Genomic DNA, 57671 nt, shown 5'->3' on the forward strand with positions numbered 1-57671 from the left:
TGGCGATGTCTTTCGGCGCGTCGAGCAGCCGCGCCAGCCGCAGCACTGCGTCGAGCATGGCGCTGTCGATTTTTTCCACGTACAGACCGCGTCCGGTCGGCCGCGTCGGTACGCCCATCGGGCCGGCGTCGGCGATCAGCGCGGTGATTTCGGTCGGATCAATGTCGAGGCGCACGGCGAGGATCGGTTCTTCCGGCGAGACATTGACCACGCGCCCGCTGAGCGGCATCGAGACCGACACCACCAGATAATTCAGCGGGTCGTAGTTGAAGAACTCGTCGGCCAGGCGCACCTCTTTGCGCCCCTGCGCCATGATGCACAGCGCCGGCTGCGCGAGCACCGGGGCAAAGTCATGGGACTGGGTGTGGCGCGACATCACCAGCGAACCGATCGCGGTCTGGTAGCTGCCATCGTCGCTGGTGTTGCGGCGGATGATCGCCGCCAGCTCCGCGCGCTGCTTTTCCATGTCGGCGCTGGGTTCGGCTTGAAAACGATCGAATGACGTCATGCACGGCATCCTCGGCAAGTGAGGGGGGAATGCAGCAGAGCATATGTTTGTGCAAGCGGCGGCGGTAGACACATTCTGCCAAATGCTTGCCTGATTCTGCCCGCAGGTGCGCACAGGTCTCCCGCCATACGATTCTGTAGGAGCTGCCGAAGGCTGCGATCCGTTGATCTTCGAAGCAAAAGCACAAGATCGCAGCCTTCGGCAGCTCCTACACAAAACGCGTATGACAGACGTGTTGCGCGGGTTTACAGGTTGTTACAGGTCGTCTGCGCAGTCTCGCAGGATTGTGCAACGCGAAGGCAGGAATCGACTAACGGCGCAGCCGGCCCGGCCCTTAATCTTTGCTTCAGTCGCAGCCCGTCCCCCGGCTGCCACGCGATTTCATGGAGGGTTGATCATGTCCAAGCAAATGCCTGTCAGTCATATGGCCTTCGTTCGTGCCCAGCCCGGGCGTTCGGCGGAACTCGGTGTGCGCCTGAGCGCATTGATCGAAGTGTCGCGCGCGGCGCCCGGTTGCCTGAGTTTTTCCCTGCAACAATCGCAGTGCGACGCCGACCTGTGGCTGGTCAGCGGCTACTGGAGCAGTCAGCAAATGATGACGGCGTATTTCAACAGTCCGTCGATGGAAGTCTTCGCCGAGCTGGTCCAGGACCTGGTGGTCAACAGCCTCGACTTCCACACCTTCAGGGACGTTTCCGCCGCGCAGGCCCTCGGTCAATGCGCGGCGCCGATACACAAACTCGCCGGTTGAGGGTTTAATGTCCGGCTTATTTGATTGAGCCAGGATCCGCGACATGGCACGTAAAGAGTTTGAACGCTTCGAAGCAGTCTCCGCAGTCGTCCCCGTCGAGCTGGGCGGCAACAAGGGTTATTACGCGGCGATCGCGGTCAAAGCCCTGGTCGATGGCGGCGCCCCACGCTTTCACAAATTGCTCAATGAGCAGGTGTTTCCTGGCGCCATTGCTGCCGATGATGCGGCCATCAACGAACTGGACAAACTCAAGGGCGTCACTGACGACGCCGAGCTGATCTGGTAATTACTTCTGCGCCCCCGGGCGCCACATCTTGAACAGAGCCTCAGGCCCCAGCTGGAAATAATCCGCCGGCCCGCCGCCGCGCAGAATCGGTTGTGCGGCGGCGGTGTCATAGATGCCGTCCTTCAGCAGCCATTTGGCGATGTGCACCGCGACTACTTCACCGAGGATCAGCCAGCTCGGCACGGTTTCGCCATCGGCGCGTTGCAGCTGGATGATCTGCGTGACCTTGCACTCGAAGGACACTGGACTCTCGGCGACCCGGGGGACCGAAATCACCTTTGACGCCACGGTCGTCAGCCCCGCCAGTTCAAACTCGTTGACCTCAGGCGCGACCATCGCGCAGCTCTGGTTCATCTGCTCGGCCAACGGGCGGGTGGCGAGGTTCCAGACGAACTCACCGGTCTGCTCGATGTTGTTCAGACTGTCTTTGCGCCCGACACTGGAAAAACCAATGATCGGCGGCACGTAGTTGAAGGCGTTGAAGAAACTGTACGGCGCGAGATTGAGTCGGCCTTCGGCATCCTGCGAGGAAATCCAGCCGATGGGGCGCGGGCCGACGATGGCGTTGAACGGATCGTGAGACAGGCCGTGGCCGTTGGCGGGTTCGTAGAAGTGGATGTCATCGGGCATGGGGAGCGGATTCCTGAGCTGCATTCGGATGCAGCCATAGTGCAAGGACCCAGCGCATATTTCCAGCCAGACGCGAGACCCAGTAGGGTTCGTGGCAGGACACAGATTTTGTGGCCTGCCAGCGATGCGGTGCGATCAGTCAGTGACGATCCGCGAGTGCTTCTGGGTATCTTTCATGGTGATGTACACCAGCAGCGACACGGCAATGCACGCGGTGACGTACCAGTAGTAACCGGTTTCCATGCCGATGCTCTTGAACCACAGCGCGATGTATTCGGCAGTGCCGCCGAAGATCGACACGGTCAGTGCGTACGGCAGGCCGACGCCCAGGGCGCGGATTTCGGTCGGGAACAATTCGGCTTTGACCACCGCGTTGATCGAGGTGTAGCCGCTGACGATGATCAACGCCGCCATGATCAGGAAGAACGCGCCCCACCAGGTCTGGATGGTGTGCAGGGTCATCAGGATCGGCACGGTGAAGATCGTACCGAGCACGCCGAAGGCGATCAGGATCGGGCGACGACCGATCTTGTCCGACAGGCCACCGATGATCGGTTGCAGGCACATGAACAGGAACAGCGTGGCGGCGGAAATGGTGGTCGAGTCGGAGATGCTCATGCCGACCGTGTTCACCAGGTATTTCTGCATGTAGGTGGTGTAGGTGTAGAACGCCAGGGTGCCGCCCATGGTCAGGCCGACCACGGTCAACAGCTCTTTCGGGTGGCGCATCAAGGTGCGCATTGCGCTTTCCTTGGATTTCTCTTTTTTGGTGAACGACTCGGTTTCTTCCATGCCGCGACGCAGGTACAGCGCCACGACCGCACACAGCGCACCGATGGCGAACGGGATACGCCAGCCCCACGCGTAGAGCTGTTCAGTGGTCAGCATGTTTTGCAGCACGATCAAGACGCCGAGGGCGATGAGCTGCCCGGAGATCAGGGTCACGTACTGGAAGCTGGAGAAGAAGCCGCGACGTTCCTTGGTCGCCATCTCGGACAGATAAGTCGCCGAGGTGCCGTACTCGCCGCCGACCGACAGGCCTTGCAGCAGGCGGGCGAACACCAGCAGGATCGGCGCGCCGATGCCGATGGTTTCATAATTCGGGCTCAGGGCGATCAGCAGCGAGCCGAAGCACATCAGGTACACCGAGGCCATCAGCGCTTTCTTGCGCCCGACCTTGTCGGCGTACATGCCCATCAGCCAGCCACCGATCGGACGCATCAAGAAGCCCACGGCGAAGATCGCAGCGGTGTTCATCAGTTGCGCGGTGGTGGAACCGGCGGGGAAAAAGGTTTTCGCGAAGTACAGGGAGAAAGCGGCATACACATACCAGTCGTACCACTCGACCATGTTGCCGACAGAGCCGCTGAAGATCGATTTGATCCGGCTGGCGGTGGTTCTCGGTTTGGCCGGCACGGCAGCCGACCCAAGGGGCAGGGCGTTGGAGTTATCCATTGAAGGATCCTTCGTTTAATTGTTTTTGTGGAGCGCGTCGGAACGCAGCCTGCCAGGGCTATAGCAGGAGGTGTGCCAAGGGAAGGAGGGCCGGTTTAGAGGGGGTGGCGGGGAGGAGTGAGCGGATTTGTGCCGACTGATTGTGCTGAGTGAGCGGATTTCCGCTTACCGCGTGAAGATCAAAAGCCCCTCACCCTAGCCCTCTCCCAGAGGGAGAGGGGACTGACCGAGGTGTTCTGGTGGGTTACATCGACCTGCAACATCGAGTCGAATACAGATTCGGGAAAGCATGGAGATCGGCTCCCTCCCCCCTCGCCCCCCTGGGGGAGAGGGCTGGGGTGAGGGGGATGGATTTCAGCTACACCACAAATCTCTGCCTCACTCCGCCAGAAACATCTCCCGACTCAACCCATGTCGCTGCATCTTTTCATTGAACGTGCGGCGCGGCAGTTGCAGTTCTTCGAGCACGGCTTTCACATCACCCTTGTGCCGGGTCAACGCCGCGCGCAGACATTGCGCTTCGAAGGCTTCCTGCTGCGCCGCCAGTGATTGTCCCGGATCGATTCCGGCGACCGGTTCATCCAGCCCCAATACCTGACGTTCGGCGACGTTGGCCAGTTCGCGCACATTGCCTGGCCAGTCATGGCTGAGCAGATGGCTCAACTGCGCGCCCGTCAGCGGCGGAAATGTTCTGCCCAGCCGTTGGGCCGCATTGTGGGCGAAGGTTTCAAACAGCAACGGAATGTCTTCGCGGCGATCGCGCAGCGGCGGCAGGCGCAGTTCGGCGACGTTGAGGCGATAAGCCAGGTCCTCACGAAAACGCCCGGCGCGAGCTTCGTCGAGCAGGTCCGGTTTGGTCGCCGCGACAATCCGCAAATCAACGCGAATGCTCTGGTTCGACCCCAGCCGCTCAAGCTTTTGCTCCTGCAAGACCCGCAACAATTTCACCTGCTGGGCCAGCGGCATGCTTTCGATCTCATCGAGAAACAGCGTGCCGCCATCGGCGTATTCCAGCTTGCCGATGCGCTTGCCCGAGGCGCCGGTAAACGCGCCGCTCTCATGGCCGAACAGCTCGGCCTCGAACAGTTGCTCCGGGATCGCCGCGCAGTTCAGCGCCACGAAAGGTTTGCCGGCGCGCGGGCCGAAATCATGCAGGCAACGCGCGACCAGTTCCTTGCCGCTGCCGGTTTCGCCACGAATCAGCACGTTGACCGGCAACGTCGCCAGATCCAGCACTTGCCGACGCAATGTCTGCAAGCCACGGGACACGCCGAGCAATGTTGCATCGAGCTTCGCGCGATTGTCGGCCAGTTCGTGCAGGGCGCGGTTTTCCAGGACCAGGCGGCGTTTGTCCAGCGCCCGGCGCAGACTGCCGAGCAGGGTCTCCGGGCTGAACGGTTTTTCCAGAAAGTCGTAGGCGCCGTCGCGCATGGCTTCGACCGCCATCGGCACGTCGCCATGGCCGGTGAGCAGAATCACCGGCAGATCGGCGTCGCGCTTTTGCACTTCGGCGAGCAATTGCAAACCGTCCATGCCGGGCATGCGCACGTCGCTGAGGATCACCCCGGGAAAATGTTCCGGGAGCGCGGCGAGGCATTCTTCGGCGCGGCTGAACAATTGCACCTGAAACCCCGACAGGCTCAGCCACTGTTCAACGGCGTTGCGAATGCTGCTTTCATCGTCGACCACCATCACCGAGTCGAGCATCAGATGTGTGCCTCCAGATCGATTGGCAGGGTCAGGCTGAACACCGCGCCAGTGTCGCCGTTCTCGGCGCTCAGGCGCCCGCCGGATTCATGCACGATGGCGAAGGATACTGCCAGCCCCAGGCCCAGACCGTCACCCACCGGTTTGGTGGTAAAGAACGGATCGAACACCTGGCCGAGATGTTCCTCGGCAATGCCGCCGCCGTTGTCGCTGACGCTCAGCCGCCACAATTGTTCATCGGCTTCCAGGCGGATTTCCAGACGCTTGCAGGCTTTACCCTGCATCGCATCCAGCGCGTTGCGCAGCAAATTGATCAACACCTGTTCCAGACGAATCGCATCACCGCGTACCCACGCCGGGCGGGTCAGATGCAGGACCAGACTGACCTGTTCGTCACGCAGTCGCGCATCGAGCAGTTGCAGCGATTGATCGACCACCGTCGCCAGATCCAGACGTTCGCGCAAGCCGCTCGGGCTTTTGCGGGCGAAGGTCTTGAGGTGGCCGGTGAGGGCGGCCATGCGCGTGAGCATGTCGTCCACCGGTTTCAGCGCCTTGTAGGCGTCATCGACGCGGCCATGTTCGAGCAGCAGGCGCAGGGTTGCCAGTTGCATGCGCTGGGCGGTCAGCGGTTGATTGATTTCGTGAGCCAGCGCCGCAGACATCTGCCCCAGCGCGGCGAGTTTGGCCGACTGCACCAGACCTTCCTGCGCGGTACGCAAGTCGCGGGTGCGCTCCTCGACCAAGCGCTCGAGTTCTTCACGATTGCGCTGACGGACCTTGGCCAGCCGCCAGCGCTGATTGAGGAACAACAATAGGAACACCAGCGCCAGCCACACGCCAGCGGCGGCCAGCGCGGCGTTGCGCAAATCCTCGAAGGCCACTTGCGGACGACGCAGCAGATGCAGGGTCCAGCCCTCGGTCGTCAGCGGCAGCGATTCCCACAGATAATCCGCCGTGCCCTGCGGACCTTCGACCCGGCGCAGATCGCTGTTGTCATCGAAGCGCCGTAGCGGCAAATGGGTCAGCGGAATCAGCGATTGCTTGTCGTACTGGCGGGTGGTTTTGATCTCGGCCAGATCATCAGCGCTCAACGGCCGCAAGGCGCGATAACGCCAGCCCGGCTGATTGGCGATAAAGATGATCCCGCGTGCATCGCTGACCAGCAGCGTGTCGCTGCCCTGGCTCCATTCGCGCTCCAGTTCGGGAAACTCCAGCTTGACCACCATCGCGCCGAGAAACTCGTCGTTGTCGCCAAGTACGGCGCTGGAAAGGAAATACCCGGGAATGCCGCTGGTCACGCCTACCGCGTAAAAACGCCCGGTGCCTTGGGTGCGGGTCTGGCTGAAATAGGGGCGGAAGCCGTAATTGTGGCCAACGTAACTGCTGGGCAAGCGCCAGTTGCTGGCGGCCACGGCCAGGCCGGTGCGATCGAGCAGTTCAAGGGTCGAGGATTGCGCGGCGCCGTTGATCTTTTCCAGCTTCACATTCAATGCCGCTTGCTGCGCTGCATCGACCGGGCCGGCGAGGGCCGAACGCAATTGCGGATCCAGCGCCAGTACGGCGGGCAGGGCGCGATAGCGGTCGATCAGGGTGTGCAAGGAGTTGGCGTACAACCCCAGTTGCTGATTGGCGCGGGCGGCGTCTTCTTCCAGCGCCTGACGTTCCGCGTGGCGCATCGCGAGCGTCGCGGCAATGACCGTGCCGGCGATGATCAGCAGGGAATACAACGACAGACGCAGGGTACGGGAAGTCGGCAGCATGCTGGATGAAAGGTCGGCAGGACGGGCGGGCACGATAGCATGGGCCGAGGTGGCCGGGCGCGCTGTTCGCGCCGGCCGTGTCTGCTAGACAGCTGTCTCCTGTACCTGACGTCGATGCACAAGATTCAACCTCGGCTTCGGCACCGGTCTTGCCTTAGGTTCGGCAGCGAGCGAGCGCTCCAGTTGCTGCAGTCGTTCAGTCACGCCTTGCGCCTCGCTTGGCGCTTCGATAGTCGCCTGGGCGGTTTGCATGACCTTGTCGATGGCTTCGAACGGGTCTACACCATTCCTGGACAGCTTCATGACCTGACGCTGTTTTTCTGCATCCAGTGCGTCCAGTTGGGCGTAGAACATCTTCTGGATGTGCTCGGAGTAGCTGTTGAGGTTATCCGTGAAAGTCTTGATGCTGTCGATAAGCGCAGCACCTCCATCGAGAAGAGCCCTCGCGCCGTCTACGGCTTTTGCAGCGCCGTCGCCCAGCGTTTTCAGCCCGTCCTTGAGCTCTTGGGTGTGCAGTGTCTGCGCTGCTTTCAAACCCTTCTTGAAAAAGTGGTAACGCAATACCGGGAACACAATCGCCCCCGCGATTGCCCCTGCGCCGGAACCGATGGCGTTGCCGATTCCGGGTACCACGGTGCCGATGACACTGCCGATGGCGATGCCTTTGCCGATACCGTAAAAGACCGATTTGATGCCGGCCCGGGAGGTGATGAATTTGCCGAACGTCATGCTTTTGCGCACCTCCTCGATGTTCTGACCTTCAGGAATCAGGCCATCGAACTCGGTAGTCAGGTTGTGCAATTGCTCCGCCGCAGTTTGCGCTTGATCAAAGATACCCACCGCTTTTCTGATCAGGTCAAACACCACTTTGAAGGCACCGGTCTGGTCGACATGGACGATCGGGTTGTTACCGACAAAACCATACAGATTCAAACCGTCCACATCCCCCGCCGGATCCGCACTGACCCAGCGCTGCAACCACGGCGCGTAATAACGGGCGCCGTAGTAGTACAAACCGCTGACATCCATTTCCTTGCCGGAATAACGGATAAAGCGGTATTCGATTTCCGAATCCGGCGCCATCCACGCGGTTTCGCCGAACGGGTAATAGCCTTCTGCGCTGGTGACCACAGCGTCTTCATTGAGCTCCATCACGCAAGAGCCTAGGTGGTCTTCGAGGGTGTAGCGCATCTGGTCGTCTATCGGCGCTGAACGTTGCGCCCAATGCAGACAGCGCGCGTTACCGAGGCTGATGATGTGCAGCACTTCGCCGTTGTCCTTGCTGCGAATTTCCAGCCCTGGCAGGTAACGCACCTGGTGGAAGTGGCGGACCTTGTCGGTAAACCATTCATGACATTTGAGGACCCGCTGGCCCGCGCTGTACTGGTAATACTCGGCATCGTTATCGCTGTCCTGACGGATAACCAGATCCACGCGCTCCAGCTCGTCACGGCTGTTCCAGTGCAATGACGGACCGTGGTGCAGCTTGCGTTGATTGCCGTGCGGGTCGAACCAGATGTCGAAGTCCGGCGGCTCGTCACCTGTTTGCCAACGCACCCCGCGATTGCTTTTGTCGTCGATGCGCATCGTGCGGGTGCAACTGTTGCCGTCGCGCTGATGACGCAACTCGGTCAGATTGCCGCCATCGTCGTAGCTATACGTCTGGGTGTAGTTGAGGCGGTTTCGCTCGTCGGGCGGTCGCGGCAGACCGGGAATGTCCGGGGGCAGGGCGTCGTCATGACCGGTCGCGCGGATCAGGCGATACAGGGAGTCGTAGCTGAATTCACGGTGGCCGTCGACCCGTTGATTGGCGAACCAGGTTGGCTCGAAGGCGTGGTCTTCGATGCGGATGATATTGCCGACGCGATCGTAGAAATATTGCAGATCCTGCAATCTGGGGTGAGCGGTTTTCTGACTGGTGCGCGTATGCAGGCGTCCATCGGCCGGGTCATACGTCCACTGACTCAGGACACCGTTACCGGCCAGTTGCGAGATGATCTGATTGTTGGCGTTGTACTGCGCATCCAGCAAGACCTGCGTGACTTTCGTCTCGACTTGCAGCTCCATTTGCCTGAGTTGCCCGGCAAGACCATAGCGCGATGCTCTGCGATGGCCGCCGGCATCGGTTTGCTCCAGCACCGTGCCCAGCGGGCTGAACACCTGATGGCTGGTGAAAGCCTGTGTGTCCTGGAAAGTTCGGGTTTCCTGCATCGGCTGGCCGGCGAGGGAATAGCTGGATATCGCCAGAACACCAGACGCATCGGTTTGCTTGATCAACCGTCCGCGCAGGTTGTGGTTGGTGGTGTCGGCGCCACCGGCGTAGAGGAAAGTTTCGACCTCTTCCTCTTCCTCCTCATCCTTTCTGGTGACCTGGAGTCTGACGACACGCAGCTGGTCGTCAAAGGTCGATCGCCAGACATGGCCGCGCTCGTCCCAACGTTGCCGAGGCTCACCGGCCAGTCCCGGCAGTACCAAACGCCAGCCGGCATCGACGCTGTCGATTTTCAACACGGTGCCGTTGAGCGAGTAGTGAGTAGTGAGGTTGGGTGCAGATAAGCGCGGATCCCGTTTTTCTAGCAGGCGCCCGGCAGGGTTGTGAGTCTGGCAGGTGATCAGGGGCTTGATTTCTCCATGCGTCGTTGCACACAGATAGGCAATATGCCTGACAACCAAAGCCCGAGGATCCTTGACCTGCACGCTTGGCGTATGGATATGCGTTGATCTATTCAAGGGCCAGGTGCTCATGATTTATCCAGGCGCAGAACCACGGCAAAACTGCCTGAAGGTAGGCGAACTTGTTTACGCCGTCTTTTGACCGCTGTATTGGCGATACCTGCCAATCAACTCAATACCGCGCCTTGCTTCAGCCATTCGCACGGAAATTTCTTTCTTGATCCGATCCCGGCTGATTGAGCTGGAGTTCTGGGTTCCGACGCTACCTTTTGCAAGATCCAGCGCAAAACCGAATGAGCCCACCAGGCCTTGGTCATAAAACTCGTTGACTCCGATTTCACTGAAAGCCGCATTGATGTCGCTTTGGTCCTGTTCAAGCATGTCGATAATCAAACCCAACGCTGTCTCGAGGTCATCAATTTCGATATCCCTTAAACCGGCCAGCGCTGTGGCTGTGTCCTTCCCCGCGTAAGCAATGGCCATCATGTCACTCGCAGCGGGTACCTGCGCAAACTTGCTGAGCGTTTTCTCGGCTACTGTTCCGATCAGCTTATTTGCTCCCTCGGAAGTCCGAGGATCATAAGATCTGGCTATTTTTTTTGCGTATCTCAGAGGGGTTAAAATGCTTGTTGTGGCGTTGCTGTGAATGCTCTCGGGGTTCAGTTTTTTGGCATCGGGCAGGACGGGAGTGGAAACAGTTGTAATTTCGCCGAGTTTGTCGATTGCCGCGCCGGAGATTTTTGAGGCGACAATCCCTCCGATAAATGTCCCGACTCCGGGCAATATCAGCGTCCCAAGTGCTTCGCCGCCTTTCCCTGCTGTCGTGGTGGCAACTCCCTTGCCAATGTTGAAGCCGGTGTTTATGGCCATGCGTTTGGAAATGTCCGTAGCGCTGAACAGTCCGTTCAATTGCCGATTGTACGTTTGCAGCTCATTGCCCAGGTTATCCAGGACTTTTGCGTAGGTCGCGATGTCCTGCCTGACGTCAGACGGCAAGTCTTTTTTGTTACCGTCGTTATCGATGAACAGAATCGGGTTGTTACCGACAAAACCATACAGGTTCAACCCATCCACATCCCCCGCCGGATCAGCACTGACCCAGCGCTGCAACCACGGCGCGTAATAACGGGTGCCGTAGTAGTACAAACCGCTGACATCCATTTCCTTGCCGGAATAACGGATAAAGCGGTATTCGATTTCCGATTCCGGCGCCATCCATGCGGTTTCGCCGAACGGGTAATAGCCTTCTGCGCTGGTGACTACGGCGTCTTCATTGAGCTCCATCACGCAAGAGCCGAGGTGGTCTTCGAGGGTGTAACGCATCTGGTCGTCCATCGGTGCTGAACGTTGCGCCCAATGCAGGCAGCGCGCGTTACCGAGGCTGATGATGTGCAGCTCTTCGCCGTTGTCTTTGCTGCGGATTTCCAGCCCTGGCAGGTAACGCACCTGGTGGAAGTGGCGGACCTTGTCGGTGAACCATTCATGACATTTGAGGACCCGCTGGCCCGCGCTGTACTGGTAATACTCGGCATCGTTATCGCTGTCCTGACGGATAACCAGATCCACGCGCTCCAGTTCATCACGGCTGTTCCAGTGCATTAATGGACCGTGGTGCAGTTTGCGTTGATTGCCGTGCGGGTCGAACCAGATGCCGAAGTCTGGTGGCTCGTCGCCTGTTTGCCAGCGCACCCCGCGATTGCTTTTGTCGTCGATGCGCATCGTGCGGGTGCGACTGTTGCCGTCGCGCTGATGACGCAACTCGGTCAGATTGCCGCCATCGTCGTAGCTATACGTCTGGGTGTAATTGAGGCGGTTTCGCTCGTCGGGCGGTCGCGGCAGGCCGGGAATGTCCGGGGGCAGGGCGTCGTCATGACCGGTCGCGCGGATCAGGCGATACAGGGAGTCGTAGCTGAACTCACGGTGGCCGTCGACCCGTTGATTGGCGAACCAGACGGGCTCGAAGGCGTGGTCTTCGATGCGGATGATATTGCCGACGCGATCGTAGAAATATTGCAGATCCTGCAATGCGGGTTGACCGGGCTTATGACTGATCCGCGTGCGCAAGCGTCCGTCGGCTGGATCGTAGGTCCATTCGCTGAGCACACCGTTGCCGTCCTGTTGCTCGATGAGCTGGCCATTGGCGTTGTACTGCGCATCCTCCAGGACTTGCGTGATGTTTGCCTTCACTTGCAAGTGCATTTGCCTGAGCTGCCCGGCAAGACCATAGCGCGAGGTTCTGCGATGGCCGCCGGCGTCGGTCTGTTCAAGCACGGCGCCAAGCGGACTGAACACCTGATGGCTGGTGAACGCTTGGTGATCATCAAATGTGCGCTTTTCCACCAGTGTCTGTCCGGTGAGGGCATAGCTGGTGATATCCAGCGAACCTGACGGATCTGTCTGCTGGATCAACCGGCCGCGCAGGTTGGATTCTGCTCCGGCGGAGCCGGAGGCGTAAGTGAAGGTATCGAGCTGATTTTCGCCGTTTCCCGACACTTCGAGCTGCACCACGCGCAATTGCTCGTCAAAGGTCGATTGCCAGACATGACCGCGCGCGTCCCATTGCTGCCGAGGCTCCCCGGCCGGCCCCGGCAGCAGCAAACGCCAGCCGCTATCGACACTGTCGGTGAACACCGCATCGCCATTGATGGAATAAACAGTGGTGGTGTTTGCAATGGGCAGGCGCGGATCCTGTTGCGCGACCGGACGTCCGGCCACATCGTGTTCCTGAAACGTCACAACAGCGCTGACCGCGTCCTCTGCCACGGTACGCAAATAAGCGACCTGACGGACTGGCAGGCCACGTCCGTCGCTGGCTGTCAGCGAAGGCGTGCGCCAATGTGTGGAGGCGCTCATGCGCCTGACCCTCGCGTAGACACCACCTCTTCAGCGGTGTCGTTGAAGTCTTCGCTGGTGTGATACCAGGGATGATACGTCTCGCGGGAAAAGTCGCCCTTGGCGTTGATCAGCTTGATCGGACGTCCCGTTGCGTCATAGAACAGCTGATCGAAGAGCCCGAGTTGGCGCAGCGATTGATCATTGACGTAGCGGTGCGTGTTAGCGAAAAACGGCCGGTATTGGCGCTGTGCGAGACCTTTGTTGTTGTATTCGACGCGTTCGCTGATACGCCAGCGTGTCTGCGTCGGTTGCTCACCTTCTTCGATCAGCAATTCACCATCCTCACCCACCACATAAGCCAGCCCGGGGTCGACCTTCTGCTGGGTTTGCAGTACCCGACCAAAGCCATCGACGCAGGTTTTGACAATCTGGATCTGTGCCTTGACGGTGTCATAGGGATAGCGGTCGGCACTGAGCACCACGGTGTGTACCGGCTCTCGGTACGCCAGTTCAATGGCCTCGAGCAATTGCTGGTCTTCAGGCGTCAGGACGTGATTTTGCGCAAGCCGGCGTCTTGCGCTGGCGCGGATCTGCCCGCCGGGCAACAGATCGCCCTGCTTGATTGACAGGGTTTGAAGCGTGGAGGCGGGTATCAGGCCCATCCAGCTGAACAGGTTTTTGTGCAGGGTGCTGGCTGCGTTTTTTACAGTGTCCTCCGGATACTGGATGGCCTGTTCCGGACTGGGGGCCGGCAAGATCCAGTCATCGGTCAGCTTGTCGAATCCGGCAGGTTTGCCATTCTCGGTACCGTGAAAGCTGATGACCAGCGGCTGGCCGGAAGGCTCATGGATGACTTCTTCAGTGTTGTCGTTGGCGTCGGTGATTCGCTTGGGTTTCAGGGCGTGGTAATCGAATTCCGCGACCTGCACGGCACAACCGTCGGGCAACTCCATGCGCATGACCGTCAGCCAGTGTTGATCGTATTCGGCTTTGGTCACGCCATGGCTTGGCGTTTCGTTGAAATCGAGCACTTTATAGAACGCTTGCAAGTCGCCGTACCGAGCCAGATTGAACCGCGACGACCAAAGATCTTGTTCCTCACTCGGCGTCGCTTCGAACAGCCGCGGCATGGGTGAGTAACCAATTGCCTCTAGGGCTTCGCGAATGTTCAGATCCGGCACAATGCTGTAAGCCTCCAGCGCGGTCTTGTCCAGCAGGGCAAGCTCCAGAGAATGCGACAGGGCTTCGAATCCGGCGACGCCGTCTTCCAGTTCAATACCCTCTACGTCCACATAGTGCTGTATGGATTGGGAAGTCAGTACCCGTTCGATGGCCCATTCTTGCGAATCCTGCAGCTTTCTCAACGATTCGAAAGATATCTGTGCCGGGTTCAGCTCGCCGGGTAGCGTACCTTTGGCCAATTTCAGCGCGTCGCCCCGTTCCTGATAGGGCAAGCCCAGTCGCCATTGCTGCGGCTCTGGCAGATTGATCAGACGCGCACGGGTTTCACTGATGTAAAAGTATTGCTGCGCCTCGTCGTGAGCGTCGGACCACCATTGATTCAGGTGGTCCTCGGTGAAGGGTGGCGGGCTCTGGGCGGTCAACCTGCGCGCATAGCTCACCGTCAGTGCATGGGTCGCGGCGCCATAAGCGTCCCAGCGCAGGCTGACATCGTGGCGGCACAGCGGGTCATTGATAAAGCCGTCGTACTGATAGCTGATTGCTTCAACCTGAAGGGGCAGCAGAACGGCTGCGGCATATGGCCCCTGGGGCCGCACCTCGCGCACCAGATAACGCTTTTCCTCTACCGAATACAGCTTGGCAGCGCCAGGTACCTGCGAATCTTCCTGGTAGGCAAGGGTCTCCGTTCGGGCGACCGAGCCGACCAGTGCCTGCGCAATCCGGTAGCGACTGTCGGCATCTTCCGGGGTGACAGGCTCATCGATTTCACCTTTGGGGTGATAACGACTGAACAGGGTTTCGCCCAACGGGCAGGCGTCCACGTCCGCGTTGAAATAATCCTCGCGGGAACGATTCATTTCCTGCCCGTTGTGAAACCAGGTGCATGTTTGCACCGGCTCGTTGAAGCCAGGCTCTGAAGGATCGGCTCCAATCTCGCAGTCAAGTTGCTGCAAATAGCCGAACCCGCGAAACTCCCGTTCCCTGCCGTCGTAGAACCCTTCGCGCCAGGTGAATGACTGGGTCAACCGGTTGTCGGTGATCTCGTCGTGTTGCTCCTGTTTCTTCACCACGGGCAGCGGAAACGGCAGATGACATACCGGTGCACGCGCAAGTGCCAGCAGCCGCTCCTTTTCATCCAGCCATTCCTGAGCCGAACTGCGATAAGTCACGCTGCTGGAGTAACCCATGTTGTTGTTGCTGTTGACCAGCAGATAGGGCTTGGCTGCAACAAAATCGTAGCGCCAATGCCGAGGCTGGATATGCGGCACCGTCAGAATCAGGCTGGCGCAACCGAGGCCTTGCAGGTCGGCGAAACTGACCTGGCACAAGCGGTCATAGCGCACCTCTTCGGGCCACGGCACGCTGACGGGAATCTGCTCCAGACCGTTGCCGCCCCGGTTCAGGTAAATGTCGAATCCTTCGGATCGCAGATAGATCAGCGCGGGCGCGCCGGAGCCATCGAGGTCGGCCAGGCGCACTCGTGCGGCGTCGAATTCGTCGTAGGTGAAGGGCAGGGCACTGATCTTGCGACCTTGACCGAATTTGCCATGACCAAGATTCGGCCAACAGCGGACTTCGTCATGGCGGATGCGACACAGCTCGGGCATGTCGCTGCCGAGCAGATTGCCCAGAAGCACCAGTTCGGTTCGCGAGTTGCTGAATACCGGCAGACGGTCGTCTTCGTATGCATGGGGGATTTCCTGTGCGGCGGCGAAGCCTTTTTCGCGCAGGCTGGCATAGAGCCTCACACGATCGTGGCTGATGCTGGCCGCTGACATCAGGCCGTCCCCGCTGAAATCCCCCATGGTCAAAGTCAGATCCTGGTGTTCCCGGGGAAACGTGTCGAACGCGCTGAACAATTCGAATTGTCGCTGCGCATTCAGCGCATGGAACCCGCAGTAACCCAACCGGGCGATGATCAGGTCCAGGCGCCCATCGCCGGTCAGATCCAGCAGTTGCGCCACGGCGCGGTTACGATCTGCCACCGGGATCTTGTCCAGCAGAGCCCATGGGCCGTAACCGATCAGTTCGGTACCAGGCGCCGCGCGCAGCGGCTCGCGGTAGTACCAGGCGTTGTCATAGCGGCAGAGAAAACCCGGCACGCCCTCGCCATACAGATCGACACATTGGTAGAACCCGCCGTCTTCGATGCCCGGTTGAGTCTCGTTTTCCAACAGGCGTGCAGCTGTCTTGTTGATCTCGAAGGGCGAGTATTCGAACTCTAGCGGCGGTGAATGCTCGACATTGCCTTGCGCATCGAAGGCCTGATAGTGCGCCGCGCTGATCTGGCTGTAGGCCCACGGCGCAGAGTTCTGGATAGGTCGATATTCCAGCAGCAGGCGACGTACAAGCTTCGCCTCTGTCGCCAGCCCTTCGGGGAAGTGATGAAACATCAACACTTGCTGGCACAGCCTGCGGGTGCTCAGTTCAAAACCCTGGCCATAGGTGGAAAACGGATCCGGTCGCAGCCGCCAGCGGTTCACTTCTTCGTAGCTCGGGGTCTCCGTCAGCGAACTGCTGCGTTCGCCGTAATCGAACACCAGTTGAAAATGCCAAGGCAAATCCGTCGGCCGGTCGGTGTCCCAGCTATAGAGACGGTCGCTCGCCGTGGCATTGCCATAACACACCCGGCGCAGATAGCGCTGGGCGCGGTAGTCGTGAATCGGATCTTGCTCGTCAGGCTGATCGTCGGGCTTGTACTCGTAGCAGATGTGTTCGCCATGGGCGTTCATGCTTTCACACAGCAGCCAGCTACTGATGCGCGATTCGTCGTCGGGGTCGGCACGGCGTGAGGCGCTGGTTTTGCCGTAGACATGCAACGTGCCGTCGGCACCGTGGACCAGCCAGAAGGGGGTTCCACCGTCAGCCGGATGCCAGCATTCGCGCAGGGAAAAATCGCTTTCGATCCGCGCCCGGTAAGACACGACGTTGTGTTCGGGAATGGGGCGGTCTCTGTAGCTGTGTTCCGTGCGCGACTTCAAGTCTCCGGCATCATCGAGCTCCGGCATCCACACCTCGCCGTCATGCCCGATGATTTCATCGTGCTCGGTATACCGTGGAACACCTTTGTTGGTGCGGCGGCTGATCTGGCTCAGGCCCAGGTGGCAACCAAGGCCAAACGGACCGTTACCGCTCTGGCTGTTGATTGACAGGGGTATTTGCGGGCCGTAGCCACGACCGCTCGATAGCGGAATCGGCAATTCGCATCCAGCCGAGGCGGTCGGCCCGACGGCGCTCCAGCTCTTGCCGATGGTGGCGATCGATGAGCTCCTGGCGATGGAGGGAGCTGTGATGCTGAGGTCTTGATCGGCCATGGTCGAGTCCATTCGCGCTACATAGGGCGTATGGACAGACGCTAACAGGAGTGGGCCGGAGATGGACCTGTCAGATCTGACAGGTGCGCAAGATCATTTTCTGTGCATGGGAAATTCTGTTATCGCGATTGGTTTGAACAAGCAAAAACGGCCGGGGCATCTTTGCGGATGCACCGGCCGTTTTCATAACGCCAGAGGCTTACTGCACTTCTACCGCCAGGCTTTCGCTGATCTTCTGTTGCCAGATCGCCGGGCCAGTGATGTGCACCGACTCACCTTTGCTGTCCACCGCTACGGTGACCGGCATGTCCTTGACCTCGAACTCGTAGATCGCTTCCATGCCCAGCTCGGCAAATGCCAGCACCTTGGACTTCTTGATCGCTTGCGCAACCAGGTACGCAGCGCCGCCGACTGCCATCAGGTACACAGCCTTGTTGTCCTTGATCGCGTCGATCGCGGTCGGGCCGCGCTCGGACTTGCCGATCATGCCCAGCAGGCCGGTCTGCTCGAGGATCTGGCGGGTGAACTTGTCCATCCGCGTTGCGGTGGTAGGACCCGCCGGGCCAACCACTTCGTCACCGACCGGATCAACCGGGCCGACGTAATAGATGAAACGACCTTTCAGATCCACCGGCAGGGTTTCACCCTTGTTGAGCATCTCGACCATGCGCTTGTGCGCGGCGTCGCGACCGGTGAGCATCTTGCCGTTGAGCAGCACGGTTTCGCCCGGCTTCCAGCTCTGCACGTCTTCCGGGGTCAGGGTGTCGAGGTTGACACGACGCGCCGACGGGCCGGCTTCCCAGACGATTTCCGGGTAGGCGTCCAGCGGTGGCGCTTCCAGCGAGGCCGGGCCGGAACCGTCGAGCACGAAGTGTGCGTGACGGGTAGCGGCGCAGTTGGGGATCATGCACACCGGCAAGGATGCGGCGTGGGTCGGGTAGTCCATGATCTTCACGTCGAGCACGGTGGTCAGGCCACCGAGGCCCTGGGCGCCGATACCCAACTGGTTGACCTTCTCGAACAGTTCCAGACGCATTTCTTCGATGCGGTTCTGCGGGCCACGGGCCTTGAGCTCGTGAATGTCGATGGATTCCATCAACACTTCCTTGGCCATCACCGCGGCTTTCTCGGCGGTGCCGCCGATGCCGATGCCGAGCATGCCCGGCGGGCACCAGCCGGCGCCCATGGTCGGCACGGTTTTCAATACCCAGTCGACGATCGAGTCGGACGGGTTGAGCATGGCCATTTTCGACTTGTTCTCGGAACCGCCGCCCTTGGCCGCCACGTCCACTTCCACGGTGTTACCCGGGACGATGGAGTAGTGGATCACCGCCGGGGTGTTGTCCTTGGTGTTCTTGCGAGCGCCTGCCGGGTCGGCAAGGATCGAGGCACGCAGGACGTTTTCCGGCAGGTTGTAGGCGCGACGCACGCCTTCGTTGATCATGTCGTCCAGGCCCATGGTGGCGCCATCCCAGCGCACGTCCATGCCGACACGGACGAACACGGTGACGATACCGGTGTCCTGGCAGATCGGGCGATGGCCGGTGGCGCACATGCGCGAGTTGATCAGGATCTGCGCCATCGAATCACGGGCCGCTGGCGACTCTTCGCGCAGGTAGGCTTCGTGCATCGCCTGGATGAAATCCACGGGGTGGTAATAGGAAATGAACTGCAGGGCGTCGGCAACGCTCTGAATCAGGTCATCTTGCTTGATCACGGTCATGAGTCGCGCTCCTCTGAAACACGGGAACATTCTATGGGGCAGCTTGAGGCTTTCGGCTCACAGCTGATCCTCTGGCACGCCGGGGCTGCTGGCGCGACGCTAAAAAGGCGCGGCAGTATACCGCGCCTCGGTGGGGCGTACACGCGCCGGCAGTCATTCGTTGGTCGCATGGGTGGGCGAATATCGGACAGCGGGTTTGCACTTCAGGATCGCCCCCCTCACCCCAGCCCTCTCCCCCAGATGGGGCGAGGGGGAAAGGGAGCCGATCTTCATCTTGTTCAAAAACTAAGTCCGGCTCAGGAAAATGAAGCTGTTTTGTGCCGTTTCCAGACTCGAGTTCGGCGCGATGTTTGAAGTCGGTGTAACTCGGATAAACAACCCGGTCAGTCCCCTCTCCCTCTGGGAGAGGGCTAGGGTGAGGGGCTTTTGGCGGTGTCAGTGGGCCACACTTTTGACGTCAATTTTCGAGCCCGAAAATCGGTGGTCATTTAGCGACCGGCCCTCTAAAGTGGCATCCGGTCTGTAGAGTAGGACACTCGGTCAGCCTCCTATCGCACGGTGAGTCAACGATTGACCCATAACGCCATTCAACGCCTTTTGCTCAAACGCTTCGCCCTCGCTGCGGCCACCTACGGATTGGCTCTGCTGCTGCTGTGGCTGGCGTTTTTCACCGGGCATTACCAGCAATCGCTCAGTGGCGTGGCCATCGGCAGCGCGCTGGTAGTGATCAGTCAGGCGAGCCTTTTCGCCATGTTCTGGAGCGGGCGCAACCAGCGCTTCGCCGACCCGAGCCTGACCGAAGCGCAAGTGCTGATGGGCCTGGGCTGGCAAACGTGGCTGATCGCCCATGTCGACGAAGCGCGCGGCGCGTTTCTGGTGTTTTACGTGCTGATCCTGCTGTTCGGCCTGTTCCATCTCACCCGACGGGTGTTCATCCGCTGTGCGCTGTTGGTGTTCTTCAGTTTTTCCGCGATTACCCTGTGGGACGCCTACCACTTCCGCTTGGCCGAGCCTGCGCTCGCAGCGTTGCAGGTATGCATTCTGGCGATGGTCTTGGCGTGGCTGGTGCTTTACGCACGTTTTGTCCAGGTTTCCCGGCAACGTCAGCGCCAGCGTCGGTTTGCCTTGCAGGCGCATCAGGACACCCTGCGCGGGATGATGCGCCAGCTTGAAGATCTGGTCGCCACCGACGAACTGACCGGGCTGTTCAATCGCCGGCATTTCCTGCGCATCGCCTCGCGCGAGCTGAACGCGCTGGACAGCGACGTGATGCACGGGCTGGCGCTGATCGATCTGGACCACTTCAAGCGCATCAACGACCTGCATGGCCACGCCGCCGGCGATCAGGTATTGCAGGCGTTTGCCGGGGTGGCCCAAGCCTGTCTGCGCGACGGTGACGTGCTGGCGCGTTATGGTGGCGAGGAATTCGTCGTGCTGGTGCCCGACTGCGATGCCGAACGCCTGACCGCGTGTTGCGAGCGTTTGCGCATCGCCTTCAGTGAGGTGGAATTAATGGGCCTGCAAGTGCGCAACCTGAGCCTATCGGCGGGCATGACCCTGCTGTCCGTTGGCGATGATCTGGATGAGGCGTTGCAGCGTGCCGATCAGGCGCTGTATCGGGCCAAGCGTGACGGGCGCAATCGTTGTGCCGCCGCGTGGGAGAACGTCGATGCCTGAATTGCGTGTCGGTGATCGGCAGTGGACGGTTGAAGCGGGCAGCAACCTGCTCGACAGTCTCAATCAGAACGGCGTTGCCGTGCCCTACAGCTGCCGCGCCGGCAGTTGCCATGCCTGTCTGGTGAAATGCATCCGAGGTGTGCCCACCGACAATCGTCCGGATGCCTTGAGTGCCGAGCAACGTCAGGACGGTTGGCGCCTGGCTTGTCAGTGTCAGGTGGTCGAAGACTTGCAGGTACACACCTTCGACCCGATCAGCGACGGCCGCCCGGCCGTGGTCGAAGCGCTGGACTGGCTCAGCGACAGCGTTCTGCGCCTGCGCCTGACCCCGCAGCGGCCATTGCGCTACAGCGCCGGCCAGCATCTGGTGCTGTGGATCGGCCACATCGCCCGCCCTTACTCGCTGGCGAGCCTGCCGCAAGAAGACCGCTTCCTCGAGTTTCACCTCGATTGCCGCCAGCCCGGCGAATTCATCGATGCCGCACGCAAGCTGCAGATCGGCGACTCGATCCGCCTTGGCGAACTGCGCGGCGGTGCCTTGCATTACGATCCGGACTGGCACGCCCGGCCGCTGTGGCTGCTGGCTACCGGTACTGGTTTGGGTCCGTTGTTCGGGGTGCTGCGTGAGGCCTTGCGTGAGGATCACCAAGGCGCCATCCGCGTCATTCACCTGGCCCATGACGAACGCGAACACTATCTGGCCAAACCCCTTGCCGCACTGGCCGCGCAGCGGGAAAACCTCAGTGTCGAGCTGTGGGCAGCGGCCGACTCGGCCGCCGCTTTGGCACAACTGCGCCTTGTTTCCCGGCAGACCCTGGCCTTAGTCTGCGGCTCGACGGCCAGTGTCGACGCGTTCGCCAAGCGTCTGTATCTGGCCGGATTGCCGCGCAATCAACTGCTGGCCGACGTGTTTGTGAGCCGTGGTTGAGCGCTGATTTTCAGACGCGAGACACGCCATGACCGAAGCCATCCTGCTGGAACGCGAACGCGGTTTGCTGACCCTGCGCCTCAACCGCCCGGACAAGAAAAACGCCCTGACGCGCGCCATGTACAGCCGCCTCGCCGAAGCACTGAAACAGGCCGACAGCGACCCCGAAATCAATGCCGTACTGATCAGCGGCAGCGCCGAGTGCTTCACCGCCGGCAATGACATCGCCGACTTCATCGAACAACCGCCGAGCGACCTCGACAGCCCGGTGTTTCACTTCATGCTCAATCTGCTCGAATGCCGCAAACCGGTGATCGCCGCCGTGGCCGGTGCTGCGGTGGGTATCGGCACGACCCTGCTGCTGCATTGCGATCTGGTCTATGTCAGCCGCGACGCCCGGCTGCGCATGCCGTTCGTCAACCTCGGATTGTGCCCGGAATTCGGCTCCAGCCTGATCCTGCCGCGTTTGCTCGGGCAAGCGAAAGCGGCTGAGTTGTTATTGCTCGGCGAAGGCTTTAGCGGCGCACAGGCTGCGCAATGGGGAATTGCCACAGACGCGCTGGACAGTGGCGCGGCTGCGTTGAGCAAGGCCCGGGAAATGGCGCTGCGGTTTGATGAGCTGCCGGCCGAAGCGGTGCACATCAGCAAGCAACTGATGCGAGCGCCCGATCGCGAGCTGCTGCGCAAAGTGATCGAGGAGGAGGGCGCATTGTTTACCCAGCGGCTGCGTTCGCCGGAGGCGGTGGCGGCGTTGAGCGGTTTTTTTCGCTGAATCTCGAGACGCTTTCGCGAGCAGGCTCGCTCCCACATTTGAAATGCAATCTCCTGTGGGAGCGAGCCTGCTCGCGAAAGAGCCTTACCAGACAAAATATCTGTTGAATCATAAGCAAAAAAGCCCCGCCATTCACATGGCGGGGCTTTTGCGTTTCAGCTGCCGGTCACTCAGACCTGCGGATCACCGACATGCAGGATCTTCATGCCATTGGTGCCGCCAGTGGTGTGGTAGCTGTCGCCCTTGGTCAGGATGACCCAGTCGCCTTTTTCCACAACGCCGCGCTTGGTCAGCTCGTCGATGGCTTTCTGGCTGACTTCGTGCGGTTCCAGCGAGGCCGGGTCGAACGGGATGGTGTAGACGCCACGGAACATTGCTGCGCGGGCCTGGGCTTCGCGGTGCGGGGTGAACGCGTAGATCGGCACCGAGGAGCGGATCCGCGACATGATCAGCGGGGTGAAGCCGCTTTCAGTAAGCGCGATGATCGCTTTGACGCCCGGGAAGTGGTTGGCGGTGTACATGGTCGCCAGCGCGATGCTCTCGTCGCAGCGGCTGAATTCCTTGCCGATGCGGTGGCTGGAGGTCTTGCCGGTCGGGTGTTTCTCGGCGCCGACGCAGATGCGCGCCATCGCCTGCACGGCTTCCAGCGGGTAGAGACCAGCGGCGGATTCGGCCGAGAGCATCACGGCGTCGGTGTAATCGAGCACGGCGTTGGCCACGTCGGACACTTCGGCGCGGGTCGGCATCGGGTTCTGGATCATCGACTCCATCATCTGCGTCGCGACGATCACGGCCTTGTTGTGGCGACGTGCGTGCAGAATGATTTTCTTCTGAATGCCCACCAGTTCGGCATCGCCGATTTCCACACCGAGGTCGCCACGGGCAACCATCACCGCGTCGGAGGCCTTGATCAGGCCGTCGAGGGTTTCGTCGTCGGCCACGGCTTCGGCGCGTTCGATCTTCGCCACCAGCCAGGCAGTGCCGCCGGCCTCGTCACGCAGTTGACGGGCGTATTCCATGTCGGCGGCGTCGCGCGGGAAGGATACGGCGAGGTAGTCGACTTCCATTTCGGCGGCGAGCTTGATGTCGGCCTTGTCTTTTTCAGTCAGGGCCGGCGCGGTCAGACCGCCACCGCGACGGTTGATACCTTTGTGGTCGGACAGCGGGCCGCCGATGGTCACTACGCAATGCAGTTCAGTGGCGGTGGCGGTTTCAACGCGCATCACCACACGGCCGTCGTCGAGCAGCAGCTCGTCGCCCACGCCGCAGTCCTTGACCAGATCCGGGTAGTCGATGCCGACCACCTGCTGGTTGCCTTCGGTCAACGGATGGCTGGTGGAGAAGGTGAACTTGTCACCGATCTTCAGCTCGATCTTCTTGTTGGCGAATTTGGCGATACGGATTTTCGGGCCTTGCAGGTCACCGAGCAGGGCGACAAAGCGGCCGTGCTTGGCAGCGAGGTCACGCACCAGCTTCGCGCGAGCCTTGTGCTCGTCGGGGGTGCCGTGGGAGAAGTTCAGACGGGCGACGTCCAGACCAGCCAGAATCAGCTGTTCGAGAACTTCCGGCGAGTTACTGGCCGGGCCAAGGGTAGCGACGATTTTGGTACGACGGACGGACATGCAAAGACTCCTGAGTTCAAGCGCAGGCAGAGGCTACTATGCTCGAAGGGTGTAGTCATTGTTCGAATGCACTACTTATCGTTTTCTTTATTGAACGCGGCAACTTTGCGACCAGCGCGTCTGAAGTTTTCCGACCTGGGGTCGATACAGAGCACAAGACAGGAGAACCCCCATGCGATTGTTGCCCATTGCCGCCCTTGCCCTCAGCGCCCTCGCCGCGACGGGCTGCACCCGTTGGTCGATGAACCACCATTTGAACAACGCCTACAGCGCCTATGAACGCGGCAACTGCGAGCAGGTCATGCTCGAACTGTCCAAGGTCGAACGCGCCAGCCGCGCCCGCCCGTACGTGTGGCCGGAAGTGTCGATGATGCGCGGTCAGTGCCTGGAACGGCAGAAGCTCTACATCGACGCGGTGCAGACCTACCAGTTCATTATCGCTTCGTACCCCAACAGCGAATACGCCTACCGCGCCCGCGCGCGTCTGGAAACGTTGCAGAGCCTGGGCCATTACCCGACACGCAGCGCCGCTGCGGTGGTTCGGCCGACGCGCTTCTGACGCGCTTTTCGTACAAAATCTGGCCGTCTGTACAAGCTCCGCTATAGTCAAGGAAACCGTTTCGAGCCGTGTCTCGATAACGGCGCAACACCTGCGACTGGCAGTTACAAGGTGACGGCGATTGTCGCGACCGTCACACCGGAAGCGGGGAGAGCGGGCCTGTCGCACAGGTTCGTTCCGAAGCACAGGTGCGGCTCCGTGACGGAGCCCTGCATGGCGAACAGCACATCATGTTTACCGACCGCCGGATCGAACGGCATCAATTGCCGTATTACCTCAGAGTGTTCAACAGCGTCACCGACAAACCCGTCGGCTTTCTCGGCAATGTGTCTGCGGACGGGCTGATGCTGATCAGCCAGTTGCCGATGATGATCGGGGTGGATTTTCAGTTACGCCTCAAGGTCCCCGCCCGCGATGGCAGCCAGCAAGTCATCGATTTCAGCGCCTGTTGCGTGTGGTGCCATGAAGACGCCACGCCGCTGCATTACGACGCCGGTTTCATCCTGCGCCGCGCTCCCCCGGAGTTCGGCCAACTGGTGCTGGCGCTGAAGCAGTATTTCAGTTTTCAGCCGTTGCCCGCTTCTGCCTGAACAGCAAAAGATCGCAGCCTTCGGCAGCTCCTACAGGGGGAACGCATTCCAAATGTAGGAGCTGCCGAAGGCTGCGATCTTTTGATTTTTACGTCACGCCACAGCGATCGCCCGCTCCTGATCCAGCGCCTTTTCCGCCAGCAATAGGCCCATCTCGCTCAACTGATAGATCGCCATCGCCAGATGTCGCGGCTTGTCCTCGAGGCTGTCCGCCAGGTCGAGCAGCAGAATGCTGACCGAAGAAAAGGTTTCGTAGGTTTGAATGGCCATCGCTTCGGGGTTGATGTCGGGCGCGACCATGAACATCTGCATGCCGCGATCGACGGAATTGCACGACGGCGCAGCGGCGGGTTTTTTCAGGTAGTGATCGAGGGCTTTTTCAGCGGCCTCGTGGAGTCTGGTGGAATCGGGGGAAGCGTAGGGGGAGGTCGAGTCTTCGATTTCGGGGGGATTGGGTGTTGGTTTGATCATGGTGATAACCCTTGGTTGGGGCCTTCACCCCTCGCGACTAAACGAAAGGGTGGCGGCTGGACGCAGGTTAGTCGACCGGGGGTATCACCAAAAACCGGCGCGCCGAAGCGCCCTGCGTACAGCCACCATCGAGTGCGGGGATAGGGATTACCCGACTGGATGACGCTTATACACCTTGATGACAAACCCCCGGGCGACTAAACCCGACCACTGATTGGCAGCGGCACGGATCACGTTACGGGGCAGCTTCAAAGCGCACAAGCCGGCGGATTCTGAGTGATGTGTAGGCAACGGCGCAAGCCGATGTAGCCGCGTGTTAATGACTGAAGGACGTCTGCATGTTGCAGCGTGGGAATAGTTACCGCTGATCGGGACTGTCAGGTTTTACAGGTGTCATTTCGTGCTTACGGTTCTTCAATGAGGCACCCAGGTACCGACGGTATAAGGAAGCTCGATCATGTCCGACCATGAGAACCCAGGCTCCAATCCTCCAGAAGATGGCCCGTTTCCTGAGGACCATCGCCCTTCCCAAAAATCCGATGATCCGATTTCCGAAGAGCCGGGAATCCTGGTCGCGGATTTGGAGTATGAGGCCGGCTCCGAGTCACTGTTAGTAGATACCACGATGGACTTCAAGTTTCGTATACCGGTAAACGATGGCCGTTATCACAACGTTCATCTGGATTTTCACGGAGCCGATAATTACTACCGACGTATCACTGAAAGTGCATGGTTGGGGGGCGTCTGGCACAGTATTCGAGTCGAAGACCTTCCCGAGAGTGACCTGCAAGTCAGAGTTGATGGAAGATGGGATTACATTGATCAATGGTCAAGGTGGACACCGCGGACTTTGCTGGTCAGAAAGGCTGCTCGCATTGCCAGCAATCGTACTGTGACTACAACGGTTCCAGGCCTCGCCGGTAAAGGCAGCAAAATCACGCTTGTGCGTCCCAATTCAGGCACTGTACTGAGCACAACGGCCATTACCAATGGCTACGGAAATTGGACTGTCACGCTCCTTGATAATGTCCCTCAGGGTTTACAGGATTTCATTATCCGTGAGGAGTATGGAAATACGCAGGGGCGCTACGCGGGGAAAGCGTCACTGACCGTACTCAAGCCTGTAACGCTCAGTCCGTTGCCGCAGGTTATAAGTACACAAACGCCGCAATTTGCGGGTACAGGCGGTCTGCACCAAGAGTTGACAAGAGTGGATGTTTACATCAAAGACACATCGATCAAAGTATTGGCCTACGCAAAGATCGAAATTGATGGGTCATGGGGTGGTACCAGCACTTATAAGTTTGCGTTCGGCAAAAATTATTCTCTAGTCGCCAGTCAAAGATACGATGGCGCAACATCTGTGCCGTCAGTCCAACGAAATTTTTATGTTATTGACCCCCCTCGAATAACGTCTCCTGGATTGACGCAGACGGTGGACATGACATCGACGTTCACAGGCACTGTCGTCGCCGGGATCTCCAGTGCTGTTGCTGTGCGTTCGGAAAACACCCAAGCTCAAATCAGCACCCCAACCGATGCCGCCACAGGCGCATGGTCTGCATCTTTCACGCTGACACCTGGTCCGCATTCAATTGTCGGCACGCATACCTATTTGGGAGCGACATCACTGACCAGCCAACCCTTCGGCATACGGGTACGCACGGGCAAGCCGACGGTCACATATACGCAAGTCAATGAAACGATCACATTTTCCGGCACCGGACATTTCGACGAGAAGCTCAGAACCGAAATCGAGTTCACTATCCTCGAAAGTCCAGCCGACCCAATGCCGGTCGCGCCTCCAAATGCACAAGTACAGCGCAACGGCACTTGGAGCACCACCGTAACGGGCTGGAAATTTGGCACCTATAAAATCAACGCCGTCCAGAAGATCAGAGACAACGCCAGCGGCTGGATCGACTCGCTGCCGCTGACCTTCGAAGTAAAGAATGTCCTCCCCGATGTCAGTGATGTGCAATTCACCAACGACTACCAACCGACCTTCAGCGGCAAAGGCTTCAACGGCGCCACGGTGAATCCACGCAGGCCCAATAGCGGAGATCTCGAAGCGCCAGCAGTGGAGGTTGCTGGCGGGCGGTGGTCTACCAAGGCTTCAACGGTCTGGGGACCCTCGTTTGAGCGTCAGGTCCACATCAAGCAATATCTCGACGGGCACCAGTCGCCAAACTGGTTTGTCCTCAAAGTCACCATCCCGCCGCAGGCCCCTGGCTTGAACGAGCCTGAAGATGACGGACTTTCGCCCAGGTTCTGCGGCACGTGCTGGCCGGGTGCAACCGTGAACATTGAGTACAGCGACGAAACCGGCATTGTGCACAAGGGCATCGTCAGTGCTGACACGTGGCAGTTCAGGCGCGACAAAGAATTTGCCCGGGATATCACACATACCGTCACGGTGACCCAGGTCGCCGCGCAGCAAACTTCGCAGCCGACGTCCACGACCTTCATAGTCAGGAGAGCGATGGTCACGCCAGTGATTACCCAGCCGCCGGACGGCTCGGAAGTCGGTCGTGCTGTAACGGTCGAGGGCACGATGGGTATGGTGGGCGCCACTTTGCAACTGCGCGACAAGCAGTTTGATCGTCCCTTGGGCGATCCGAAAATATTGAGCCAGGATGGCAACTGGTCGATTGACCTGAGTCTCGAGCAATTCAGGCTCTACACCTTTGACGCCCAGCAGACACTGGACGGTCGACCGTCGCTACACAGTGACGAGCATGAATTGACGGTGGTGCTGCTACCGCCAGAATTTCTCCAGCCGATACAACACGGCAAGTTGCCACGAACCGCGTTGCTCAAGGGTACGGGCATGAGGGGCGGGGTTGTCGACGTCTGTCTGCAAGGGCTTGCCGAACCTCTGCTCAGTGATGTCATTGTGGATTGGACGGGCAATTGGCAAGCCGAAGTGACGTTGCCGGTGGGCAGCAAAACGATCTGGGCCCGGCAGAGGTTCATGGATGAAAGCGGCAAACTGCAGGAGTCGAAAGACAGCGAGCCGCTGCACTTTGACATTGTGCCAGCGGCACCCTTCATTGAAACCCCGATCGAGGGCGATGCCATCGGGCAGCAGGTGGTGGTGTGCGGTTTTGGCGTGCCGGGCGATACGGTTACGGTGACGCTGGTAGGTGCCGCGCGTTCCGAGCCGGCAAGCGCCGTCGTGCAGGAAAATCGCACCTGGTCAGTGATGCTCGATGCAAGTCTGCTCGGCGGGGGGCTTTACCGGCTCGAGGCAGTCGCATCTCTGGACGGGTTCGAATCATTTGAAACCCTGCGCTCGGTCATTCTGGGTACTTTCCGACCTGTGCTCGACGGGCCTGCAGCCGGACGCTGGGTCAGTCATCCAGTGCAGTTCAGCGGCAAGGGCCGTCCGGGCGTGGGCGCCATCGTGAGTTGGTACAACCCGGATGTGCAGTGGCTGGCTCAGGTACCCGTGGTCGATGAGCACTGGCGCGGGGCGGCGACAAGGGCACTGCCTCTGGCGGGCAACTGGTACCGATTCCGGCAGACGCTGACTGACGCGGCGGATGACGCAACGATGTCCGATTGGGCCGATAGCGCGCGTTTTGAAGTCGAAGCTGCGCGACTTATCAGCCATGCCGGGCGGCGTTATTCAGGTGTACAAGCTGGTGGACTCTGAGTGATGTGTGGCAACGACGCAAGCTGATGCAGTCGCGTTTAATGGCTGAAGGACGCAAGGATACCAAGGCGTGGAATAGTTACCGCTGGTCGGGACTGTCAGGTTTTACAGGTGTAGCGATGTGAGGCACCGGTATTCAATGAACTTACCTGTTGCATCAATCAGCCACCTTGCCCTTTCTGAGATCCGGCCATGGAACAAGATGATGGTATTAAAGATCCTTCCGACAGCTTGCCCCCGAAACAAGAGGTAGTCTGCGCTGAGGAGATCGGAACGGATGTGACATTTGTAACCCATGAGCTTCACGCGGAAGAAGACGGTAGGTGGGCGCAGCTTCGAGTGAGCTATGCCTACTCCTACGATGGTTCGACATTTACTTGCATCGTGTCAGCGTACAGAGCAAAAGAGAATCGACGTTATGAAGGGAATGTAAAATTCTATCTTTCTTTGGTTAGCGGTGAAGGTGATGTAAGAGAACTGACGGGCAGTGCTCGCCAGACCGGTGAGTGGATTGATCTTGATGAACCCTATCGAGAAACGATTATCGCCAATCAAAGAAACGTAACAGTGGGGTTTGATTATATTTATGATGTGGGTAACGCAAGTGATCCGGTTCTGAAAACCTACAAGGTTGCCAATTATCGGATGCCCATTCCAACCATCAGTGCAATCCGAAACTTCACATCTTCAACTTTCTCTGTCAAGGGCACGGGAGCAATATACCGTTATACTGTTGTCTTGGATGATGGGCGCGGTACGATTGGGGCAGAAGAGGCTTTCTACGATCCTTGGTCAGTGCCCGTCACCGTGGCAGAAAACAAGAATTCTCTAAGTTTTCAAGCATATCAAATGTACGCCGGTAAGGTTTCCGAGCGGACGGCTTATGTAACAGTCTACCGCGCTCGAATAACTTACCCGACAGCTAATGCGTTGGTTTTGGCAAAGGATCTGGTTTGTTTCAGAGGAATGGCTGCGCCGGGTACTGTAATTAGAGTGGTTGGGCATTTGGATCATTATGAAAACTGGAGCGAGGTTATTACTGTCGGAGAGACCGATACGACTTGGGAGGCTCCGGCAATAAAGGTCTCTGGCAGCGGGACGTTCTCGGTTGTTGCCCAACTTAAATCACCCAATATCAATCATTTTTATACCGATGCCATAACTTTCAGAGTCATGGGGCTGCCGTTAATATCCGAGCCACCTGCGGGAACAGTTTATGAACAAGACTTCCTTCTGACAGGAAGCAACGGCTTGGCTGGGGCGCGATTGAGAGCATTTTTTGATCTGACGAATGATCCTGTTCGTGATTGGGAAGTCGTTAGCAATGCAGACGGGGCGTGGGAGGGGATGATCAACGTGCCGCCAGGGCCGATCAGCCTGGTCGTCGAACAGGATCTGGATGACGTGTCATCCGGACGCAGTGCACCACAAGCCTTCAGGATTCGCCCCCCCACTCTGAAACAGCCCAACGTCACCATCTCCGGGACCACGGTGACCTTTGCCGGTAACGGTTATTACGATCGCGATCTCAAATCTGAAATCCAGTTCACCGTCAGCGGGGGCGCGGTGCAAGTTCCCGCGCCTGCAAATGCTGAAGTGATGCCGGGAGGCATCTGGGAAACCGCAGCGCAGTGGCCTTTGGGTACCTACAACGTCTCTGTCATTCAAAAAATCGCCGACAACGCCAGCGGCTGGATCGACTCGCTGCCGCTGACCTTCGAAGTAAAAAATATCCTCCCCGATGTCAGTGATGTGCAATTCACCAACGACTACCAACCGACCTTCAGCGGCAAAGGCTTTAACGGCGCCACGGTGAATCCACGCAGGCCCAATAGCGGAGATCTCGAAGCGCCAGCAGTGGAGGTTGCTGGCGGGCGGTGGTCTACCAAGGCTTCAACGGTCTGGGGACCCTCGTTTGAGCGTCAGGTCCACATCAAGCAATATCTCGACGGGCACCAGTCGCCAAACTGGTTTGTCCTCAAAGTCACCATCCCGCCGCAGGCACCTGGCCTGAACGAGCCTGAGGATGACGGACTTTCACCCAGGTTCAGCGGCACGTGCTGGCCGGGTGCAACCGTGAACATTGAGTACAGCGACGAAACCGGCATTGTGCACAAGGGCATCGTCAGTGCTGACACGTGGCAGTTCAGGCGCGACAAAGAGTTTGCCCTGGATATCACACATACCGTCACGGTAACCCAAGTCGCCGCGCAGCAAACTTCGCAGCCGACGTCCACGACCTTCATTGTCAGGAGAGCGATGGTCACGCCAGTGATTACCCAGCCGCCGGACGGCTCGGAAGTCGGTCGTGCTGTAACGGTCGAGGGCACGATGGGTATGGTCGGCGCCACTTTGCAACTGCGCGACAAGCAGTTTGATCGTCCTTTGGGCGATCCGAAAATATTGAGCCAGGATGGCGACTGGTCGATTGACCTGAGTCTCGAGCAATTCAGGCTCTACACCTTTGACGCCCAGCAGACACTGGACGGTCGACCGTCGCTACACAGTGACGAGCATGAATTGACGGTGGTGCTGCTGCCGCCAGAATTTCTCCAGCCGATACAACACGGCAAGTTGCCACGAACCGCGTTGCTCAAGGGTACGGGCATGAGGGGCGGGGTTGTCGACGTCTGTCTGCAAGGGCTTGCCGAACCTCTGCTCAGTGATGTCATTGTGGATTGGGCAGGCAATTGGCAAGCCGAAGTGACGTTGCCGGTGGGCAGCAAAACGATCTGGGCCCGGCAAAGTTTCATGGATGAAAGCGGCAAACTACAAGAGTCGAAAGACAGCGAGCCGCTGCACTTTGACATTGTGCCAGCGGCACCCTTCATTGAAACCCCGATCGAGGGCGATGCCATCGGGCAGCAGGTGGTGGTGTGCGGTTTTGGCGTGCCGGGCGATACGGTCACGGTGACCCTGGTCGGTGCCGCGCGTTCCGAGCCGGCAAGCGCCGTCGTGCAGGAAAATCGCACCTGGTCAGTGATGCTCGATAGTCTGCTCGGCGGGGGGCTTTACCGGCTGGAGGCAGTCGCATCTCTGGACGGGTTCGAATCATTTGAAACCCTGCGCTCGGTCATTCTGGGTACTTTCCGACCTGTGCTCGACGGGCCTGCAGCCGGACGTTGGGTCAGTCATCCAGTGCAGTTCAGCGGCAAGGGCCGTCCGGGCGTGGGCGCCATCGTGAGTTGGTACAACCCGGATGTGCAGTGGCTGGCTCAGGTACCCGTGGTCGATGAGCACTGGCGCGAGGCTACGACAAGGGCACTGCCTCTGGCGGGCAACTGGTACCGATTCCGGCAGACGCTGACTGACGCGGCGGATGACGCAACGATGTCTGATTGGGCCGACAGTGCGCGTTTTGAAGTCGAAGCTGCGCGCTTGCCCCACGCCGACTCCTGAAATCCGGCTTCCGACGAACGGCTATCAAAACTGTCAGAACTGACAGTGGACTTGACGGCGTTCGAAGCGCTCAATCGTACTCACTGAATGTGCAGCCTGACGAAGGACGTCAGGTTGCGCGGGCCAGTTGTCGCCTAAAGGAATCTGATCATGGTTGATTCGCGCCGTCCCGCCCTGCAACTGTTCGATGAGTTGTTCAGCGAGGAACAACGAGCACAGAACGTCGGACTGCAGAACCTCGAGACATACCTGCAAAACGGTGGATCAATTTATCCACTGGTTGAAAGGGGTGTTCAATACATGGTCCAAGAGCATCAGCTCAGCGTTGAGCAAGCGCAACAATATTGGCGCGGCGCCAATAGCATAGCCACGTCTCAGCGGCGCCAATTTATCGAGCAGACGCTGAGGGGCACCAGGCCCGCGCCAAAGCGCAGCTCCAGCGGTTTGTTATCGATCGTGGACGGTCCCAATTATCACGCTCTGATCGGTACCGATTTTTCCGCGTTGTGCCCGCCAGATGCACTGGAGTCCATCTGGTCGCCAGTGGCGTATCTGATCGACTTGTTGCGCTGGGTTCGTGACCGTCTGGAGGGTATCAGAGAGGAAGACGATTTCTCGCTGCATAACCGGCGCACAGATCTCTTGGCACTGAAGGTCGACTTCAATGCGGTTTATCAATCGATCTCTTCTGTGGACATCATCGTTGAGGTGCTGGAGAAATTCATCGCGGCGCAAACGGATATCGAATCCATCGAAGACGCGCTGATCGCAGCCCGCTACCCCAATGGTCTGCCTTATTACCAGCATTGGGTCACAATTGATGGTATCGCGCAGTTTCATGACTTGTCGGTGGGCGACTTCGAGCACCGGGTCGACCTGGCTTATCCCTATTTTCTGCAAGCCAATGCTCGAGGTGCCAATACTGCACAGGGTTTCGCCCATGCCTCGCGGCTTGGCCCTTATCAGCGCCAGTTGCTGACCGAACCGCGTGCGGATTTCGCCCTTCGCGAAGATTTTTTTGCGCACAACTTTGGTACCTATACCGAGATGTATTCGAATCTCAATCAGGTGGAGTTTTTCGGTCAGCGCACCAAGCTCGACAGCCGACAGATCGAGGCTCTTCTGTCGATTGGCGACTTTGCTCCCGTGCGCTCGGCCAATGTGACCTACCCGGATGAAACGCCCAAGCAGCCTGAAAGCGAGCGCTCGGGTTCGGTTTACATCAATGACGGTACTGCGCCGGCGGTGGGTTTCGATCCTGCAACCATGCCTCGCATTCGAATGACGGCAATCCCCGACGAACTCATCGGGTTCAACCGCTATACCCGGATGAATCAGATGGTGCGTCTGGCCAACTGGACAGGATTGCCGTTCGAACAGCTGGACGCAGTGTTGACATCGGTCATCCGGGCAACAGGGCGCGGCAATTCAACGAAAGGTCACAGCAACGAGATGGACATCTCCAGTGGCGCGGTTCATGCGCTTGGGTTGTTCCAGACGTTGCGCGAGCGCTACGAATGCACCGCCGCGGACTTTGCTGTGTTTGTGGGTGAGCTGTCGGTTTATGGCCGCGGTGAAGCGCTCTCGCAATTCGATCAGGTGTTCAATTTTCAAACCGGTTATCGCGAGCCTTTCAAGCTCGACAACGATGAGTTTGCGGTGGCGCCGATACCGGGCGTGGTGGATCTGACGATCAGCCAGCTCTGCAGTGGTCTGGCGATTGATCCGCAGACTTATTACGTGCTGGCGAACGCTGTGGCCAAGGCTCATGGCTTGACCGACAAATTGAAGCGCAACGCAGCGATCATCTCGAGCTTCTACCGTTTGGTGAGGCTGGCCCGGCTGTTGAACATCACTCCGGTTGAAGGCGTGCTGATGCTATCGATCCTGGGCGGCGATGACTGGGTCAATGGCTTGGCCGGTACTCCTGTCATCCACGATGTACCGGACGGTTCACCGGATGCGCTGGAACTGATCGAGGCTATGCAAAGTTGCGTGCAGTGGTGCGCGCAAAACAATCTGCCGGTGTTGTGGGTGTTGCAGCATGCGGTCGCTGCGCCAGCGGCTCAGGATCCATCCGAACAGGATGAGCAGTTTTTCGAGCAGGTTCGCAATTTGCTGCCGACTGCACAGTTGTCCAATAGTACGTTTCTCATGGCAGGCGTTCCGGCAGCCGGGGCCGCGGACTGGATCGAATTTCTCGCGACATCCGCCGACAGCCTGGGGCCGATAACCGACGGGCATGGTTTGATCCTGCCTCCGGAGGGAAGCGCTGAGATGTATCTGGCCTCCGTCCATAAAAAAATCGCCTGGGCGGTCGACAGCGCCTTGGGTGAGATCGAGCCAGCGTTGCGGCAGAGCATCATCGACAGCATGGTCAGCGCGTTTTTACAGATGCGCGATGCGCAGACTTCGCTGGTCAAGGAGACGCTGGCGGCATACGCCGGCGTTGGCGTGGATCAGGCATTGCCGGTCCTGAACTGGGCAGACGTCACGGTGCATCAGTTACTGCTGCATGTGCTGGAGCAAGCGGATGCGGGGAGCGAAGGGGGCGGCCGAACTCGCCCCCGAGTTGCCGACACATCATTCGATCTACTGGCTGAAGTTCGCCGGCGCAGTGAGGTGGTGTCGACCCTGGGGTTAAGCGCGGCGCTGTTGCAGGATTATCTGGATAGCGGCTACAAGGACTGGCTGGTTCAGGACGACAAGCATGCGTTGACGATGCGCACGCTTTATTACCTGACCATGCTCACTCGCGCTTTTGCCCTCGCCTCAGCCTCGAGCGGCCAACCGCCACAGAAGCTGTTGGACTACCTGCGCCAGGTCAACGCATTGCCGGATGTCACCGGAGATGCGAGATGGCTGGCACAACAGGCGGCGGCGATCAAACTGGCCGATTTTTTTGGCTGGAGCGTTCAGGAAGTGCGCGAATGTGTGAGCCGCATCGATCCCGACCTGAAGGTGTTGAAAAACCTTCCCCAGCTCGATTTGTTGATGCGCGTGCTGGCGCTGTCCACCGAGAGCGGCATGGATGCGTTAACGATTTTTCTCATTGGTAATCTGCCCGAAACCGTCGACAAAAAATCCTATGCCGATGCCGCCGAACATGCCCTGCTCGGCGAGTCCGATACTCGTGCCCCGATCGTGCACGTTCCAGGCGACGTCAAAGGGCTGGTCACAATCACGTGCGAAGTGGTGGATGACAGCACCGTCGTGGCTAACAAGCCAGACGAAAAAGTCACTTATAAAGTGACCCTCAAAGACGCCAATGGAAAGTCGCTGAGTGGCGTCAATGTTTATTGGCGCGCCACATTGGGCACCATTGAATACAAGGCGACGGGAACGGACGGGACACTTTTGGCCGAGTTCATCCCCGGCAAGGTCATGGGCCGCGACACGCCAATGCTTTGGTTGGACTTGTTCGAGCCGCAATACGCCCCTCCCATAGAAATAACTGCCGACTTCACTACGTTGTCGTTCCCTATTGCAGAACTTTCACCTACGCCTTTGGAAACAGTGAAATACGGTCATGAAGTAGAACTGTATGCGGTGCTGGAGGACGACTACGGAAACCGCGGACAAAACTCGCTCGTGGAGTGGTTCGGCAAGAGCGTTCCGCCCGCGAAGATGGATGCCGTCACTATTCGGCCGGCGCAGGGGTTCACTGATCAGCAGGGGCTTACCCGGGTTTTTGTCTCAAGCAAGACGGGCGGCACATTCGTGTTCAGCGTTCGCTCTCAGTCTGGGGAAAGCGAAAGAATATTCCCCCATGCCATTACCTTTGCCAGGGAGTAGCGGCAGGGCGTTGCATACCGCCTGGCGAACGTTTTTCCCCGGGCCATATTCCAAGGAGCAAGATCATGGCACTGAGTAATATTGGCGGGCTGCTGGAAAAACGTCGCTCGGCACTTCTTGAATACTGCATCGGTCAAGTGGCCAATGATAAATACCCTTTTCTGAAAACACCTGAAGACTTGTTTGAATTGCTGCGCATGGATCCTCTGGATACTTATCAGGTCAAGAGTTCCAGAGTTGCCGAAGCGATAAGTTGTGTGCAGCAGTACATCCATGCGGTGTATCGAAAGCTGGAACCAGGATTCCGGGATCACGAGTTCGACAAGCGTCATCTGCGCGAATGGGAGATTTTCAGCAATTATCCCGACTGGACCGTGCCCCACCAGATTTCATGCTATGCGGAAAACTTCATCGTTCCATCGGTGCGATTGCGCAAAACCAGTCTGTTCAAGAATCTGGAAAACAACCTGAACCAGGCCCGTCTGGACAAAGATACCGTGCAGGCGGCGCTGCAGGATTATTTGCAGGCATTCGAACAAGTCTGCGATCTCGATGTGATCAGCTGTTTCATGGACGGCGTGACACCGGCCAAAGCTGATTACTACTTTCTGGGGCGGCAGCGGGTGCAGCCGTTTCAGTATTTCTGGCGCAAGGCCGAGATCGAACTGGGCGCAACCAGCGTTTCGGTCAATCCGGCGGTCTGGAGTGAATGGCAGGCCGTGGAAATCCCGACCGCCGATCAGGTGCTGGATATCCGCCCGGTGTTCTGGAATGGCCGGTTGTGTGTGGTCTGGGCCGAATGGCGCGACGCGGTAGTCGCGAGTGCAGCGGAGTCGCTCAGCCCGAGCAAACTGGTGATCAATCTGGCATTCATGAAGCAGAACGGGCAGTGGTCTGCGCCGTTGTGTGTGCACAGTTCAGAACACAAGGACGAGGGTTTGGCGAGCTCCAGACTGATTGCGACGGTGCAGGTCGATTATCTGAATCCGAAGGGCAAGTTGGGGATTTTACTGACGGGCAACCTATCTTCGCCATCCGGCAGTCTGCGGGTGCATGGTGTCTACGACGTTCTGATGCGCCCCCTTCTGGACGGTGGCGCATGGCTGGATCTGGCGCTTGAGGAGCGATTTGTCAGCAACGATACGGTTCAGCACCCACTGAACAGTCAGGTGACTGTTGTCACTCGCATACAGACCCATGGTTCCCTGACGCCCTATCTCGACCTGCACGTTATGGCAACGCGCGCGGATGACAAAGATGTGCTGACGGTGCAGGGTTTTTGCAGCCCCACGGGCCTGGACAGCGCTCGGTTGAAAATGGAGCTGCAAATTGCAGGTCTGCCTTCTGATAGTGACCCGCCGCCGATCCTCGAAGAACAGGATGCAGGCGGGGGCTGGGTAACTCAGTCGTGGACTTCCTCGCGGACGAAAGGCACCTGGCCCACGCCAGTCATTTTTTCATTCGCCTCTCCCACTTCCCCGACAGGACAGAAAGAGTTCGACCTGACGATTGTCGATCTCATGGATTTCGTCCCGCCAGCTCTGCACAAGAACAGTACCGACGGGGCACAGTTTCTTTCATTCAATCAAACTGGACTGGCGTTGAAATTCATTCGGCTCAATTCCTTGTTTGGCTCGGAACTGGTGAGATGCTCGAATATTTCCGTGGACGCCGTGCTGGACTGGTCCAACCAGTTCATTCGCGAGCCGTCGCCGATCGGCGCAGAGTTCGTTGAACCACCCAATGGTGCCTTCGACGGTGCCAATGGTCTGAACTTCTGGGAGCTGTTTTTTCACCTGCCGCATTTGATCGCCACCCGGTTGCGCGACGAAGAACGCTTTCAGGAAGCGCAGAGCTGGCTGCATTACGTATTCGATCCACAGGCCACCGCAGATCCGGCCAATCCGCCGGTTCCGATCGCGAACCCGAAACCGGCGTATTGGCGTTGCCGGCCTCTGGATATCGCAACAGCGCCGGGCAATCCAGGGTGGGAAATTCAGAATCCCCTCGATCCGGATGCCATTGGCTATGCCGCACCCGCACATTTTCAGATCCTGATGTTCACCGACTACGTAGAAAACCTGATGGCGTGGGGCGATTGGTATTACCGACAATTGACCCGTGACAGTCTGGTGGCCGCCAAGCTTTGCTATGTCCAGGCCGGGTTTCTGATGGGCAAGGCGCCCACCGCCGACACCGCGACTCGTTGGCAGACCGACACCGTGGAAAACCTCTTGGACAATTGCGAATCGCGACCCCTGCTTGAAGCGCTTGAAAAAACGCTGGATTTCAACCTGGCAGATTACCCGATCGCTTCCGACACCCCGCCGATCCTGGGTTTGTTGGCCTGCGAACCTTTCAGAATTCCGATCAATCAATCGCTGCTCGACCTGTTCGCAAAGCCGCAGCAACGCCTTGATAACCTGCGCAACAATCTCACGATCGATGGCAAACCGCTGGACGTGTTGCTGTTCAGCCCGATGACCGATCCCAGGCAATTGCTCCGCGATCTGGCCGCTGGTAGCGCGGCCGGGCCCAGACCGATGGGCGGGCGCCTGGTGGTCAATGCGTATCGCTGGCGGGTCACGTTCGAAGTCGCGTTGCGCGGGGTACAGAGCCTGCGGGATTTCGGCAGTCTGGTGCTGCGTCTGCTCGAGCAACGCGACCGTGCCGAGCAGGAAGAATCGCAGCAGAACCATTTGCTCGAGCTGGGTCGCTATGCCGAAACGGTACAGGAACAATCCATCGCCCAATTGGAGGCGAATGTCACAGCGCTGAAGCAGAGTCGGGCAATGGCGCAGGACCGGGCCGACGCCTATGCAATGCGTTACAGCGAAAACGTTTCGCCGATCGAGTATCAGGTCATGGCCAGTCTGCAGCAGTCGAAGACATCAGCACTGCAGGCCAAAGTTGTCAGGGTGGCAGGGGGCGTCATCGCGGCGTTGCCAAAAATCTATGGTACTTCCAACGGTGGCTTCAAACCCGAACACACTTTCGATGCGGTGGCTTTCGGCCTGGAGGTTTCTTCGTCATTGCTGCAAATCGACGCCGACCGACAGGCCACCACTGAAGGTTATCGCCGTCGCCGCAGTGAGTGGGCGCTGCAACGCGATCAGGCGCTGGCGGAGGTGGGCGCAATCGATGCGCAGATCGAAGCGCAAAGCCATGCGGTCAGCGCGGCGAGGTCCAGCCTTGAACAGACGCTCAGGGCCAACAGCCAAGCGTTGACCATGTACAACTTCCTTAAAAAACGCGCGAGCAATGCCGAGCTGTTCGGCTGGATGCTTGGCCAGCTCAAGGCTCTGCACTATCAGGCGTACGACGCAGTCGTCAGCCTGTGCCTTAGTGCTCAGGCTTCACTGGCTGCCGAAACCGGGGATTATGATGCCCCCGTCCCTTTGCCTCAGGCCTGGCTCGATCACCGTTATGGTCTGGGCTCGGGTGAACAACTGCATATGTACCTGCTGGACCAGGAGCGCAGGCGCTTGCAAAGCTACGAGCGGCGGCCGGAACTGATCAAAACCATTTCCTTGCGGCAGTTGTTCGACGACAGAATCGAGCCTCAAGAGGGCATAACCAGCTGGGCAGATGCACACGCGCAATTGATGGCAACAGGTGTGTTGGAGTTCAGACTGACCCAGTTGTTGTTCGACCGTGATCATCCTGGCCATTTCTGCCGGCAGATCAGTTCGGTGGAAGTCGATCTGCCTGTGCTGGCCGGTCCCTACGAGGATGTGCGGGCAACGTTGCTGCAGATCAGTAGCGTGACCGCGACCCGACCGACCACACAGTCTGTGCAGTATTTGCATAAGCCCACCGCAATCGCACCTGGCGATCTGCTGTTCAACCTGCGCAGCGGTCAGCAGATCGTTTTGTCGGTCGGGCTTGGCGATAATGGCCAGACCCACCAGAAACCCGACGAAGGATTGCTCAACCCGTTTGAATACACGGGTGCCGTTTCCCATTGGCGGCTGAGTTTTCCTCGCCCGCTTAATCAGCCGCAAGCTGCAATGCTCAAATCCTTGACCAATATCATTCTTCGCGTGCGGTACTCCATCAAGGCCGGCGAGCCGACGTACGTCCAAAAGGTCACAGACCTGGTGACCGAGGCTGAAAACACCTATCTGGCGCGCCAACGCAACGGAGCCAGCGATCATGAATGAGCCCGTCGTGCAAAAAAATGAAAGCCTGCTGCTCAATGGTGACTTCAATGATCGACTCAAAGAGTGGCGTACCAGCGGTAGGGTTGGCCTGGCGAGCGAGTTTTATGATGGCGAGTTAGTCAATTTCATGGAGGTCGGTGTCGGGGCTTCGGCCACACAGGAAGTCAAAGCTCCCAAAACCCCCGGTGCACAAGCCGGTTACGAACTGACGTTTCTATGTGAACTGCGGCCCGGCGTTTCATGGTCGGGCGAATCGGGCTGGTTGCACATCCGCAAGCGCGGTGAAGTGTTGATGAGCATCGAGCTCACGGCGCAAGAAGGTCGGAACCCGGAGCTCGAAAACGCCCGACGGCTGGCGGGACAGCCGCTTGAATTCAAGCCGCGCGCGTATCAACGGTCGCTGGATCAATTGGAATTCGTCAGCGATGACGCATTGAGCTTCGAGGTCAGCGGTGTCCCTGACAACACGGGCGACAATCGTTCGGCAATCTGCATCACTCGAATCGACCTGCAACTGAAGCTTGAACCGCTGCAACTGCAGACGGTGCGACTGGATAGCGAAGATCTGCCACCAGGCCAGACGTTATACCTTTGCCTGGGCGCTTCCCTTGGCGATGACCCGAATGACTCTCTGTTCATTCCCCACGGCCTGTCTTTTATTCCGGCAGACGGCAGCGCCTGGCTGGATACGAATATCGCATTGATCATTCACGGCAACCCGATGGAGTCCGTCAAGGCGACCCCCGACTGGGGCGCCTATCAACCGCTATTGTCGCAGTGGTCGCTCGATTGCCCGGATATGCAGGAGGAAAAGGCTCATGACTTCACGATAAGTCTGGTGAACCAGTACAACGCCGAGCCTTACACGATTGACGTATCGTTGGGGCATCATCGATTAGCGCTTCGCGAAGTACAGTGCGCGGCTTATTACCCGGTCCTGGAGTATGCGCAAAGCGTCCGTTTGGGTGTGCAGGTTCTCTCTTACTACACCAGTCAGGCGCTTGATGGCCGGGAAGTCAGGTGGACGACTGCCGGGCAAGGTGTGCTGGGCACCAGCATCACTGATGAACAAGGCTTGGTCTACTTCGATTTCGTTCCTGAGCAAGCAGGCGATTTCGTCCTCACAGCTTCGGTCGACAGTCCTTATTACCCTAGTGGCGAGGTGACTCTCGAGTTTTCGGTCACGGTGCTGGCGACCGATCCCTGGATGGACTTGCGTTGCGTTGTCGAATCGCAGGTAACCCTGTGGAGCGCGACCGGTTATCCCAATCGTGGCACTGATTACCCCTTCATTGTGCGCTTGCCCGCCGACAGCCCTTTGCTGGCGACTGATCTATCGCTGCACTGGAGCGGCGTCGGGCATGAAGAGCTGAAGGTCACGGTCAACCCGCCACTCCAGCAACCGGTCGCTTTCGATGGGGACGATAGTCTCTGGACGCTGGCCTGCGAGGACTGGCTGGACGGTCGCTTCGAACTGTCATTGGTCTGCTCGAAGCTGTTACTGCCATCGCCGCGTAAACCCATGTCGCTGGCGCGCAACAAGGTCAGGATCGCTGACACGCGCGGCCCGAATATTACACCGGTCGTCGAGGACTCCGAAAAGACGTTGATGCGGGTGCAGGTGGTGCATGTCACTGACAAAGGTGCCGGTGAGCCAGTGATTGATGCAATCGTCGACTGGCAAACCCCCGAGGGCATTGTCGAGTCTCGTACCGGCAGTGGGGGCTGGGCCAGCCTGTATTACCGACCGTTGACGGCTTTGAGCAACGAGACGATTACCGCCAGTGTGAGTGCCTACGAAGGCGGACCGGCAGATGAACACTCATTTTCGGTCACGGCGTTTGCACGAGACGAATGGAAGGACAAGGTCAGCATCACGTTTGATGCCGTTCCGATTGCCCATGACGGAATCGCATGCAAGCGCGGCCAGAGGCATATCCTGACGGTCCGGGCATTAGCGGGCAGCCCGTTGATTGGCGAGGCAATTACGCTCGGATGGCGGAACGAAAATCCAGAGAACGGTCTGGCGGTGAGCGACCTTGACGTACCGAGAATATTGCGCGAAGGGGAAGATCTGAGTTGGTTGTTCAGCTCTGATCGTATCGAAAGTACCAGCAGTATTTTCGAGGTGAGTTTGCGCACTGACACTCTCACGAACAAGGATTTTTCTTGCCGACTGTTATCACCTGACCTCCATGAAGAAATGACCGTGGTCCTGGATCAGATGACCGATCTCAGGGGCCAGCCACTCTTTCCGTGTATCGGCGCTGTACATCGCTATATCTTCCGCACCAATGCGCTAAGCCCTTTAGTGGGTATTGCCATGGATCTGGTATGGAGTGGAAGCCCGGCGGCAGAGCTCGGAATCGAATTGAGTCCACCCCGCGGAAGCGAAAATTTTGTGGATGACAGCGGGTTTATCTGGACGCTGGACTGTTCAAAAAGTACCAAACCCGGTGTCTTCGCACTTCGGTTCGTTATCGATACCCATGGTTTCAGCGACATCAATACGATGACCTTGGGCCACAATAAAATCACTATCGAAGACGCCCGTGCATCTGCGGTGGATCCGGTCATTGGGCAGGATCCTGCGTGGATGTGGCTGAAGGTACGCTCCCCTTATCGTCCCGACCTCGCCCTGGATCAAGTGCCTGTTCAATGGACAGGCGACGGCAGCACCGAAGAGCACAGGACGGCTGCCGATGGCTGGAGTGGTTTTCCCTTTGCGCCATCCACCGCAGGTGAACATGTGGTGACAGCGGCGGTTATCAGCCCTTATGACCGTTTTGAAGAGCGCCGAACCATGAAGGTTCTAGCGCTGGAAGGGGATCCCTGGGCCGGATTTGAATACAGTTTCGACTCCCAACCGTTTCAGCCACTGGGTCAAAGCGCTGAGTTCCCTCGGCGCAAGGGGCAGCACCAATTGCGCGTGAGTGCCCCGGCGGGCAGCGCGTTGTTTGACCAGCACCTGACGCTGGGCATGACCGGCACCGGGCCGACGGAATTGGGCATGCGCTTCGAGGAGCCACGTCTGGGTGACCCCAGGCTTTTCTCGAGCGCTGGAATGACCTATCGGTTCAACGCGGGCGACCTCAAGGACGGGCGTTTCGGCCTGCGCTTTTCCTCGGCGCGGTTGGCCAGGCTTTCTCCGGTTATTGCAATGTCGCTGGGGCAAGGCGCGCAGGTGGTAAAAATTGCGGATCGTTCGCGCAGCAGTCAGACGCTGTTTTGGGGCGAGGCTGTATCTGAGCAGATCACCATTGTGTCGGGCATCAGTGGCAGACCAATGGTGGGGATGAAGGTTGTCTGGTGCAGTCCGGACCTTGGTGAGGTGACCACCACTACCAACTTCTACGGTGAAGCGCGGATACGGTTTGTGCCGACAACACCGGGTGCGGCGCAACTGACCGCTACGGTGGGCGATGCGCTGTATTCGGAATCGATTTCTTTACCGTTTTTGCTGCACGAGCCCCGGGAGATCAAGGAACTGATCAGCGCTGATCCGAGCGGGTATCCGGGGCAGGTGATGACCGCGCAAGTCCTGGTCGTTTCAGCCAGTACCGCGCAACCCTTGGCCAATGTCGAAGTGATGTGGGAGTACGACCGCACCTCGCTGCCGACAACCCTGACGGATGCCGAAGGCAAGGCAACGGCGCGCATTGTCTTGGGAGGAGCAGGCGAGGCTGCATTGCGGGCGTCGGTAAAGGGTGGTTTGGCTGGCTGGGTGGTAAAAACGCTCTGGTTGACCGTCACTGAGTGTCCAGCAGCGGTGGAATCCGTTGTTGCGTCGCCTAATCCGGTTCCCTTGCAGACCTACGTCTCCATGACCGCGCTGATTGTGGCCAAGGAGGGGCGAGAGCCCATGCCCAGACGGAAAATCCTTGTTTCCACTAATGGAGCACCGTTCACTGAGTCGTTTACCGATCACAAAGGGCGATACCAGGCTCACTGGCGGCCGATGAACCTTACGGAGCAGATTTCGCTGGTCGTCAAAGTAGAAAACAGCGACGGCACTTCGGACAGCGGCGCTGTGTATGTTGCAGTCACCAACTGATCGAAGCTGTCAGATCGCAGCGGTCTTTTTCCAGCTCATGTAACTTGTCACCAGTCCGGCCCCCAACTCGGCGGGCCGAACATCCATCACTGCAACGCCATGAGCAGTCAGCCGCTCATGGAGTTGCGAGCGGGCATTGAGAAAATCGATGGTGCCGCAGTAGGCGAGTGCCTCGGGCAACGTTTGCACCGTGGTCTGGCGCAATGTATCCAACGCCTGTTCACGCAGGCTAGCCACCAGCACCCGATGTTGTGCGCTCAGGCGTTTGACTGCGGCCAGCAGTTGCTCGTCTTCATCGCGCAAATTGGTTACCAGCACTACCAGCGCCCGACGCTTTTGGCGGGCCAATAGCTGGTTGGCGGCAGCCTGATAATCGGCGGGGCGCTGAGTGCTCCCAAGGTCATAAACAGCGTTGAGCAAGACATTCAGTTGGCCGCTGCCTTTGACCGGCGCGACATGGCGCGGCTTATCACCGGCAAAGGTACTCATGCCCACCGCATCCCCTTGGCGCAACGCCACATAACTGAGTAACAGGCAGGCATTGAGCGCGTGATCGAAGTGCGACAGCTCACCGTCCTGGCTGCGCATCTGCCGGCCGCAGTCGAGCATGAAAATGATCTGCTGATCTCTTTCGTCTTCGTACTCGCGGGCAATCGGTGTGCGCTGACGGGCGGTGGCTTTCCAGTCGATCTGGCGCAGGCTGTCGCCCTCGCGAAATTCGCGCAACTGATGGAATTCCTGACCCTGACCGCGACGTTGTCGCTGGCGCACGCCGAGCTGGCTGAGCCAGTTGTCGACGGCGCGCAACTCGCCGCCGTAAAGCCGGGCGAAGTCCGGGAAGACGCGGGTCTCGTCGCGGACGCTGAGCAGGCGTTTGCCGGACCATAATCCCAAAGGGCTGGGCAGGTTGACTTCGCACTGTTCGAAGCTGAAATGCCCGCGTTCGAGAGGGCGCAGACGGTAGCTGATCTGGCTGACATGGCCGGGTTGAAGCTCGACAAGCATCGGCAGATGTTCAAACGCCAGGCCGTCGGGAACGTGGTCGAAGAGTCCAATGGCCAGTGGCTCGGCAAATTCATGGGCCACCTCCAGCTTCACCTCCGCCCAGCGCCCCAATGCCAGGCTGCCGGGCATCTGTCGCTTGATGCGCGGCGAGGGCAGGCGTCTGAGGCGCACAGCGTCGATCACCGCCAAGGCCAGCAGCGCCAGGAGCAAACCCCAGTTGATCGAAATCAGGCTGGACGGGAGGTCGATCTGCAACGCCTGCAACGCGCCGAGCACGATACTGACAACCACCAGCAGGGCCAGCCAGATCAGCAGCAGCCGAGACGGTTTCACAGGCGCGGCGCCGGCACTTGATCGAGCAATTGCGTGAGCACCTGATCGACCTGCAGGCCTTCGATATCCAGCTCCGGCGCGATGCGCACGCGATGACGCAACACCGCCAGCGCGCAGCCTTTGATGTCATCCGGGATTACAAACTCGCCGCCGCGCAACAACGCCCGGGCACGGGCACAGCGAACCAATGCAATCGAGGCGCGTGGCCCGGCGCCGAGGGTCAGCCCCGGCCAGGATCGCGTGCTGCGCGCCAGGCGCACGGCGTAATCGAGGACCTGATCGTCCAGCGGCAAGTCACTGGCGATGCGCTGCAAGGCTTGAACATCCTTGGCTTGCAACACCGTGCGCAGCGGTTGCACATCGAGCATGTCGGCGCGGGTCGAGCGACAGACCTGACGGACCATGTTCAGCTCCTGATCGGCGTCGGGGTAATCCATGCGCACCTTGAGCATGAAGCGGTCAAGCTCGGCTTCCGGCAGTGGATAGGTGCCTTCCTGTTCGATCGGATTCTGCGTCGCCAGCACCATGAACGGTTGCGCGATGGGCAGGGCGCGACCTTCGAGTGTCACCTGGCGCTCCTGCATGGCTTCGAGCAACGCCGCCTGGGTTTTCGCCGGGGCGCGGTTGATCTCGTCGGCCAGCAGCAGGTTGGTGAACAGCGGTCCTTTGCGCAGCTTGAACTGCTCGGTCTGCAAGTCATACACGGCGTGACCGGTGACGTCGCTGGGCATCAGGTCCGGGGTGAACTGGATGCGCGCGAACTCGCCGCCGAAGCAACGAGCCAAGGCCCTCACCAGCAAGGTCTTGCCCAGGCCGGGCACGCCTTCGAGCAGCACGTGGCCGCCGGCAATCAGCGCGGTCAGGACAGCGTCGACCACCGCATCCTGGCCAATCAGCGCCTTGTTCAATTCGTTGCGCACCGCTTGCGCCAACTGGCTGGCACGCTGGCGCTGCTGGGCGGCGTGCGTCGCGCTGCCGGGCTCGATCTGTTCAGTCATAACGCGTTCCTCAAGGTTTGCAGATGAGCGACCTGACGGCTGAATTCGGCGCTGGACAAACGCTGCTTCGGTCGTGGGCTCAGGGCCTGGCTGATGGCGCGGGTGGGTTGCCGGGTCAGGCGCGATAACGCCAGCCATTGCTCGGCCACATTCAATTGATCGAAACCGGGATGGCGGCGGCGCGCGCGGCGCAGGATGTCTTGTTGCAAGGCTTGCAGCAGCGCCTGCTGGCCGTTGTGGCGCAGGAGGAAATCGGCACTGGCACGCAGATGCTCCAGCAGTTGGCGGCGACCCGCTGGCGCCGGCATTTGCACCGGGCCGTGACGCACGCCGGCCTGCCACAACCACAGGCCGATCAAGGCGAGCAGGGCGACAATGGCCTGCGCAAAGTAGCGCCAGAGCAACGTCCACAGACCATCGTGTGCGGTGTTGTAAATCAGCGTGACGTCGGTGTCGGCGCTCAGATACCAGAGCAGCCAGGCGTTGTCGTATTTGCCGATAGCCGGGGTTTTCCACAGCTCGGCATCGGTGACCACGGTGACCGTGCCGAGGCCGTACACCCGTTGCATCATGTGCGTGGCCTTGGCGCTGTTGGCCCAGGCTTGCGCGACATTATTCGGGTCGTCGAGGTGGAAGTCGGTGTCGAAACCGGCGTAGGCCGGCGCGTCTTCATCTTCCAGATACAGTTTGGTCAGTTTCGGGAAGCGGTCCTTTTCCCCGTCCTCGGGAGGATCTTTCAAGTCCTTGCTCAGCGATTGGTGCAGTTGCACCTTGTCGAGCAGCAGATCATTGCTTTGCCCGGTTTGCGCATCCCACAACGATTCGGCGACGAACACCAGACGTCCTCCGGCGCGAGTCCAGTTCAGCACCTGATCGACTTCACGCGGCGTCATCCGTGCGCGCTCGCCGAACAACAACAAGGTGTGGCTGTGCGGATCAATCTGCGGCAGCACCGTCAAGGTCTCGGCGTGGCTGACCGCGAGGCCGCGCTCGCTCAGGAACATTTCTGCCGCAAGATAAGGATTGGCTTGCGCGGCAGGCGAGGGGCCGTGATCGATGACTTCCTGATAAGGGCGGGCTTTGAGGTAGAGGAACAGACTCAAGCCGCCAAGCAGCAAAAACGCCAGCGCAGCCAACGACCCGCCAATGCGCCGGTTCAATGCCCGGACCCTTTGCTGAACAATTCACGCCAGCCGTTACACAGCTCTGCTTGCAGGTGCGCGGCTGGAAGTCGGTGCCCGTAGGCCATGTTCTGCCAGTGAACAGTGAGGTTGCGGCTGTAGGCGAGCAGGTCCGGGCGTTGCAATTGCTCGATGCGGTTGAGGATCTGGCTCTCGGTGTCGGCGGCTTTGAGCGTCAGGTTGAAATCATGCAGCAGATGGCTGAGCAGGCCGCGATAGAGCAGGCCCAGCGCGGCGCGAGGTTCGCTCAGCCACAATTGTTCGGCACTGGCGGCGATGTCATCGGGAAGGGTTTCACGGTTCAGATCCAGCCCGAAGACGTGTGGCGGCGCCGGTGGTTTGCTGCGCGAGGGCAGGTTCGGGCGACGACTGACGAAGGCCCGGAGAAATTCGCGATAACGCCAGACCAGCCAGCCCAGCGCGGCAATCAGCGCGCCCCACAACAGCACTTCAATCACGTTCGCCAAGGCATCAAGGTGTCGACCGTCGAGCCAACCGAGAAGGGTTTTCAGCCACTGCGGAGCCTCACCCGGTTGCGCGTCCTTGGCCGGGCTTGCCGGGTCGTCTCCGAAACGATAGCGGGTGACGCTTTCCTTGTTCTTGAACGGCGGTTGTTCGAGCAGCGACTGGATGCTGTCGCGCGATGCCTGACTGGTCAGCGGCTGATTGAGCAACCGTGGAGCATCCGGCGTATCGCTGGCCCATACCGGTTGCAGGTTCGGCAGCAGCAGACACGCCGCCAGCAACACACCGAGCACGCTGCTGTTCAAACGCTGGCGCAAACGGCGGAAAACCAGCTCGATGTCCCAGGCTTCCAGTTGCGTGCGACGGTTCAGGTACAGGCTGAAGCCGCAGGCGACATACACCGGTCCCCAGGCCACCAGGATCAGCGCATAAAAAACGTTGGTCAGGTGCTCCAGCCAGCGCCAGTCCTGATCGGCGGCGAGCAGCAGCGACTGCCAGTCCCAGTCGGTTTCGATCTGCTGCGGCAAGAGCATGTAGAACAGCAGCATCAAGCCGATCCACAGTGCGGTTTCCAGATGCACGCCGATAATCGTCAGCCATTGCGCGGCGCCACCGTTGCGTTGCAGCAGCACCTGCAGACGTTGTTGTCTGGCCTCGCCATTCAGGCCTTCGAGTTGCGTCACCGGCAGCACAAAGCTGCGACTCAGACTCAGCCGTCGCCAGGTCAGACTGGCCAGCAGTTGCGGCTTGAGCAGGCGCGGCCACTCGCGCAAGGCTTGTCTGAGGGTTGGCGTTTCACCGAACAGCGCTTTGGAGAGGATGTACAGCGGCAGGCGTTCGTAGGCCGGTTTCAGCCACCAGAAAATGAACACCGCCAGTGATGGCCAATCCCACAGCAACAGGCTGAGCAGGGCGAACAGCGGCAGGGTGACGATCGCCCAACTGGTCATCAACAACCGGCGATGCTGCTGGCTCATCAACACGCCCAGGTCCATGGCTTCCCAGGTCGTGCGCGGGCGGATCACTACGCTGGCGTCACTCAGGCGCATGACGAATCCTTCCGGCCAACGACAGATAAACCGCGACGGCCAGCCACAGCGCGGCGCCGACGGCGTATTTGGTCAGCGGCGTGACACTGGTTTTCGACGACCAATAAGCCTCGATGAATGCTGCGATCAACAGGAACAACATCGCCCCACACACCAGCAACACGCTTTTGCGTGCGGCCAGACGCAGCGCCTCGCCCCATGTCAGACGTCCGGGGGCGATCAGCGCCCAGCCCAGCTTGAGGCCCGCCGCGCCGGCGAGGGCAATGGCGCTCAGTTCGAACGCACCGTGACCGATCACGAACGACCAGAAGGTCTGGCCGAAACCGATCTCGCTGAGATGCCCGGCCACCGCGCCGATGATCATGCCGTTGTAAAGCAGGAAAAAACCGCTGCCCACGCCCATCAGCAAACCGCTGGCGAACGTCTGAAAGGCGATGCCCGTGTTGTGCATCACGTAATAGCCGAACATTACCCAGTCTTCGCTGGCCGCACGTTCCGCCGAGCGGCCGAGGTGGCCGGCAACGGGGTCGTACATGCCTTGCATCTCGCGCACCTGCTCGGCCGGGATCAGGTTGTAGATCAGTTCCGGGAACAGATAAACCAGCACGCCAAAACCGATCAGGCTGCCGAAGAACAACAGGCTGGCGGCCGCAACGAAACGCCACTGTTCGCGCACCAGTCGCGGGAAGTCGGCGAGGATAAAGCTGATGATTTGCGCCCCGAGCCGACTGCGATGCCGATAGAGCTGTTGATGGCCGCGCAGTACTTGTTGTTGCAACGTATCGATCAGAAAGCTGCTGTAGCCGCGCGCCTGGGCCAGAGCCAGATGTTGGCAGAGACGCCGATAGGCCTTGGGAAAATCGCTGACTTGCGCTGTCTCCTTGCCTTTTTCCAGGCGTTCGAGCGCCACGGCGAAGCGCTCCCATTCGGCCTTGCGGCGACTTTCGAACAGGCTCTGCTTCATGCGCTCGGCCCCAACAGGCCGCGCGCGATGCCGTTGAGTTCAGACACGGCTTTGGGCGCAGAGATGTGCAACGGCTGCGCCAGCAATGCCGCCAGCTCGTTGACCCGTGCGGGAGAGAGCTCGGCCTGACGCTCGGCGAAACCGAGTACCGCGCGTTGTTCGCTCAAGGTCAGCGGAACGGGGCTGCGGCGAGGTTCAGCGTCAGGCAGTTGCGGGCGGCTCAGCGGGCGTTCGCTGTAAACCACCAAGGTGCCGGCGGCAATGTCGCCGAGGCGTTTGAAGGTCGGGTGTTGCAGGCAACTGAGCGCACCGAGGAAATAGCCGAAGGGCAGTAGATCGACAAAGCGCAGCAGGTTGCGCAATAGCGAGGCCGACCAGCCGATCGGCGTGCCGTCATCGTGCACCACGCGCAAACCCAGCCATTGCTTGCCCGGCGAACGGCCCTGACGCAGCACCTCGAACAGCACCATGTACCACCAGCTGATGGCAAACAGCAGCAAGGAACCGAGGCCCATGCCGAGCTTGCCGAGAAACGCCAGTGCGATGAACAGCACGCCGAAGATCAAGCCGCGAATGCCCAGATCGATGGCAAACGCCACCGCGCGCACCATCAACCCGGCGGGGCGCAACGGCAGGTCGATGCCTTCCGGCGTTTCGACCTGATGGCGCGTATCCAGCGGTGCTTTCCTTCGCGGTGCTGTGGGCTCGAGCATGGGCTACCTGATGTTCGCCTGTTCGGGGGGCAAGTGCGCCTGATGCTAGCAGCCTCTCGGGTGTGGGAGCGAGCCTGCTCGCGAATGTGGTGGATCAGTCAGCCTATGTGCAACTGACGGAAAGCCTTCGCGAGCAGGCTCGCTCCCACAAGGGCAATGCATTCCAGTTGTAGGAATCTGGAGAAATTGCTGTTCGAGGGCGACCAGGCTGGCCGTGGCAACCCTGAAACGCCTAGACTTCGCCGATCTTCTGTTCAGGATTCGCCCGTGACTTCAATCTTCTGGTACGACTACGAAACCACTGGCATCAATCCGCGCAACGACCGACCGCTGCAGGTGGCCGGGATTCGCACCGACCATGCGCTCAACGAAATCGACGAGCCGGTCAATCTCTATTGCCAGCCCAGCGAGGACATCCTGCCGCACCCGGCGGCGTGCGCGATCACCGGCATCACCCCGGGCCAGCTCGCTGAAAAAGGCCTGAGCGAAGCCGACTTCATGACTCGCGTACATGCGCAACTGGCCGCACCGGGGACCTGTGGCGCCGGTTACAACACCTTGCGTTTCGACGACGAAATGACCCGCTACAGCCTGTATCGCAATTTCTTCGACCCCTATGCCCGTGAATGGCAGGGTGGCAACAGTCGCTGGGATCTGATTGATGTGGTGCGCGCCGCTTACGCATTGCGCCCCGATGGTCTGGTCTGGCCGACCGATGATGAAGGCCGCGTGACCCTCAAGCTCGAACGCCTGACGGCGGCCAACAATATCGATCACGGCCATGCCCACGAGGCGCTATCGGATGTGCGCGCCACCATCGCGTTGGCGCGGCTGATTCGCGAGAAACAACCCAAGCTCTACGAGTGGCTGTTCCAGTTGCGTAGCAAACAGAAGGTGATGGATCAGATCCGCCTGTTGCAGCCACTGGTGCATGTGTCCGGGCGATTCTCGGCGGCGCGCAGTTATGTCGGCGTGGTGTTGCCGCTGGCCTGGCACCCGAAGAATCGCAACGCCTTGATCGTCTGTGATCTGCATCTTGATCCGCAGGGGTTGCTGGACCTTGATGCGCAAGCCCTGCGTCAGCGTCTTTATACCCGTCGCGATGAGTTGGCCGAAGGTGAGTTACCGGTACCGCTCAAGCTGATTCATATCAATCGTTGCCCGGTAGTGGCGCCGTTGGCGGTATTGCGCGAGCAAGACCAGCAGCGCCTTGGGCTGGACATGGCGCTTTATCATGAGCGGGCAGTGCGACTAACTGACGCACAACAAGTCTGGAAAGATAAAGTCGCGGCGATTTATGCCAGCGAAGACTTCGTTCCCAGCGAAGATCCCGAGCAGCAGTTGTACGATGGATTTATCGGTGATCGTGATCGTCGTTTATGCGAACAAGTTCGAACGGCGGATCCTGCGCAGTTGGCGCAAGAGCAGTGGCCTTTCGATGATGAACGTTTGCCTGAATTACTTTTTCGATATCGAGCACGCAACTTTCCGGACACCCTGGATGTGGCCGAGCAAGAGCGCTGGAAATTATTTTGTCAGCAACGCCTGACGCAACCAGAGGCAGGTGCGCCGAATACCGTGCAGTCATTTATCGAGGCGGCAGAGCAATGGTCGCTTAGTGCGTCACCGATGCAGCGAGAGGTGCTCAATGACTGGCAGAATTATGTCCAGGCATTACGCAAACGTTTGAATCTGTGAAATCGAACATGCCCGGACAATAAATTACGGGCATAAAAAAACGCCAGCGCTAGCTGGCGTTCTTTTGTTCGCGGATCGCTCTGCGAAGGCGTTGCGGCTTAGCCCAGCAGGGTCGCCCAGCCTTCAACCACGTCGCCGCCCCACTTGGCTTTCCACTCTTTCAGAGTCTTGTGGTTGCCACCTTTGGTTTCGATGACTTCACCGTTGTGCGGGTTTTTGTATTGCTTAACTTTGCGTGCACGCTTGGTGCCGGTAGTTTTCACTGCGCCGCCACGTGGAGCCTTGGATTTGGCTTCTGGATCCAGCAGCGCGATGATGTCACGCAGGGACTTGGAGTATTCACCCATCAGCGTGCGCAGTTTGCCTTCGAATTCCAGTTCGGCTTGCAGTTTGTCGTCTTCGGACAGGTTCTTCAGACGGGCTTGCAGCTCTTTGATGGCTTCTTCGGTGGCGCGATATTCGTTGATCAAGGACATGAGTACTACCTTTTGTAGAATGCTGAATGACAGGGGACAGTGCCGCAATAATAGTCAGGCTGTTTCATCAAGTAAACATTTAGATCGGCTTTTTATTTAAATGAGTTACAGGAATTAGCCGCGCTTTGAATGTTCCGTTAAATAATGTGATGCAGTCAGCACAGATATTTACAGTTGTCTGACAAAAGCCTCGCTAAAGCGTCACGGTCTTGACGGAAGACCTGCGCCAAAAAGCCGTTTGACCATGCTTTGTCCCACCCGGCGCGTATGCGTACTGCAGTTTTCCTGCGCAGTCGCTAGAATGGCGGCCTTTGTGAAGTTCTGGAGTTTCCCCCTCATGCGCACTTTTCGGCTGGTGATCTCTTGCCCGGACCGCGTTGGCATCGTTGCCAAAGTCAGTAATTTTCTGGCCTCTCATAATGGCTGGATCACCGAAGCGAGCCACCACTCTGACAATCAAGTGGGCTGGTTCTTCATGCGTCACGAAATCCGTGCCGATTCCCTGCCGTTCGGTATTGAAGAGTTGCGCGAGAAGTTCGCGCCGATCGCCGAAGAGTTCTCGATGGACTGGCGCATCACCGACACCGAACAGAAAAAACGCGTGGTGCTGATGGCCAGCCGCGAATCCCACTGCCTGGCCGACCTGCTGCACCGCTGGCACAGCGATGAACTGGATTGCGAAATCGCCTGCGTGATCTCCAACCATGACGACCTGCGCAGCATGGTCGAGTGGCACGGCATCCCTTACTACCACGTGCCGGTCAATCCGCAGGACAAGCAGCCAGCATTCGACGAAGTATCGCGGCTGGTCAAACAGCACGACGCCGAAGTGGTGGTGCTGGCGCGCTACATGCAGATCCTGCCGCCGGACATGTGCCGCGAATACGCGCACAAAGTCATCAATATTCACCACAGCTTCCTGCCATCGTTCGTCGGCGCCAAGCCGTATCATCAGGCGTCGCTGCGTGGTGTGAAGCTGATCGGCGCGACCTGCCACTATGTCACTGAAGAGCTGGACGCCGGCCCGATCATCGAGCAGGACGTGGTGCGTGTCAGCCACAGCGACAGCATCGAAGACATGGTGCGCTTCGGCCGTGACGTCGAGAAGATGGTGCTGGCCCGTGGTCTGCGTTATCACTTGGAAGACCGCGTGCTGGTGCACGGCAACAAGACAGTCGTGTTCTGATCGAGCACGACACGCTTGAAAAACCAAGGGCCTGGGCGTTGAATCGCTCAGGCCCTTGTCATTTGAGCCCGAGGAAAAGTCATGAGCGATCCACTGGACAAAGCCACTTCCAAAGCGCCCGCCACGCTCGGCGAGGGTTGCCTGAGTCGTTACGACCCGGATGACATGAGCCCGGACGACGGCACCGAATTCCCCGGTGCCGCCGAACTTTGGGAGCAGCTCCAGCAAGAGCAGGACGAACCTAAGAAGCCTGCCTGACGTTCATCAACTTCTTCAGCAACGGCTTGCCCAGCATCAACACGAACACCGGGCCGCCAACCAGCAGATAGAAGTAATACGTCACCACGCGCCAGATCAGGATCGCCGCCGCTGCGGTGGATTTGCCCACCATCGGCGCGAGCAGCGCAGCCGAGGTCAGCTCTGCCGCACCGGCACCGCCGGGTAACAGACTGAACTGGCCGGCGCCAAGCGAGAGCATCTGCACCAGAAAGCTCCACGCCCACTGCAAATCCGCGCCGAGCCCGCGCAGGGCCAGATACAGCACGCTGTAGCGCAGCAGCCAGTGCCCGCAGGTCAGGGCGAACACCTGAACCAGCGTCTGCCAGGGCAGTTTCAAGGTATCGGTAAATGCCGCGAGAAAGTGCAGCAACTTGCGCGCCCAGCGACGGCGAGTACTTGTCGTGATGTTCATCCCCGCCAACAGCCGCCCGCTCAGGCGAATCAACGCTCGGTGATAACGCGCGATCAACACGCAACTCAACAAACCCCCAAACAGCGAAACGGCGCTGACGGTCAGCAGCCACTCGAGGCGATCGCTCAGGTGCTGGAATAGCGCATAGATCAGAATCCCGCTGAGGGCGCAGAGAAAGAACAGCAGATCGCTGAGCTGATCCATGGCAAACACTGCGCTGCCTCGCGCCGGACGCACGCCGCAACGGGCGAGCAGAGCCATGATCGTCAGCGGCCCGCCGCTGCCGCCGGGCGTGGCGCAGTACGCGAACTCGGCCGCCATCACCACGCCGAGGCTTTTCAAGGGCGCGACTTTTTCTCGCTGGTCGCCGAGCAACAAACGCAAGCGCAGCGTATTGATCCCCCAGCAGAGCAGAATCATGCCGAACATGATCAACAGCCAGTTCAGCGGAAAACTGCGCAGGCGCGACCAGGTCTCGCCGCCGCCGAGCAGTACCGGAATCAGCACCGCCGCGAGCAGGCCGATCAGCAACAACAGGCTGCGCTTCATGCTGCGCGTTCCAGTTGTCCGCGCTGTCGGACCAGCCAGTCGATCTTGGTCAGCGGCACGCGTCCCTCCGCCAGCAGGCGTTGCAGCGTGTGCAACCAGTAATCGCGAGAAAAGCGGTGACGCATGTCCACCGGATGCAGGCCCAGACGAATCACCGATGCCTCGCGCCAGCGCTGTTCACGCTGGTCGCTGACGATTTTCGACAAGCCACGACGCCAGGCACTGCGCGCACTCCACACCAGCCCCGGTGCATCTATGGCGCTGAAGTCGGGCAAGCGATAAAGATGCTGCGGATCGCTGGTGTAGCTGAGCGGTAATTCGCGCAAGGCCTGGCGGGTGCCGTCGCTCATCAGCCAGGCCGGGGCGACGAAACCCTGCACCGGCCAGTCGCAGCGCTGAAACATGTCCAGACCTGCGTGCAGGCGGGCAAGGGCAGCTTCGCGGGACAGGCGGTAAAACTCGCCTTCGTGGGTGTAGACCCGGCGCATGAACCAGTCGCGCGGGGTGTTTGGCATGGGTTCCTGATCGTCGTGGTAGTAGCCGTGCAGCGCCAGTTCATCGCCTCGGGCGACCCTGGCATCGAGCACTCGGCGAAACGCCGGGTTGGCGTCAAGCGCATCGTGGCGATGAAAATCCGGCACCACCAGCCAAGTCATTGGTACATCGCCCAAGGCATCGACGGCCTCGACGAAGGGCTGGTAATCCGCCCACGTCGAGGGCGCCACATCATGCAACACCAGACATACGGCTTTCATGTGTTCAACCATTGGCCACCCGTGGCAGCGTATGGCCGAGCACGGCGTGATAGTGGCTGAGCAGACTGTCGACCACGGTGTCCCAGGCGTAATGCCGTTCGACGTGCTGGCGCGCCTGTTGACCGAGGCGGGCGCAGCCGCGACTGAACAGCTCGCGCACGGCATTGGCCATGGCCTGCGGATTATTCGGTGCACAGAGCAGGCCGCAGGAATCGTTGACGATCTCTTCAAACGCCCCGGCCGCCACCGCCACCACGGGAATGCCGCAGGCCATGGCTTCGAGGATGACCAGTCCGAAGGTTTCCTGGTCGCCGGCATGCAGCAGCGCATCGGCGCTGGCCATCAGCCGCGCGACTTTCAGCGCCGGGCAGAATTCGTCGATAACGCTGACGTTGTCCGGCACCGCCGCAGGCATCGACGAGCCGACCAACAACAAGTGATAACGCGGACCAAGGCGCTGCATGCACTTGAGCAGCACCGGCAGGTTTTTCTCCTTGGAACCGCGCCCGGCAAAGATCAGCAGGCGCGTGTCTTCGGCAATGCCCAGCTCGGCCCGCAGGCCAGGGTCGCGGACGTCGGGATGGAAAGTGTGCAGATCCACGCCCAGCGGTTGCACATGGACATTGCGTACACCAAGCCCGATGAGCTTGTCGGCCATGACCTGGCTCGGCGCGAGAACGCGGTCGAAATTGCCGTAGAGACGGGTGACATAGGCTTCGACATTCGGTGTGACCCAATGGCCCATGCGATTGCCCGCCAGCAGCGGCAGATCCGAGTGATAAAAGCCGATCACCGGAACGTCCAGCTGCCGCCGCGCATCCAGCGCTGCCCATGCGGTGAGGTAGGGATCGCCGACTTCGATCAGATCCGGCTGCAGATCCTGCAGGACGTTTCGCCATGGCGCCAGCCGCAGCGGGAAGCGATAGCCTTTGCCAAAGGGCAGGGCGGGCGCTGGAACCGTATAAATGCCGTCATGTTCACCCAGTCGCGCGCCGGGGATCAGCAGGCTGTGGCGAATGGCGTTGCGCTCGCCAAGGCGACGGTGTTTGGCATCCAGATAAGTCCGCACGCCACCGCTGGCCGGGGCGTAGAACAT

At 59.4% G+C, this 57671-nt stretch carries 36 protein-coding genes (1 of these 36 cut by a window edge); 15 read left to right on the forward strand and 21 right to left on the reverse strand.

Going from position 1 to position 57671, the window contains the following annotated elements:
• Nucleotides 1-508, reverse strand: partial view of an AraC family transcriptional regulator gene (locus ACV8MC_RS12740; RefSeq protein ID WP_016773445.1) — the 5' portion only. The gene continues 422 nt to the left of window position 1, outside the view; only the first 508 of its 930 coding nucleotides appear in the window; it begins with the start codon at nucleotides 506-508; its stop codon lies off the left edge, out of view.
• Nucleotides 509-905: 397 nt separating this feature from the next.
• Between ACV8MC_RS12740 and ACV8MC_RS12745 the strand changes: the two genes are divergently transcribed.
• On the forward strand, nucleotides 906-1259 hold the full coding sequence (locus tag ACV8MC_RS12745; RefSeq protein ID WP_041479832.1) for a putative quinol monooxygenase: 354 nt from the start codon (nucleotides 906-908) through the stop codon (nucleotides 1257-1259).
• A gap of 43 nt (nucleotides 1260-1302) precedes the next feature.
• A complete protein-coding gene (locus tag ACV8MC_RS12750) occupies nucleotides 1303-1545 on the forward strand; it encodes a hypothetical protein (RefSeq protein ID WP_041479831.1) in 243 nt (80 codons plus the stop codon).
• Here the strand turns inward: ACV8MC_RS12750 and ACV8MC_RS12755 are convergent, their stop codons facing one another.
• From ACV8MC_RS12755 to ACV8MC_RS12790, 8 genes are all read right to left on the reverse strand, one after another.
• Nucleotides 1546-2175 carry a flavin reductase family protein gene (locus ACV8MC_RS12755; RefSeq protein ID WP_252876813.1) on the reverse strand — a complete coding sequence of 210 codons (630 nt, stop codon included), beginning with the start codon at nucleotides 2173-2175 and terminating at the stop codon, nucleotides 1546-1548.
• A 135-nt stretch (nucleotides 2176-2310) separates the two neighbouring features.
• Nucleotides 2311-3630 (reverse strand): MFS transporter, encoded by a 1320-nt coding sequence (locus ACV8MC_RS12760; RefSeq protein ID WP_024014128.1) that lies wholly within the window; start codon nucleotides 3628-3630, stop codon nucleotides 2311-2313.
• 378 nt (nucleotides 3631-4008) lie between these two features.
• Nucleotides 4009-5337 carry a sigma-54-dependent transcriptional regulator gene (locus ACV8MC_RS12765; RefSeq protein WP_353188381.1) on the reverse strand — a complete coding sequence of 443 codons (1329 nt, stop codon included), beginning with the start codon at nucleotides 5335-5337 and terminating at the stop codon, nucleotides 4009-4011.
• A complete protein-coding gene (locus tag ACV8MC_RS12770; RefSeq protein WP_256809667.1) occupies nucleotides 5337-7097 on the reverse strand; it encodes an ATP-binding protein in 1761 nt (586 codons plus the stop codon). Before ACV8MC_RS12770 ends, ACV8MC_RS12765 begins: the two co-directional genes overlap by 1 nt.
• A gap of 84 nt (nucleotides 7098-7181) precedes the next feature.
• Nucleotides 7182-9842 carry an RHS repeat domain-containing protein gene (locus tag ACV8MC_RS12775; protein WP_457265462.1) on the reverse strand — a complete coding sequence of 887 codons (2661 nt, stop codon included), beginning with the start codon at nucleotides 9840-9842 and terminating at the stop codon, nucleotides 7182-7184.
• A gap of 54 nt (nucleotides 9843-9896) precedes the next feature.
• The gene (locus ACV8MC_RS12780) at nucleotides 9897-12533 is read right to left on the reverse strand and encodes an RHS repeat domain-containing protein (protein WP_457265553.1); all 2637 of its coding nucleotides are present in this window, start codon (nucleotides 12531-12533) and stop codon (nucleotides 9897-9899) included.
• An 86-nt stretch (nucleotides 12534-12619) separates the two neighbouring features.
• The gene (locus tag ACV8MC_RS12785; protein WP_457265464.1) at nucleotides 12620-17101 is read right to left on the reverse strand and encodes a SpvB/TcaC N-terminal domain-containing protein; all 4482 of its coding nucleotides are present in this window, start codon (nucleotides 17099-17101) and stop codon (nucleotides 12620-12622) included.
• A 199-nt stretch (nucleotides 17102-17300) separates the two neighbouring features.
• Nucleotides 17301-18824, reverse strand: a complete 1524-nt coding sequence (locus ACV8MC_RS12790; RefSeq protein WP_016773454.1) for a fumarate hydratase — start codon at nucleotides 18822-18824, stop codon at nucleotides 17301-17303.
• A gap of 570 nt (nucleotides 18825-19394) precedes the next feature.
• On the opposite strand from ACV8MC_RS12790, the gene ACV8MC_RS12795 reads away from it, so the two are divergent.
• Genes ACV8MC_RS12795 through ACV8MC_RS12805 form a run of 3 tightly spaced genes read left to right on the forward strand, consistent with a single transcriptional unit; the run spans nucleotide 19395 to nucleotide 22201 of the window.
• Nucleotides 19395-20501, forward strand: coding sequence for a GGDEF domain-containing protein (locus ACV8MC_RS12795; RefSeq protein ID WP_073471934.1), 1107 nt, complete (start codon nucleotides 19395-19397; stop codon nucleotides 20499-20501).
• Nucleotides 20494-21429 carry an iron-sulfur-binding ferredoxin reductase gene (locus ACV8MC_RS12800; protein WP_457265467.1) on the forward strand — a complete coding sequence of 312 codons (936 nt, stop codon included), beginning with the start codon at nucleotides 20494-20496 and terminating at the stop codon, nucleotides 21427-21429. The genes ACV8MC_RS12795 and ACV8MC_RS12800 overlap by 8 nt, the downstream gene beginning before the upstream one ends.
• A gap of 28 nt (nucleotides 21430-21457) precedes the next feature.
• A complete protein-coding gene (locus tag ACV8MC_RS12805; RefSeq protein ID WP_056787833.1) occupies nucleotides 21458-22201 on the forward strand; it encodes an enoyl-CoA hydratase-related protein in 744 nt (247 codons plus the stop codon).
• A gap of 170 nt (nucleotides 22202-22371) precedes the next feature.
• On the opposite strand, the gene pyk is transcribed toward ACV8MC_RS12805, so the two are convergent.
• Complete coding sequence (gene pyk, locus ACV8MC_RS12810) at nucleotides 22372-23823, reverse strand: pyruvate kinase (RefSeq protein WP_024014116.1); 1452 nt, start codon at nucleotides 23821-23823, stop codon at nucleotides 22372-22374.
• 172 nt (nucleotides 23824-23995) lie between these two features.
• On the opposite strand from pyk, the gene ACV8MC_RS12815 reads away from it, so the two are divergent.
• Both ACV8MC_RS12815 and ACV8MC_RS12820 read left to right on the forward strand, forming a co-directional pair.
• On the forward strand, nucleotides 23996-24382 hold the full coding sequence (locus ACV8MC_RS12815) for a tetratricopeptide repeat protein (RefSeq protein ID WP_095181453.1): 387 nt from the start codon (nucleotides 23996-23998) through the stop codon (nucleotides 24380-24382).
• A gap of 230 nt (nucleotides 24383-24612) precedes the next feature.
• Entirely contained in the window at nucleotides 24613-24972 is a 360-nt protein-coding gene (locus tag ACV8MC_RS12820) for a PilZ domain-containing protein (protein ID WP_236168306.1), read from the forward strand.
• A 93-nt stretch (nucleotides 24973-25065) separates the two neighbouring features.
• On the opposite strand, the gene ACV8MC_RS12825 is transcribed toward ACV8MC_RS12820, so the two are convergent.
• On the reverse strand, nucleotides 25066-25443 hold the full coding sequence (locus ACV8MC_RS12825; protein ID WP_095181454.1) for a DUF6124 family protein: 378 nt from the start codon (nucleotides 25441-25443) through the stop codon (nucleotides 25066-25068).
• Between the two features lie 457 nt (nucleotides 25444-25900).
• Here ACV8MC_RS12825 and ACV8MC_RS12830 point away from each other — a divergent pair, with 457 nt between their 5' ends.
• The 5 genes from ACV8MC_RS12830 to ACV8MC_RS12850 all read left to right on the forward strand — a co-directional run bounded on the left by ACV8MC_RS12830 (nucleotide 25901) and on the right by ACV8MC_RS12850 (nucleotide 44512).
• Nucleotides 25901-29101, forward strand: a complete 3201-nt coding sequence (locus ACV8MC_RS12830) for a hypothetical protein (RefSeq protein ID WP_457265471.1) — start codon at nucleotides 25901-25903, stop codon at nucleotides 29099-29101.
• A 192-nt stretch (nucleotides 29102-29293) separates the two neighbouring features.
• Nucleotides 29294-32500 carry a hypothetical protein gene (locus ACV8MC_RS12835; protein WP_457265473.1) on the forward strand — a complete coding sequence of 1069 codons (3207 nt, stop codon included), beginning with the start codon at nucleotides 29294-29296 and terminating at the stop codon, nucleotides 32498-32500.
• 150 nt (nucleotides 32501-32650) lie between these two features.
• Nucleotides 32651-36295, forward strand: a complete 3645-nt coding sequence (locus tag ACV8MC_RS12840; protein WP_457265475.1) for a Tc toxin subunit A — start codon at nucleotides 32651-32653, stop codon at nucleotides 36293-36295.
• A gap of 65 nt (nucleotides 36296-36360) precedes the next feature.
• Complete coding sequence (locus tag ACV8MC_RS12845; RefSeq protein WP_457265477.1) at nucleotides 36361-40458, forward strand: Tc toxin subunit A-related protein; 4098 nt, start codon at nucleotides 36361-36363, stop codon at nucleotides 40456-40458.
• Nucleotides 40451-44512, forward strand: coding sequence for an Ig-like domain-containing protein (locus tag ACV8MC_RS12850; RefSeq protein WP_457265479.1), 4062 nt, complete (start codon nucleotides 40451-40453; stop codon nucleotides 44510-44512). Before ACV8MC_RS12845 ends, ACV8MC_RS12850 begins: the two co-directional genes overlap by 8 nt.
• 9 nt (nucleotides 44513-44521) lie before the next feature.
• Here the strand turns inward: ACV8MC_RS12850 and ACV8MC_RS12855 are convergent, their stop codons facing one another.
• From ACV8MC_RS12855 to ACV8MC_RS12880, 6 genes are read right to left on the reverse strand one after another with little or no spacing between them, the layout of a single operon-like run.
• Entirely contained in the window at nucleotides 44522-45850 is a 1329-nt protein-coding gene (locus tag ACV8MC_RS12855) for a DUF58 domain-containing protein (RefSeq protein WP_305381431.1), read from the reverse strand.
• Complete coding sequence (locus ACV8MC_RS12860) at nucleotides 45847-46848, reverse strand: AAA family ATPase (protein WP_305381430.1); 1002 nt, start codon at nucleotides 46846-46848, stop codon at nucleotides 45847-45849. Before ACV8MC_RS12860 ends, ACV8MC_RS12855 begins: the two co-directional genes overlap by 4 nt.
• Nucleotides 46845-48008, reverse strand: coding sequence for a DUF4350 domain-containing protein (locus ACV8MC_RS12865; protein WP_457265481.1), 1164 nt, complete (start codon nucleotides 48006-48008; stop codon nucleotides 46845-46847). Before ACV8MC_RS12865 ends, ACV8MC_RS12860 begins: the two co-directional genes overlap by 4 nt.
• Nucleotides 48005-49543 (reverse strand): DUF4129 domain-containing protein, encoded by a 1539-nt coding sequence (locus tag ACV8MC_RS12870; protein WP_305381427.1) that lies wholly within the window; start codon nucleotides 49541-49543, stop codon nucleotides 48005-48007. Before ACV8MC_RS12870 ends, ACV8MC_RS12865 begins: the two co-directional genes overlap by 4 nt.
• Nucleotides 49530-50507, reverse strand: a complete 978-nt coding sequence (locus ACV8MC_RS12875; RefSeq protein WP_457265483.1) for a stage II sporulation protein M — start codon at nucleotides 50505-50507, stop codon at nucleotides 49530-49532. The genes ACV8MC_RS12870 and ACV8MC_RS12875 overlap by 14 nt, the downstream gene beginning before the upstream one ends.
• Nucleotides 50504-51220: an RDD family protein gene (locus ACV8MC_RS12880; protein WP_457265485.1), complete on the reverse strand. Its 717-nt coding sequence runs from the start codon at nucleotides 51218-51220 to the stop codon at nucleotides 50504-50506. The genes ACV8MC_RS12875 and ACV8MC_RS12880 overlap by 4 nt, the downstream gene beginning before the upstream one ends.
• 267 nt (nucleotides 51221-51487) lie before the next feature.
• Here ACV8MC_RS12880 and sbcB point away from each other — a divergent pair, with 267 nt between their 5' ends.
• A complete protein-coding gene (gene sbcB, locus ACV8MC_RS12885; protein ID WP_095181461.1) occupies nucleotides 51488-52918 on the forward strand; it encodes an exodeoxyribonuclease I in 1431 nt (476 codons plus the stop codon).
• Between the two features lie 98 nt (nucleotides 52919-53016).
• Here the strand turns inward: sbcB and mvaT are convergent, their stop codons facing one another.
• A complete protein-coding gene (gene mvaT / locus ACV8MC_RS12890) occupies nucleotides 53017-53394 on the reverse strand; it encodes a histone-like nucleoid-structuring protein MvaT (protein ID WP_016773476.1) in 378 nt (125 codons plus the stop codon).
• Between the two features lie 337 nt (nucleotides 53395-53731).
• Between mvaT and purU the strand changes: the two genes are divergently transcribed.
• Nucleotides 53732-54580 carry a formyltetrahydrofolate deformylase gene (gene purU, locus ACV8MC_RS12895; RefSeq protein WP_041479808.1) on the forward strand — a complete coding sequence of 283 codons (849 nt, stop codon included), beginning with the start codon at nucleotides 53732-53734 and terminating at the stop codon, nucleotides 54578-54580.
• An 81-nt stretch (nucleotides 54581-54661) separates the two neighbouring features.
• On the forward strand, nucleotides 54662-54838 hold the full coding sequence (locus tag ACV8MC_RS12900; RefSeq protein ID WP_016773478.1) for a hypothetical protein: 177 nt from the start codon (nucleotides 54662-54664) through the stop codon (nucleotides 54836-54838).
• On the opposite strand, the gene ACV8MC_RS12905 is transcribed toward ACV8MC_RS12900, so the two are convergent.
• From ACV8MC_RS12905 to ACV8MC_RS12915, 3 genes are read right to left on the reverse strand one after another with little or no spacing between them, the layout of a single operon-like run.
• Nucleotides 54822-55820, reverse strand: a complete 999-nt coding sequence (locus ACV8MC_RS12905; RefSeq protein ID WP_457265488.1) for a lysylphosphatidylglycerol synthase transmembrane domain-containing protein — start codon at nucleotides 55818-55820, stop codon at nucleotides 54822-54824. The genes ACV8MC_RS12900 and ACV8MC_RS12905 overlap by 17 nt on opposite strands.
• Nucleotides 55817-56587 carry a DUF2334 domain-containing protein gene (locus tag ACV8MC_RS12910; RefSeq protein ID WP_457265490.1) on the reverse strand — a complete coding sequence of 257 codons (771 nt, stop codon included), beginning with the start codon at nucleotides 56585-56587 and terminating at the stop codon, nucleotides 55817-55819. The genes ACV8MC_RS12905 and ACV8MC_RS12910 overlap by 4 nt, the downstream gene beginning before the upstream one ends.
• Nucleotides 56580-57671, reverse strand: a complete 1092-nt coding sequence (locus ACV8MC_RS12915) for a glycosyltransferase family 4 protein (protein ID WP_457265555.1) — start codon at nucleotides 57669-57671, stop codon at nucleotides 56580-56582. Before ACV8MC_RS12915 ends, ACV8MC_RS12910 begins: the two co-directional genes overlap by 8 nt.

This window comes from Pseudomonas sp. PK-RTE-24, from assembly GCF_054052265.1.

What these genes read in the sequence shown, in the direction of transcription:
- ACV8MC_RS12745 (WP_041479832.1), top strand. Translation starts at nt 906, where the DNA reads ATGTCCAAGCAAATGCCTGTCAGTCATATGGCCTTCGTTCGTGCCCAG.
- mvaT (WP_016773476.1), bottom strand. Translation starts at nt 53,394, where the DNA reads ATGTCCTTGATCAACGAATATCGCGCCACCGAAGAAGCCATCAAAGAG.
- ACV8MC_RS12750 (WP_041479831.1), top strand. Translation starts at nt 1,303, where the DNA reads ATGGCACGTAAAGAGTTTGAACGCTTCGAAGCAGTCTCCGCAGTCGTC.
- ACV8MC_RS12835 (WP_457265473.1), top strand. Translation starts at nt 29,294, where the DNA reads ATGGAACAAGATGATGGTATTAAAGATCCTTCCGACAGCTTGCCCCCG.
- ACV8MC_RS12825 (WP_095181454.1), bottom strand. Translation starts at nt 25,443, where the DNA reads ATGATCAAACCAACACCCAATCCCCCCGAAATCGAAGACTCGACCTCC.
- ACV8MC_RS12880 (WP_457265485.1), bottom strand. Translation starts at nt 51,220, where the DNA reads ATGCTCGAGCCCACAGCACCGCGAAGGAAAGCACCGCTGGATACGCGC.
- ACV8MC_RS12845 (WP_457265477.1), top strand. Translation starts at nt 36,361, where the DNA reads ATGGCACTGAGTAATATTGGCGGGCTGCTGGAAAAACGTCGCTCGGCA.
- ACV8MC_RS12875 (WP_457265483.1), bottom strand. Translation starts at nt 50,507, where the DNA reads ATGAAGCAGAGCCTGTTCGAAAGTCGCCGCAAGGCCGAATGGGAGCGC.
- ACV8MC_RS12915 (WP_457265555.1), bottom strand. Translation starts at nt 57,671, where the DNA reads ATGTTCTACGCCCCGGCCAGCGGTGGCGTGCGGACTTATCTGGATGCC.
- ACV8MC_RS12770 (WP_256809667.1), bottom strand. Translation starts at nt 7,097, where the DNA reads ATGCTGCCGACTTCCCGTACCCTGCGTCTGTCGTTGTATTCCCTGCTG.
- ACV8MC_RS12790 (WP_016773454.1), bottom strand. Translation starts at nt 18,824, where the DNA reads ATGACCGTGATCAAGCAAGATGACCTGATTCAGAGCGTTGCCGACGCC.
- ACV8MC_RS12860 (WP_305381430.1), bottom strand. Translation starts at nt 46,848, where the DNA reads ATGACTGAACAGATCGAGCCCGGCAGCGCGACGCACGCCGCCCAGCAG.
- ACV8MC_RS12820 (WP_236168306.1), top strand. Translation starts at nt 24,613, where the DNA reads ATGTTTACCGACCGCCGGATCGAACGGCATCAATTGCCGTATTACCTC.
- ACV8MC_RS12775 (WP_457265462.1), bottom strand. Translation starts at nt 9,842, where the DNA reads ATGAGCACCTGGCCCTTGAATAGATCAACGCATATCCATACGCCAAGC.
- ACV8MC_RS12815 (WP_095181453.1), top strand. Translation starts at nt 23,996, where the DNA reads ATGCGATTGTTGCCCATTGCCGCCCTTGCCCTCAGCGCCCTCGCCGCG.
- ACV8MC_RS12850 (WP_457265479.1), top strand. Translation starts at nt 40,451, where the DNA reads ATGAATGAGCCCGTCGTGCAAAAAAATGAAAGCCTGCTGCTCAATGGT.
- ACV8MC_RS12830 (WP_457265471.1), top strand. Translation starts at nt 25,901, where the DNA reads ATGTCCGACCATGAGAACCCAGGCTCCAATCCTCCAGAAGATGGCCCG.
- ACV8MC_RS12765 (WP_353188381.1), bottom strand. Translation starts at nt 5,337, where the DNA reads ATGCTCGACTCGGTGATGGTGGTCGACGATGAAAGCAGCATTCGCAAC.
- ACV8MC_RS12905 (WP_457265488.1), bottom strand. Translation starts at nt 55,820, where the DNA reads ATGAAGCGCAGCCTGTTGTTGCTGATCGGCCTGCTCGCGGCGGTGCTG.
- ACV8MC_RS12805 (WP_056787833.1), top strand. Translation starts at nt 21,458, where the DNA reads ATGACCGAAGCCATCCTGCTGGAACGCGAACGCGGTTTGCTGACCCTG.
- pyk (WP_024014116.1), bottom strand. Translation starts at nt 23,823, where the DNA reads ATGTCCGTCCGTCGTACCAAAATCGTCGCTACCCTTGGCCCGGCCAGT.
- purU (WP_041479808.1), top strand. Translation starts at nt 53,732, where the DNA reads ATGCGCACTTTTCGGCTGGTGATCTCTTGCCCGGACCGCGTTGGCATC.
- ACV8MC_RS12910 (WP_457265490.1), bottom strand. Translation starts at nt 56,587, where the DNA reads ATGGTTGAACACATGAAAGCCGTATGTCTGGTGTTGCATGATGTGGCG.
- ACV8MC_RS12785 (WP_457265464.1), bottom strand. Translation starts at nt 17,101, where the DNA reads ATGGCCGATCAAGACCTCAGCATCACAGCTCCCTCCATCGCCAGGAGC.
- ACV8MC_RS12760 (WP_024014128.1), bottom strand. Translation starts at nt 3,630, where the DNA reads ATGGATAACTCCAACGCCCTGCCCCTTGGGTCGGCTGCCGTGCCGGCC.
- ACV8MC_RS12870 (WP_305381427.1), bottom strand. Translation starts at nt 49,543, where the DNA reads ATGCGCCTGAGTGACGCCAGCGTAGTGATCCGCCCGCGCACGACCTGG.
- ACV8MC_RS12800 (WP_457265467.1), top strand. Translation starts at nt 20,494, where the DNA reads ATGCCTGAATTGCGTGTCGGTGATCGGCAGTGGACGGTTGAAGCGGGC.
- ACV8MC_RS12900 (WP_016773478.1), top strand. Translation starts at nt 54,662, where the DNA reads ATGAGCGATCCACTGGACAAAGCCACTTCCAAAGCGCCCGCCACGCTC.
- ACV8MC_RS12755 (WP_252876813.1), bottom strand. Translation starts at nt 2,175, where the DNA reads ATGCCCGATGACATCCACTTCTACGAACCCGCCAACGGCCACGGCCTG.
- ACV8MC_RS12840 (WP_457265475.1), top strand. Translation starts at nt 32,651, where the DNA reads ATGGTTGATTCGCGCCGTCCCGCCCTGCAACTGTTCGATGAGTTGTTC.